Genomic DNA, 57,671 nt, shown 5'->3' with positions numbered 1-57,671 from the left:
TCAGCTTCTTCTCGCCGGTCGTCTTGATCCCGGTCACAGCACAGTCTCCTCAGACGTGTTGAAAGCTGCTCGCCCCCGTGTGCGTCCGTCCCGCACACGGTGAGCCAGCCGAATTGCGTGCACGTATCACGGTACGCCCTGCCGGGCCTACCTGTTTCCGGTCAGTTCACCTCAACGAGGCCTCAGTGGGGGTCGGAATCCTCCGAAGCCGCCGACTGCGCCGCCGTCGCCGCAGCACTTCCCGGACGCTTGCGGGCCACCCAGCCCTCGATATTGCGCTGCTGGCCACGCGCCACGGCCAGCGCACCGGCCGGCACGTCCTTCGTGATCACCGAGCCGGCCGCCGTGTACGCGCCGTCCCCGATCGTGACGGGCGCCACAAACATGTTGTCCGAACCCGTCTTGCAATGTGAGCCGATGGTGGTGTGGTGCTTGTGCTCACCGTCGTAGTTCACGAACACGCTCGCCGCACCGATGTTCGTGTACTCGCCGATCGTCGCGTCGCCCACGTACGACAGGTGCGGCACCTTCGTACCCTCGCCGATCGTCGCGTTCTTCATCTCCACGTACGTACCGGCCTTCGCCTTCACGCCCAGGTTCGTCCCCGGACGCAGGTACGCGTACGGGCCGACCGAAGCCGACTCGCCGATGACCGCAGTGTCCGCCACCGTGTTGTCCACGCGCGCCCGCGCGCCCACCCGCGTGTCCTTGAGCCGCGTGTTCGGACCGACCTCGGCGCCCTCGGCGACGTGCGTCGCGCCGAGCAGCTGCGTACCCGGGTGGACCAGCGCGTCCTGCCCGAAGGTCACCGTCACGTCGACGAACGTGCTCGCGGGATCCACGACCGTCACGCCCGCCAGCATCGCCTGCTCCAGGAGGCGGGCGTTCAACAGCGCGCGGGCCTCGGCGAGCTGGACGCGGTTGTTGATCCCGAGGATCTGGCGGTGGTCGCCGCCGACGGCCGCGCCGACGCGGTGGCCGGCCTCGCGCAGGATGCCGAGCACGTCGGTGAGGTACTCCTCGCCCTGACTGTTGTCGGTGCGCACCTTGCCGAGCGCGTCCGAGAGGAGGGCGCCGTCGAAGGCGAAGACCCCGGAGTTGATCTCCCGGATCGCGCGCTGGGAGTCGGTGGCGTCCTTGTGCTCGACGATGGCCGTGACGGCGCCGGCGCCGTCACGGACGATGCGGCCGTAGCCGGTGGAGTCGGGGACCTCGGCGGTGAGCACGGTGACGGCGTTGCCGTCGGCCACGTGCGTGGCCGCGAGCTGCCGCAGGGTCTCCCCGGTGAGCAGGGGCGTGTCGCCGCAGACGACGATCACGGTCCCGTCGACGGTGCCGCCGAGCTCTTCGAGGGCCATGCGGACGGCGTGTCCGGTGCCGTTCTGCTCGTGCTGGACGGCGGTGCGCACGCCCGCGTCGATCCCGGCGAGGTGCGCGGTGACCTGCTCGCGGGCGTGGCCGACGACGACCACGAGGTGTTCGGGGTCCAGCTCGCGCGAGGCGGCGACTACGTGGCCCACGAGCGAGCGCCCGCAGATCTCGTGCAGAACCTTGGGAGTGGCCGACTTCATGCGGGTGCCTTCACCCGCTGCGAGTACGACGACGGCTGCCGGGCGGTTGGCGCTCACGGGGATGCCCTTCGGCTTCGGGTGGTGGACCCGTGAAGGATACCGGGGGGCCGCACCCCGGAAACGAAGCCGGGTCCCGACCGACCGGTCAGGACCCGCGTGTACAAGAGCTCCCCCGCCAGGACTCGAACCCGGACATAAGGCACCAAAAGCCTCAGTGCTGCCAATTACACCACAGGGGACTATTTGCGACTAAACCGGACATTGCGTCCCGTTGGTTGAGTCGACGGCACCTACTATGCCGCACCACCAGCCCTCGATGCGACGGTAAAGATCGGCGCCTTGCAGTACGCGTACAGCCAAGCACCCGTAATAGGCCGCGCCGACATTCTTGCGGTTGGTGCGCGGGTTGTGGCGCTTGAGGGCGGTCTTGTGGAAGTGCGACGCGTCCAGGCCCACGACCTCGGCCCAGTAGTGCTCCGCCGCGGCCACGTCGGCGGTCTCGTGGATCTGGAGCCCGAACCGCAGGCGGTCGTCCGTCACGCCCATGAGGCGCAGCCATCCGAGGAACGTACGGATCATGTTTGCGTCGCTGTTGGTGAAGGTGATCTGGGGATGCGGCTGGTGCGGCTTCGTCCTCGGCCTTCCTCCGCTCGTGGGCCTTCTGGCGGCCCTGCTGGGCTCGCGCCATGTCCGCGCCGGTGGGGCGGGAGGTCCGCTCCGGCTTGGGGAGGTCGCGGACCCAGAGGGGGATCGAGCTCTTCGAGCAGCCCGGCTCGACCTGGATCTGGTCGTAGGTGAGGCCCTGGAGGCGGAGTTCGCGGGCGCGGTCGCGGAGGTCGTCCTTCGCGTTCGGGCGCTTCGTCCATTCGGGTGCGGGTTCGCCGTCCAGGAGGCGGTTCAGGACGTCGTTGTTGTGCACGTGCAGGCGGTCGCGGATCTGGCGGCGGCTGAGGCCCTCGCGGCGGAGGGCCACCGCCTGCTCGCGGAGGGATTCGAAGGTCGCGGCGCCCGTGCGGAGCCCGCCTGTGCCGTCGCCGGGGCGACGCCGGATTTCGGTCATGTCGCCAATGTCGTCCGGAATGCGGGATTCAGATCCCGCCCAGCGGGCGAATCAGCCGTACGTGCGATTACCCCGGGATCGCCGGAATTCCGTTCGCGTGTGTGCTGGGGGCCCTGCGTACGCTGGACGGCATGACCATTACGGGGGAAGAGCAGGGCGGGGCCGGGCGGGACGGGCCCTGGTGGTGGGAGCGGCGGCGGGGGGCCGTGCTCGACGTGGGTCTGGCGGCCGTGTCGGCCGTCGAGTGCGCCGTCGAGGGGGTGCCCTTCGCGCACGAGGCCGGGCTTCCGGTGCCGGTCGGGGTGCTGTTCGGGCTGCTCGTGGGGTCCGTGCTCGTGCTGCGGCGGCGCTGGCCGATCGCCGTGGTGCTGGTCGGGATCGCCGTGTCGCCGGCCGCGATGGGCTTCCTGCTCGGCGTGGTCGGGCTCTACACGCTCGCCGCCTGCGAGGTGCCCCGGCGGATCACCGCGACCCTGACCTCGATGTCGCTGGTCGCGACCTTCGTGGTGATGTACGTGCGGACCAGCGGGGACCAGGGGGCCTCGCAGTCGCTCGTCATCGTGCTGTCCGTGTTCGTGGCGGTGGCGCTGACCGTGCCGCCGGTGCTGCTGGGGCTGTACATAGGGGCGCGGCGGCGGCTGATGGAGAGCTTGCAGGAGCGGGCGGATTCGCTGGAGCGGGAGCTGTCGCTGCTCGCGGACCGGGCGGAGGAGCGGGCCGAGTGGGCCCGTACGGAGGAGCGCACGCGGATCGCGCGGGAGATGCACGACGTGGTGGCGCACCGGGTGTCGCTGATGGTGGTGCACGCGGCGGCGCTGGAGGCGGTGGCGGCCAAGGACCCGGAGCGGGCGGTGAAGAACGCCGCGCTCGTGGGGGACATGGGGCGGCAGGCGTTGACGGAGCTGCGGGAGATGCTGGGGGTGCTGCGGGCGGCGGAGTCGCCGAGGCGGGCCCCTGTCGCCGCTTCCGCTGCGGCGGCCCCGGTGCCGGTGGCGGCGCTGGTGGGGAGCTTCGAGGACGGTCCCGGGCCCTCGCTGGGTGAGCTGGAGGCGCTGGTCGGGCAGTCGCGGGCGGCCGGGATGGCCGTGGAGCTGGACGTCCGGGGCGCGGGGGCGGGGTATCCGGCGGAGGTGGAGCAGACGGCGTACCGGGTGGTGCAGGAGGCGCTGACGAACTGCCACAAGCATGCGCCGGGGGCGCGGGTGGTGGTGCGGCTGGCTCATCGGGAGGGTGAGGTGGCCATGCAGGTGGAGAACGGGCCGTGCGGGGCGGACGTGGTCCAGCCGGGCCTGCCGAGTGGGGGGAACGGGCTGGTCGGCATGCGCGAGCGGGTGCTCGGCCTGGGGGGTGTCTTCGTGTCCGGTCCGACGGAGGAGGGCGGCTTCAAGGTGTCGGCGGTCCTGCCGTGCGTTCCGCGGGGGGCGTAGGCCGGCCGGCGCGGTCCGTGTGAGCTGCGCCGGCCCGAGGGGGTTCGTCAGGGGGCCGTGGTGAGGCGGGTGGGCTGGAGGCCGGTGAGGAGGAGGGTGAGGGCTTCGTCCAGGTCGGTGCCCAGGTACCAGTCGCCGGTGTGGTCGATGCCGTAGACGCGGCCTTCGCGGTCGATGGCGAGGTGGGAGCCGGCGTCGGCGTCGACGCCGAGGGGGCAGAGCTCGGTGGACAGGGCGCGGCCGAGGTCGGCGAAGGTGCGGGCGAGGTGGAGGCCCGTGAGCGGGTCGAGGCGGACGGGGGTGGGTGCCGTCTGGCGGCCGGGGCCGGGCGCGGTGATGTGGAGGCCGCCGAATTCGGCCCAGGCTTCGACGGCTGCCGGGAAGACGGTGTGCCGGTGGCCGGCCGGGGTGGTGTGGTCGCGCAGGGCGTCGGCCCAGAACTCGGCCTGCTTGATGTCCCAGCGGCCGGGTTCCCAGCCGGCGGTGCGCAGGGCTGTGTCCACGGGGCCCGGGAAGCGGGTGGCCGAGGAGCGGTCGTAGGAGGCGGAGGAGGTGGTCATGGTGGCGGAGGTCAGGCCTTCTCTGACGCGGGGGTGAGGTCGACGGCGCGTACGCCGAAGTGGGCGAGGAGGGCTTCGCAGGAGCGGCAGGGGGGTGCGTAGGTGCCGTGGAGCGGGTCGCCGTCCTCGCGGATGCGGCGTGCGGTGATCTTGGAGTGTTTCAGGGCGCGGCGGGCTTCGCTCGCGGTGAGGGGCTTGCGGGAGGCGCGTTTGCTGCGGGCGCCTTCCACGGAGGCGAGGTGGCGCGAGAGCAGGATGGCCTCGGGGCAGCGGCCGGTGAAGCGTTCCCGCTGGCCGCTGGTGAGGGTGTCGAGGAAGTCCTGGACGAGGGGGTGCAGGGTGGGTGGCTGGTCGGCTTTGCCGGCGGTGCCGGTGAGGGTTTCGCCGCGTACGGAGAGGGCGGCGGCGATGGTGGGGAGGATGCCGTCGCGGCGGAAGCGCAGGACGGGTGCGGCGGGTCGGCCGTCGGTGCTGCTCCAGCGCAGGCGGGGGTCTCCGGCCGGGGCGGCTGCCCCGGTCTGCCTGCCTGTTGCCGGGTCGCCCTGGTCGCCCTGGCCGCCCTGGTCGCCCGGTCCCGAGGCGCCGTCGGCGGTGTCCGTGCGTGTCGCCGTGTTCTGCATGGTCGCGTCTTCCCTCCCGTGGCGGCGGTGGTGGCCGCTGTCGCGCACGCCCCCGTGCCGAGGGGACAGCCTGTCAAATGTCCCCTGTCGTGTGGAAGCGGGGTCGAATATTCGTATCAATTCGGATGTTCCTGGCCCTCGCGGGGGTGCGGGGGTCGTGGGCGGGTGGGGCTCTTGCCCGACCACATAGGCTGTGGTGAACCAGCCAGATCCAGCAGGGGGCTACCGCCATGACGACAGGTCGGCTCGGGCAGCAGGCCGCGCCACCCAACGCCGCGTACTCCGGGCAGGTCGTGCATTTCCCGGACCCGGTCCGGGCCGCTCGGCATCCCCACGGGGTACGGATGGACGCGGACGGACATCCCGACTTCTCCCCGTACGCGCGCGCGGCGGTGGAGATCGCCGAGCCGCCGGAGGGCTTCGGTGTGGACGAGCTGCGGCTGACGGACTGCGTGTCCGCGAACGCGGCGATGCACGCGGCGGGGCACGCGCTGTGGGACACCGTCGGTCCGGTGGCGACCCCGCACGGCTGGACCTGGCATCACGTGGCCGGTACGCGGCGGATGGAGCTGGTCCCGGTCGAGGTGAAGGCGTTGCTGCGGCATCACGCCGGGCTGGCGACGGCGCCGGTCGACCACGGCAAGCGCGGGACGCGGCCGTTGCAGGAGTTGCGCCCGGTGCACCTGGGGCTGCCGAAGACGGTGGTGTCGGTCGCGGAGGAGGCGGTTCAGGGCGTCGAGGAGGACCTCGGCTACCGGCTGCCGGAGGCGTACCGCGCGTTCTTGAAGGCGGCGGGCGGCTGTGCGCCGGTGGGTGCCGGGCTCGACGTGGACTTGGGTCTGCTGGTGGACCAGCCGTTCTTCACGGTGCGCGAGGAGGCGGCGGTCAATGACCTGGTGTACGTCAACAAGTGTCTGCGGGACCACCTGACGAAGGACTACCTGTGCGTGGCGTTCGTGCAGGGCGGTCTGCTCGCGCTGAAGGTGAAGGGCGAGGCGATCGGCTCGGTCTGGTTCTCCCCGTACGACGACGCCCGCGACCGGGACGGCTGGTCCGTGCAGGAGCGCGTGGAGCGTCTGTTGCTGCCGTGCGGTGCCGATTTCGATGCCTTTCTGGAGCGGTTGGCGGGCAACCCGCCGGAGTTGGAAACGGTGGCCGGTCTGATGGTGGACGGCGGATTCGCACGCTCGGTTCCCGTGTCCGGTGCGGCACCGGTGGAGGGGTGACGGGTCGATGGTGACGTTTGCGCAGGCGCAGGAGCGCGCCGAGGAGTGGATCAACGGGGACGTGCCCGCGTACCAGCACCGGGAGGTGCGCGTGCGGGAGTTCGGACTCGGGTTCGTGGTGTGGGCGGAGGACCGCGCGGCCGGTCCGGTGTCCGGTGGCGGCCGGCAGCGGCTGGTCATCGCGCGGGACAGCGGTGAGGTGACGTTGTGGCCCGGGCTGCCGGTGGGTGAGGTGATCCGCCGGTACGAGGAGGAGTACGGGGTCGCGGCGGCGCAGGTGGCGGAGCCGTCGGTGCCGACGCCGCGGATCGACTCGGAGCAGACCTCGTTCATGCTGAGTCCGCCGGAATGGCTGCAGGAGGCGGCGGACCGGGCGGGGATCCCGGCGGCGCCGACGCCGATTCCCGCCGTGGCGGAGCCTTTGGCCGCGCCCGCGCCCGCGCCCGCGCCCGCGCCCGTGGCCGCCGCGCCCGGGCCGGTACCGGAGCCGTTGGCCGCGTCCGCTTCGGCCCCCGGGCCGGTGGAGGCGGTTCCGCTGCGCCGTGAGGTGCCGTACGAGCCGACCGCGAACGACGGGGTACCGGCCGGGGCCACGCCGTGGGCCGGGACCGATGTGAACCCGGGTGCGGACGACGTGTCCGTACCGCTGCCCGCGACGGTGTTCGCGCCGCCGCTTTCGGGTTCGGACCTGGACGACATGGCGCCGCCTTCCGGTGTGGCCCCGGAGGCCAAGACCGCGCTGATTCCCGGGGGCAGCAGGCTCCCGAAGACGGCGATCGCCCCCGCGCTGGACCTCGGGGCCGCCGCGGGTGAGGGCCCGGATTCCGGGTCGATCGCCGACGCGCCGACGAGCAAGGCGCAGGCCTCCCGGCCGGGTGCGGCGCCCGCGACTCCGCCGGGTCCGCCCGGGGCTCCCGGTGCGCCCGGGGGCGGGCTGGACCACGCCGCGACGATGCTGGCCGGTCCGGCGGTGACGGGTCAGCCCGTGCCTCCGGGTCCGCCCGGTGCCCCGGGTGCTCCGGGTGCGGGTCAGCCGCCGGCGCCTCCCGGTCCGCCGGGGGCTCCCGGTTCGCTGGGGCGCGGGCTGGACCATGCCGCGACGATGCTGGCCGGTCCGGCCGTGACCGGTCAGCCGCCCGCGCCTCCCGGCCCGCCCGGCGCCCCCGGTGCGGGTCAGCCGCCGGCGCCTCCCGGTCCGCCGGGGGCTCCCGGTTCGCTGGGGCGCGGCCTGGACCATGCCGCGACGATGCTCGCGGGTCCCGGTGTACCGCAGCCTCCGGGTCCGCCGGGTCCGCCCGGCGCCCCGGGTGCGGGTCAGCCGCCGGCGCCTCCCGGTCCGCCCGGGGCTCCCGGTGGTTCGGCGCACCAGGCCGCCACGATGCTCGCGGGTCCCGGCGTACCGCAGCCTCCCGGTCCGCCGGGGGCTCCCGGTGCTCCCGGCGCGCCCGGGGGCGGGCTGGACCATGCCGCGACGATGCTGGCCGGTCCGGCCGTGACCGGTCAGCCGCCCGCGCCTCCCGGCCCGCCCGGTCAGCCGCAGGCCGGTCCCGGTCCCGCGGCGCAGCCCCCGGTGCCCACCGGCGCGCCCACGGTGGGCCCGGGCTACCAGGCCGTACTGCGCTACCGCGCGCCCGACGGCTCCGAGCAGCAGCTCATCCGGCGTTCGGCACCCGGTACCCCGCACCCCGAGTGGCAGATCCTGTACGAGCTGCGCGCGATGAACGTGCCGCCGCAGCAGGTGCTGGAGCTGCACACGGAGCTGGAGTCCTGTGAGCTGCCCGGCGGTTACTGCGCGCGGATGATCCGGGAGACCTGGCCGCAGGTCCGGATCACGAGCGTGGCCCCGTACGGCAAGGACCACGCGGGCCGTCAGCAGGGCATGAGGCATCTGCTGACCCATCAGGGTGAGCTGCACCAGGTGGCGGACGGTCCGGCGCGCCCCGCGCCGGTACGGGCGCCGCTCCAGCAGGTGCCGCTCCAGCCGGCGATTCCGCTGGACGCCATCGGCGCGGAGCTGGCCGGGGCGTTCGGCCCGCAGGGTGTGTTCCGTTTCGATCAGCGGGCGGTTTCGCGCCAGGGTGTGCCGGAGATCGTGGCGCAGACCCTGGTGTGGGCGGGTCTGCCGACGGACTTCGGGCCGTTCTTCTGGGCGCAGGCGGTGCCGGGCCAGCCGGTGCCGACGCTGGCGGAGCTCGCGGCGCAGCGGCAGGTCCAGCCGGCGTCCGACGCGGGTTCGTACCTGGTGGTGGGCAGCGACTTCGGCAAGGCGCTGTGCGTGCAGTACGGGACGGCGCACATAGTGGCGGTGCCGGTGGAGGCCGGTCCGGGCGGTGCTCCGGTGCCGCCGCAGTTCGTGAATTCGAGCCTGCCGCAGTTCGCGCGTTCGCTGGCGATGCTGGGCCACATGTGGCGGTTGCGCCAGCATCTGACGCCGGAGCAGGCGGGGCGTTGGACCGTCGATTTCCAGACGAATCTGGCGGGGCTCGACAGTGCGGCGCTGGCGTCGCCGGAGAGCTGGTGGTCGGTGCTGCTGGAGCAGATGTGGGACGGGTTGCTCTGATCGGATGATCGGGCGGATGGCCGGGCCGGGACCCTCGTACGGGGTACCGGCCCGGCCATTCCGGCTTCTGGCCGCAAATGGCGCATCCTTGACAGGAATCCCCCCGAGAGAGGCGCTTCAGGATGACTGCACCCATGTCACCTCACGGACCGGGTTTCGCGACCGTACGGGGTCGCGGCTACCGCGTGGAAGAGGTCGACCGGTATCTGGCCCGGCTCTCCGGCAGCCGGGACGAGGCGTGGGAGCGGGTGGCGCGGCTGACGGTCCTGGCGAAGCGGATGGAGGAGGAGGCGGGGCGGCTGCGCGAGGCCGTGGCGGCGCTGGCTCCGCAGACGTACGACGAGCTGAGCGAGCGGGCGCGGCGGATCCTCCTCCTGGTGGAGGAGGAGGCGGACACCGTGCGGCGTGACGCGCGGGCGGACGCGGTGGACGCGATGGGCGCGGCCGAGGCGTACGCGGACCGGGTGGCGGAGCTGGCGCGCGATGACGCGGAGGCGGTGCGCGAGCAGACGGAGGTCCGGGCGCGCCAGGGGCTGTTGCGGGCGGGGCGGGAGGCCGACGCGGTCCGGGCGGAGGCGAAGGACGACGCGGCGGAGTGGCGGGCGCAGGCGCAGGCGGCGCTGACGGAGATGCGGCGCCGGTCGGAGGCCCTGCTGGCGGACCGCGAGCAGGAGCAGGTGGAGCGCCGGGACGCGGCGGAGCGGGAGCTGGCGGTCCGGGAGGCCGATCTGGAGGCCCGGCACGCGGAGCTGGAGCGGCACGCGGAGGTCCGGCTGGCGGAGGCGCGGCGCGGGTACGCGGAGGCGGAGGAGTCGGCGCGGCACGGGCAGGAGGACGCGGAGGCGCGGGCGGCGGAGCTGTTGGCGGAGGCCAGGGTGCAGGAGGAGCGGACGGGCCGGGAGACGGAGCGGATCCTGCGCGAGCACGGGGAGGCGCAGGACGAGATGCGGGCGCACATGAACCACGTCCGCTCCAGCCTGGCGGCCCTGACGGGCCGCGCCCCGGCCGAGGGCTGACGGGTCGGCCGGGCGGAGGGCTGACGTTCGCCGGGGGCGGGGCCGGTGGGTCGCCGGGGCCGGGCGACCGCCCGGGTGCCGCGGGTCCTGCGGCCGTCAGGGCTTGTGGCGGGCGTAGTAGCGGGCCACGCGGGCGCGGTTGCCGCAGGTCGAGGCCACGCACCAGCGGCGCCTGGGGTGCGCCGGGAGGAACAGCAGGACGCAGTCGGCCCCTTCGCACTCCCGTACGTCCCGCACCCGTGGGTCCGTCAGGAGCTCGGCCGTGGCGTCCGCCAGTTGTGCGGCGAGCCGCCGGGCCGGGGTGCCCGTACGGTGCGCGGCCGCCGTCAGCCCGGTCTCGGGGGTCCAGGCGAGTTCCCGGTGGGCGGGGGCGGCGGCCGAGGCCTGGTTCAGCGTGCGCAGGGCGCCCACAGGGGGGCGCTCGCCGCGCCGCGCGGCCGTGAGCGCCGCGCCGGCCGCCTCCCGTACGGCGTGCACGGCCGCCACCTCCGCCGGGCCCGCCTTCGCGGCCGGCCCGAGCCGGTCCTCCTGCGCGGCCAGCCAGGCCGAGAGCCCCTCCGGACCTGCGATCAGATCGCCCGCGCCCGTGGGACGGGTGTTGAGCAGGTCGAGGGCGAGGGGTTCGCCCGTGAGCGGGAACGGCGGGGTCGACGTCATGTGGCTAATGGTACGTGAAGCACTTGACCCGTTAGAAGTCCGGGGTGAGACTAATGGGAACAAGGCCATTGGAGGCATGTGATGTCGCTCGTCCACCACCGCACCGCCGACGTGCACGGGGTCCGCGTCGCCTACCGCGAGAGCGGCCCGGCCGACGGACCGGTCCTGCTGCTCCTGCACGGGTTCCCCACCTCCTCCCACCAGTTCGCCCGGCTGATGGACGCCCTCGGCGACGCTCCGTACCGGCTGATCGCCCCCGACCTCCCCGGCTTCGGCCGGACCGAGGCCCCGGCAGACTTCACGTACACCTTCGACCGGCTCGCGGACGTCGTGGAGGGGTTCACCGACGCCCTCGGGCTGGACCGCTTCGCGCTCTACGTCTTCGACTACGGCGCCCCCGTCGGGCTGCGGATCGCCGTGCGCCGCCCCGAGCGGGTGACCGGCCTGGTCGTGCAGAACGGCAACGCGTACGAGGAGGGGCTCTCCGACGCGGCCCGCGCGTTCGCCGGACACCGGCGGGAGGTGCCGGGCGACGAGGAGAAGGTGCGCGGGCTGTTCACCCCCGAGGGCATCCGCTTCCAGTACGAGGCCGGCGTGGCCGACACGGGCCTGGTCTCCCCGGACGGCCGGACGCTCGACGTGCACTACGTCGGGCTGCCGGGCCGCGCCGACGCGCAGGCCGACCTCGCCTTCGACTACTCCTCGAACTTCGACCGGTACCCCGTCTGGCAGGCCTGGCTGCGGGCCTCCCGGGTCCCGGTCCTGGTCGTCTGGGGCGCCGGGGACCCGTTCTTCGTCCCGGCGGGGGCCAAGGCGTACCTGCGGGACGCGCCGGACGCCGAGGTGCACGTCATCGACGGGGCGGGGCACTTCGCACTCGAGACGCACCTCGCGGAGATCGCCCCGCTGATCGAGGGGTTCCTCGCCAAGCTCCCGTGACCGGGCCCCGGCCCTCCCTTTGCTAGCCGGCCGGCCGCGGGGTCGTGGCCGGGACCGGCGCCGGGGCCGCGGGCGCGTGCCGGTACGGGTCGCTGCGCAGGCCCCGGGAGGTGACCACCACCGTGAACGCGGCGGGTGCGCCGGCGGCCGGGAGCCGCGCGGTCAAAGTGCCCGTCGCCGGGTCGAATTCGGTGGGCAGGACGGTGGAGTCGAGCTCGACCCGGGCCTCCGGGCCGAAGCCGCCGCCCTCCACGACCAGCGCGCCGTCCGCCGGGACCACACGCGTGATCACCGGATTCGCCCGTGTGGCCATCTTGTTCACCAGGTAGGCCCCGGCCGGGGCGCCCGTCAGGGCCCAGATCTCGGCGGGGAGGCGGGGGAGGCCGCCGCCCACGTCGGCGAGGAAGAACAGCACCACGTAGAGCATGGTGACCGCGCTGAGGGCCACGTACTGGAGGTCGACGAGGTCGGTGCGCCCGCTGTCGTTGGCGATCAGCTCGCGCAGCGGGCGCTGCCCGGAGCCGGTGGGCTTCGGGGCGGGCTTGGCCATGGTGCCGTTCTCGACGCGGATGCCGACGACCGTCTTGGCCCCGATCATCGCCACGTACGGGCCTCCGAGCAGCGGCAGGTACACCGTGGTCAGGGAGGACAGCGGGCCGTGCTCCCCGGTGAACCAGCCTATGCCGCCGCCCGCGGTGAGCCCGTACGCGAGGATCGTGAGCAGCAGCCAGACCAGGATCACCGTCCAGGCCAGGGCCAGGGTGGTCGAGGTGGAGAGGCGTCCGTCGCGGCCGGTGACGAAGCCCGGACGGCGGCGCAGCCGCAAGGCCGTGGGCCCGGCCAGGGCGGCCAGTAAGGCGAGTGCGAAGAGTGCCGATGCCATGTCGTCCCCCGGAACGGATCCCGGACGCGGAACTCCGGGATGCAGGACTCCGAGGTCTACTCCGTTGACCGGGGTCATGACAAGCGGGACGGGCGGGACGGACTACGTGTCGGCCCGCTGCTTCTCCTGGTGCTCCTCCAGTATCGGGAACCGCCGCGGCGCCACGAGGAGGAGGACGAGCAGCGCGGCCACCGCCGCGGCGGTCGCGCCGAGGAAGATGTGGTCGACGGCGGCGGCCACCGATGAGCGCAGGTAGTCGGCGGCGGCCCGCGGGAGCAGCTCCGGCCGGTCGAGGGCCTTGGAGACGTCGTCGAGGTGGTCCGGCAGCCCGGACATCGGGGCGTGCGCCAGCCGGGCGGCGATCGTCGCGTTGGCGACGGCCCCGAACAGGGCGGCCCCGAGGCTCTGCCCGACCTGGCGGCAGAACAGGACGGAGGCTGTGGTCGTGCCGCGCTCGGACCAGCCCACGGTGGACTGGACCCCGACGATCAGCGGCAGCTGGAACAGGCCGAGGGCCGCGCCCAGCAGCAGCATGATCAGCGTGGGCTGCCAGGGCCGGGCGGGGTGGGGCAGCAGTGTGAACGAGAACAGGATGACGGCGGCCAGCGAGATCCCGACGGCCGCGGAGTTGCGGAAGCCGATGCGCCGGTAGACGTGCTGGCTGAAGGCGGCGGAGGCGGGCCAGGTCAGGGTCATCGCGGACATGACCAGTCCGGCGCTGATGGGCCCGAGGCCGAGGACGGACTGCGCGTACGTCGGGACGAAGACCATCGGGGCGATCATGAGCAGGCCGAGTGCGCCGAGGGCCAGGTTGACCGCGGCGATGGTGCGCCGGCGCCAGACCCATCCCGGAATGATCGGTTCTGCGGCCCGGCGTTCGATCCGGACGACCGCGGCGGCCAGTACCGCGCTCGCGCCCAGGAGTCCGAGGGAGGGTGCGGACAGCCAGGGCCAGGCGACCCCGCCCTGCACGAGCGCGAAGAGCAGCAGCCCGCCGCAGGCGAAGACCGCGAGGGCGCCGGCCCAGTCGACGGGGCCGCGGCGCCCCGGGGACCGTACGGGCTCGACGAGGTGGCGGGCGAGCATCCACAGGGCCAGGCCGCCGAGCGGCAGGTTGATCAGGAAGATCCAGCGCCAGTCGGCGTACGAGGCGATGAGTCCGCCGAGCGCCGGGCCGGCCACGGCGGAGGCGGCCCAGACGGAGGACATCCGGGCCTGGATCCTGGGGCGGTCCTTGAGCGGGTAGAGGTCGGCGGCCAGGGTCTGCACCGTGCCCTGGAGCGCGCCGCCGCCCAGCCCCTGGACGAGGCGGAAGGCGATGAGGGCGCCCATGTTCCAGGCGAGCGCGCACAGCAGTGAGCCGACGATGAACAGGGCTATGCCGAAGAGGAGCACGGGCTTGCGGCCGAAGGTGTCGGAGAGCTTGCCGTAGACGGGGAGGGTGACGGTGACGGCGAGCAGGTAGCCGGCGAAGAGCCAGGAGAAGACGGAGAAGCCGCCGAGGTCGCCGACGATCTGGGGGACGGCGGTGGAGACGACGGAGCTGTCGAGGGCGACGAGCGCCATCGCCAGCATGAGGGCGGTGACCAGGGCGGTACGGGGGGCCCGCCCGCCGGCCCCCGAAGCGGCTCCGGATCCGGAAGCCGCCGATTCCCCGGTGCGTTCGCCCGTGCTCTCCTCCGCGCTCACCAAGATCCTTTCACCGTGCACGTATCTGCGGGGAACACCTTCTCATCGCGGGGATACCGGCGGTATCCCCCCGGTATCCCCCAGAGGTGATCCGCCAAAAGATGCAGAACCCCTAGGGGTTGCTCCTCACAAGGGTCCAGGGGCCGTTCGTCCGGGCGGAGGAGGAGGACGGCCGGATGAGGTCCTTAACTGGTTCCTACGGGCGGGGTGGGGTTAACCCCCCTGCGGATACGGCGATGGGCACCAGGGCGCCGGCCGCCTCCGCCCAGCAGACTTCACGACGGCAAGCCGGTGGAATCCGGCCACATGCGTGGCAGTGCGGGCAACGAACCATCGGCGCGGGCAACGAACCAACGAGGGGAAACACCGTGACAGCGGCTATGACCGAAACCAGGCACGGGGGTACTGGAGGGCATGAAGCCGTCGCGGCCCGGGCGCGGGGGGTCGTCAAGGCCTACGGCGCCGGGGAGACGCGCGTGGTCGCCCTCGACGAGGTCGACGTGGACATCAAGCGCGGCCAGTTCACGGCGATCATGGGCCCCTCCGGCTCCGGCAAGTCCACGCTGATGCACTGCCTCGCCGGTCTCGACACGGTGACCAGCGGGCAGATCCACCTGGACGACGTCGAGATCACCGGGCTGAAGGACAAGAAGCTCACGCAGCTGCGCCGTGACCGGATCGGCTTCATCTTCCAGGCCTTCAACCTGCTGCCCACGCTCAACGCCCTGGAGAACATCACGCTCCCCATGGACATCGCGGGCCGCAAGCCGGACGCGGAGTGGCTGAACCGCGTCGTCGAGACCGTCGGTCTCGCCGGGCGCCTCAAGCACCGCCCGACCGAGCTCTCCGGCGGCCAGCAGCAGCGCGTGGCCGTCGCCCGCGCCCTCGCGGCCCGTCCGCAGATCATCTTCGGCGACGAGCCCACCGGAAACCTGGACTCGCGGGCCGGCGCCGAGGTCCTCGGCTTCCTGCGCCGCTCGGTGGACGAGCTCGGCCAGACCATCGTGATGGTCACGCACGACCCGGTGGCGGCCTCGTACGCGGACCGCGTGATCTTCCTGGCCGACGGGCGGATCGTGGACGAGATGTACGGGCCGACCGCCGACCAGGTGCTGGACCGCATGAAGGACTTCGACGCGCGCGGGCGGACCTCGTGAGCGCGGGCACCGTACTGAAGACCTCGCGGCGCAACTTCGTCGCGCACAAGGGACGGATGGCCCTCTCGGCCGTCGCCGTCCTGCTCTCCGTCGCCTTCGTCTGCGGCACCCTGGTGTTCACCGACACCATGAACACCACCTTCGACAAGCTGTTCGGCGTCACCAGCGCCGACGTCACCGTCACGGCGAAGGGGGCCAAGGGCGGCGACGACAACCCGAACCGCGGCAAGCCCGAGGTGCTGCCGGCCTCGGCCGTCGAGCAGGTGGCGAAGGCCGAGGGCGTCAAGAGCGCCGAGGGCGGCGTGGTCTCGATGTCCGTGACGGTGGTGAACGCCAAGAACGAGAACATGGGCTCGACCACCGGCGCCCCCACCATCGCGGGCAACTGGAGCGACAACGAGCTCAAGTCGATGAAGATCACCTCCGGCCAGGCCCCGCGCGGCCCGGCCGAGATGATGGTCGACGCCGACACCGCGAAGAAGCACCACCTGAAGCTCGGCGACGAGCTGCGCACCATCGCCATCACCGGGGACGTCCGCGCGAAGATCAGCGGCATCGCCACCTTCACCGTGACCAACCCGGGCGCGGCGATCGTCTACTTCGACACCGCCACCGCCCAGGAGAAGCTGCTCGGCGGCCCCGGCCTCTTCACGCACGTCAACGTCACCGCCAAGGACGGGGTCGGCGACGAGCAGCTGAAGCAGAACGTCGCGAAGGCCGTCGGCGCGGACACGTACAAGCTCCAGACCGCCAAGGAGTCCGCCGACGCCAACCGCAAGGACGTCGGCTCCTTCCTCAACGTCATGAAGTACGTGATGCTCGGCTTCGCCGGGATCGCCTTCCTCGTCGGCATCTTCCTCATCTTCAACACCTTCTCGATGCTGGTCGCCCAGCGCACCCGCGAGATCGGCCTGATGCGGGCCATCGGCGCCGACAGCGGCCAGGTGCTCAAGTCCGTGATCGTCGAGGCCTTCCTGCTCGGCCTGGTCGGCTCGGTCCTCGGGATCGGGGCCGGCGTGGGCCTGGCCGTCGGCCTGATGCAGCTCATGGGCCAGATGGGCATGCACCTGTCCACCGATGACCTGACCATCGCCTGGACCACCCCGGTCCTCGGCCTGGTCCTCGGCATCGTCGTCACCGTCGTCTCGGCCTTCATCCCGGCCCGCCGGGCCGGCAAGGTCTCCCCGATGGCCGCCCTGCGCGAATCCGGCACCCCCGGGGACAAGAAGGCCGGCCGCGTCCGGGCCGCCCTGGGCCTGGTCCTCACCGGCATCGGCGGCGCGGGCCTCTTCCTCGCCGCCACCGCCGACAAGGCGACGGCCGGCTCGCTCTGGCTCTCCCTGGGCGTGCTGTTCACCCTCATCGGCTTCATCGTGATCGGCCCGCTGCTCGCCGGCCTCGTGGTCCGCCTGCTCTCCGGCATCGTCCTGCGGCCCTTCGGGTCCGTCGGCCGGCTCGCCGAGCGCAACGCGCTGCGCAACCCGCGCCGCACCGGCGCCACCGCCGCCGCGCTGATGATCGGCCTGGCCCTGGTCGCCTGCCTGTCGGTCGTCGGCTCCTCGATGGTGGCCTCCGCCACCGACGAGCTCGACAAGACGGTCGGCGCGGACTACATCGTCCAGTCCCAGACGGGCCAGCCGATCATGCCGCAGGCCGAGCAGGCGCTGCGCGCCACCAAGGACCTGGACCACGTCACCGCGTACCGGGAGGTGGAGGCGAAGATCACCGCCCCCGACGGCTCCGTCAAGGACGACGGCATCAGCGTCACCGACCCGACCTACGCCCAGGACGTCCGGCGCAAGATGATCGCCGGCGAGCACGCGGCGGCGTACGGCAAGGGCGCGATCTCGGTCGGCTCGCTCTACGCGGACGAGCACCACGTCAAGGTCGGCGACGAGCTGACGGTCGCCTTCACCGGCGGCCGGACCACCGGGCTCAAGGTCGCCGCGATCACCTCCGACGAGGGCAACCTCGACAAGGGCGTGATGTACATCAGCACCGCCACCGCCGAGCAGTTCCTGCCGGCCGACCGGATGCCGCGCCCGTTCATGCTGCTGGCCAAGGCCGCCGACGGGAAGGCGGACGCCGCCTACGGCGCCGTCAAGGGCGCGCTCGCGGAGTACCCCCAGTACGCCGTGCAGAACCAGACCGACTACAAGCAGACCCTCAAGGACCAGGTCGGCCAGCTGCTGAACATGGTCTACGGGCTCCTCGGCCTCGCGATCATCGTGGCGGTCCTGGGCGTCGTGAACACCCTGGCCCTCTCGGTGGTCGAGCGGACCCGCGAGATCGGCCTGATGCGCGCCATCGGCCTCTCCCGCCGCCAGCTGCGCCGCATGATCCGCCTGGAGTCCGTGGTCATCGCCCTCTTCGGCGCCCTGCTGGGTCTGGGCCTGGGCATGGGCTGGGGAGCCACCGCGCAGCAGCTGCTCGCCCTGGAGGGCCTGAAGGTGCTGGAGATCCCCTGGCCGACGATCATCGGCGTCTTCGCCGGGTCGGCCTTCGTGGGCCTGTTCGCCGCACTGGTCCCGGCCTTCCGGGCAGGGCGGATGAACGTACTGAACGCGATCGCGAGCGAGTAGGGGGCTCGGCGTTCGTTCGGGGGACCGCCGGCCCCGGCCGGCCCTTCGGGGCCGTCCGGGGCCGACGGCCGCTCCCGGCCGACTCCGCGCCCCGCGGTGGCCGCAATCCCTCGCGCGGGGGACCCGGGGGCGTCGTAGGGTGGGAAGCCCCGGCCCGTGAGACGTGTCGGGTCCTTCGCGTTGCCCCTTCACCGGACGGAAGCCTCCTTTCATGAGCCTGCACGGACTGCTCGACGCCGTCACCCGGGACCCGGCCCTCGCCGAGGCGGTCACCGCGGCCGGGGACGGCAACCGCATGCACGTGGACCTCGTCGGACCCCCGGCCGCCCGGCCCCTCGCCATCGCCGCGCTGGCCGCCAGGAGCGAGCGGACCGTGCTCGCGGTCACCGCCACGGGCCGGGAGGCCGAGGACCTGGCCGCCGCGCTGCGCTCCTTCCTGCCGCCCGACGAGGTGGCCGAGTACCCGTCCTGGGAGACCCTTCCGCACGAGCGGCTCTCGCCGCGCAGCGACACCGTGGGCCGGCGGCTCGCCGTACTGCGCCGGCTCGTGCACCCGAGCAAGGACGACCCGGCCGCGGGGCCCGTCTCCGTCGTCGTCGCGCCGATCCGCTCCGTGCTCCAGCCGCAGGTCAAGGGGCTCGGCGACCTGGTCCCGGTGAGCCTTCGGCACGGCGAGAGCGTCGATCTGGGCGAGGTGACCGAGGCACTGGCCGCGGCGGCGTACGCCCGCGTCGAGCTCGTCGAGAAGCGCGGCGAGTTCGCCGTGCGCGGCGGCATCCTCGACGTGTTCCCGCCCACCGAGGAGCACCCGCTGCGCGTGGAGTTCTGGGGCGACGAGGTCGAGGAGATCCGCTACTTCAAGGTCGCCGACCAGCGCTCCCTGGAGGTCGCCGAGCACGGCCTGTGGGCCCCGCCCTGCCGGGAGCTGCTGCTGACCGACGAGGTGCGGGAGCGGGCCGCCGCCCTCGCGGAGGCCCACCCCGAGCTCGGCGAACTGCTGAACAAGATCGCCGAGGGGATCGCGGTCGAGGGCATGGAGTCCCTCGCGCCGGTCCTCGTCGACGACATGGAACTGCTGATCGACGTCCTGCCGGCCGGGTCCATGGCCGTCGTGTGCGACCCCGAGCGGGTCCGCACCCGGGCCGCCGACCTCGTCGCGACCTCGCAGGAGTTCCTGATGGCCTCCTGGGCCGCGACGGCCGGCGGCGGCCAGGCCCCGATCGACGTCGGCGCCGCCTCGCTGCGCGGGATCGCGGACGTACGGGAGCACGCGCGCGAGCTCGGCATGATGTGGTGGTCGGTCTCCCCGTTCGCGGCGGACGACGCGGACCTGGCCGCCGACACCCTCAAGCTCGGCATGCACGCCCCCGAGGCCTACCGCGGAGACACCGCCCGCGCGCTCGCCGACACCAAGGGCTGGATCGCAGACGGCTGGCACACCGTCTACCTCACCGAGGGCCACGGCCCGGCCGCCCGCACCGTCGAGGTGCTCGGCGGCGAGGGCATCGCGGCCCGCCTGGAGGCGGACCTGCGCACCCTGGAGCCGTCGATCGTCCACGTCACCTGCGGTTCCCTCGACAACGGGTTCGTCGACCCGGCGCTGAAGCTGGCCGTCCTCACCGAGACCGACCTGACCGGCCAGCGCACCGCCACCAAGGACCTCGGCCGGATGCCGACCCGGCGCCGCAAGTCCATCGACCCCCTCACCCTGGAGGTCGGCGACTACATCGTCCACGAGCAGCACGGCGTCGGCCGCTACATCGAGATGGTGCAGCGCACCGTCCAGGGCGCCACCCGCGAGTACCTCCTCGTCGAGTACGCCCCCGCCAAGCGCGGCCAGCCCGGCGACCGCCTCTACATCCCCACCGACCAGCTGGAGCAGGTCACCAAGTACGTCGGCGGCGAGGCCCCGACCCTGCACCGGCTCGGCGGCGCCGACTGGACCAAGACCAAGGCGCGCGCCAAGAAGGCGGTCAAGGAGATCGCCGCCGACCTCATCAAGCTCTACAGCGCCCGCATGGCGGCCCCCGGCCACACCTTCGGCCCGGACACCCCCTGGCAGCGCGAGCTGGAGGACGCCTTCCCGTACGCGGAGACCCCCGACCAGCTCACCACCATCGCCGAGGTCAAGGAGGACATGGAGAAGTCCGTCCCCATGGACCGCCTGATCTGCGGTGACGTCGGCTACGGCAAGACCGAGATCGCCGTGCGAGCGGCCTTCAAGGCGGTCCAGGACGGCAAGCAGGTCGCCGTCCTCGTCCCCACCACCCTGCTCGTGCAGCAGCACTTCGGCACCTTCTCCGAGCGCTACAGCCAGTTCCCCGTCAACGTGAAGGCGCTGTCCCGCTTCCAGTCCGACACCGAGTCCAAGGCCACCCTGGAGGGACTGAAGGAGGGCTCGGTCGACATCGTCATCGGCACGCACCGGCTGTTCTCGCAGGAGACCAGGTTCAAGGACCTGGGCCTGGTCATCGTCGACGAGGAGCAGCGCTTCGGCGTCGAGCACAAGGAGCAGCTGAAGAAGCTGCGCGCCAACGTCGACGTCCTGACGATGTCCGCGACCCCGATCCCGCGCACCCTGGAGATGGCGGTGACCGGCATCCGCGAGATGTCGACCATCACCACCCCGCCGGAGGAGCGCCACCCGGTGCTCACCTTCGTCGGCCCGTACGAGGAGAAGCAGATCGGCGCGGCCATCCGGCGCGAACTGCTGCGCGAAGGCCAGTGCTTCTACATCCACAACCGGGTCGAGTCCATCGACCGGGCCGCCGCCAAGCTGCGCGAGATCGTGCCCGAGGCGCGGATCGCGACCGCCCACGGGCAGATGTCCGAACAGGCCCTGGAACAGGTCGTGGTGGACTTCTGGGAGAAGAAGTTCGACGTGCTCGTCTCGACGACGATCGTCGAGTCCGGCATCGACATCTCCAACGCCAACACCCTCATCGTCGAGCGCGGCGACAACTTCGGCCTCTCCCAGCTCCACCAGCTGCGCGGCCGCGTGGGCCGGGGCCGCGAGCGCGGGTACGCGTACTTCCTCTACCCGCCGGAGAAGCCGCTGACCGAGACCGCCCACGAGCGGCTCGCCACGATCGCCCAGCACACCGAGATGGGCGCCGGCATGTACGTGGCGATGAAGGACCTGGAGATCCGCGGCGCGGGCAACCTGCTCGGCGGCGAGCAGTCCGGCCACATCGCGGGCGTCGGCTTCGACCTCTACATCCGCATGGTCGGCGAGGCGGTGGCCGACTACCGGGCGGCGATCGACGGCGGGGCCGAGGAGGAGCCGCCGCTGGAGGTCAAGATCGAGCTGCCGGTCGACGCGCACGTCCCGCACGACTACGCGCCGGGCGAGCGGCTGCGCCTGCAGGCGTACCGCTCGATCGCGTCGGCGAACTCCGAGGCGGACATCAAGGCCGTACGGGAGGAGCTCCACGACCGCTACGGCAAGCTGCCGGAGCCGGTGGAGAACCTGCTGCTGGTGGCGGGGCTGCGGATGCTGGCGCGGGCCTGCGGGGTCGGCGACATCACCCTCCAGGGGCCCAACATCCGCTTCGGGCCGGTGGAGCTGCGCGAATCGCAGGAGCTGCGCCTCAAGCGGCTCTACCCGGGAACGGTGCTCAAGCCGGCCACCTCCCAGGTACTGATCCCGCGGCCGAAGACGGCCCGGGTGGGCGGGAAGCCGCTGGTCGGACGGGAACTGCTGGCCTGGACCGGGGAGTTCCTCACCACGATCCTCGGGTCCTGAGCCGTACGCGGCCGGGGACCGCTCCTTTCCGGAGCGCCCCGGCCGTGCGGGCTCAGACCGATTCGGCCGGGCCGCCGCCCCCCAGCTTGGACAGGTCCAGGACGTCCGCGCCCTCCGGCAGGGACGTGTCGACGGGCGTGCCGAAGGCGGAGAAGAGGACCTCCCCGGTCTCGTCCCCCGAGACGGTGGACTTCAGGACGTACGGAGTGCCCTGGGTGGCTATGTAGTCGGTCTCCGTGCCCTGCTTGGCCGCCGTGACGACCGCCAGCGCCTGCTTGCCGTCGATGGTGACCGTCTCGCCCTTGCGGGCCAGCGGGTTGGGCCGGTCGCCGCCGCCGGTCAGCTTGTCCAGATCGCAGATGTGGCCCATCGCGGCGGCCTTGGGGTCCGAGACCGGCATCTTCAGCCAGCGGTCGGCGAGCATCGTGACCATCGCGTCGGTCTGCTTCTTGGGCGTGTGCTTCTTCGCCGCCGCACCCCGCCAGTAGTCGGCGTCCCCCTTGAAGTGGATCAGCTCGGTGGACTTGACGAGGTCCACCTTGCCCATGCCCTCGTACCGGATCGCGCCGTTGCAGCTGCCCTTCTTGTCGAGGGAGAGGTCGAACTCGACGGGGGTGCCGTCATCGTGCATCTTCGCGACGACACGGGCCGATTCGACCTTGCGCATCGCCTCGTGCGACTGGCTCAGGATCTCGGCGCCCGACAGGTCCGCGAGCATGCCGGTGCCCTTGCCGGCCCCCTTGCCCTTCGCGGCCGGTGCGGGCGTGGCCCCGGCCGACGCCGACGCGGCGGCGCGGGCCGCCCGGCCGATGTCGGCGGCCTTGCTCCCGCCGACCGGCGCGCAGGCCGTCGTCAGTCCGAACAGGGCCGTCGTGGTCAGCACCGACACCCCGATGCTCCGGCTTCGCATGTGGATTCCCCCCTGGAACGACAACTCGACTGCCGAGGTTAGTCGCCGCCGGTCAGGGGGCGTCCGCGATTTCCGCGCGCCCCCGCCGGCCCGCGTCCGCCGGGAGGTGTGCGGCGACCCTGCAACGGTTGCGCACATCCCCTCACTGGCGGCCGGAAACGCTGTATACGCTCAGACCCGAAACTTCGTCGACACGGTCCGTCAGGAGCAGCGATGCACGGCCCCGGCCTCCCGCCGCAGCAAGGCCCCCAGCCCAGTACCGGGGGAGTCGTGGCACTGCGCGTGCTGTTCGCCCTGCTGCCCGTCCTGAGCTGCGGCTTCCTGGGCTGGGCCACGCTGTTGCGGCTCGCGGTCGTCACCCGCAAACCACGCGACTGGTGGCTGCTGGGCCTCAACTGCGCGCTCTCCGTCGCCTCGATCGCCCTGATCGGCGCCGACCCGACGCCCGAGACCAACGGCTGGCAGGGCAATACGGGCGCCTTCGGCATCATCATCACCGGGTTCCTGACCTGCGTGTACTTCCTCGTCGCCGACATCCAGCACCACGCGGGCCGGGCGGCCGCCCCGACCGCCGCCTGGTACCCGGCGCAGAGCGCGCCGTACGTACCCCAGCAGCAGCCGCAGCGCCCGGCGTACGGGTACCCGCCGGCGCAGCAGCAGACGCCCGTGCCCACACCCGCGCCGGCCCCCGCCCCCGCACCGGCCAACCCGCCGCGGATCGGGCAGGTCCGCGCCGAACTCGACGAGCTGAGCGAACTGCTGCGCAAGCAGACCCCGCACCCGCAGAACCCGAACTCCCCCGGCAACGACGGTGAGGGCCCGGCCCGGTGACGGACGACGGCCGGATCATCGGCGAGCGCTACCGCCTGGCCTCCGTCCTGGGGCAGGGCGGCATGGGCCAGGTCTGGACGGCGTACGACCAGCGGCTGGACCGCCGCGTCGCCGTCAAGCTGCTGCGCCCCGACAAGGTGGCGGGCCCCGGCTCCGTCGCCGACGAGCTGCGGCGCCGCTTCGTACGCGAATGCCGGGTCACGGCGCAGGTGGACCACCCGGGGCTGGTCACCGTCCACGACGCGGGCAGCGACGGCGACGAGCTGTTCCTCGTCATGGGCCACGTCGAGGGCACCGACCTCGCCGACCACCTCGCGCAGCACGATCCGTACCCCTGGCCGTGGGCGGTCGCCGTGGTCGCGCAGCTGTGCGGGGTGCTGTCGGCCGTGCACGCGGTGCCGATCGTGCACCGCGACCTGAAGCCGCGCAATGTGATGGTCCGCCCGGACGGCACGGTACTGGTCCTCGACCTCGGCGTCGCCTCGGTGATGGACACCGACACCACCCGCCTCACCAGCACCGGCACCCCGATCGGCAGCCCGGCGTACATGGCGCCCGAGCAGGCGATGGGCGGGGCCGTCGGCCCGTACACCGACCTGTACGCCCTCGGCGTGCTGCTGTACGAACTCCTCAGCGGCAACGTCCCGTTCGCCGGGTCCACCGCCCTCGGCGTCCTGCACCGCCACCTGTACGAGCCGCCCGTCCCGGTGCGCCGGCTGCGCCCGGAGGTGCCGCACCAGCTGGAGGCGGTCCTGCTGCACCTGCTGGCGAAGGATCCGCAGGACCGGCCGGCCTCCGCGCAGCACGTGTACGAGGCCCTGGCCCCGCTGCTGCCCAAGCAGGGCACCCCGACGGGCACGCTCGACCCGACCCGCCCCTTCCTGCGCCCGCACGCCCCCTGGCCGGACCGCGCCGCCACCATCCCGCCGCAGCCGACGACGCCGCCCACGCCGCAGACCCCGCCCAAGCCGGACATCCCGGCTGCGGTGGACGAGGCCCGCAGCCTCCTGGAACAGGGACGCCTCACCCAGGCCGTGGACATCCTCGGCGGGATCCTGCCGGCCGCGGCGGCCGAGCACGGCGAGCACTCCACGGTGGTCCGCTCTCTGCGCAAGCAGTACGCGGCCACGCTGATGGACGACGGCCAGTACCGCCGGGCCCTGCCCGAACTGCGCCGCCTCGCCGACGAGTTCCCGGCCGGCGACCCCCAGTCCCTGCGTTTCCGCTACGACGCGGCGCAGTGCCTGGAGCAGCTGGACGCGCCGGGAGCGGCCCTGGCCGAGTACCGCGCACTGCTCCCGCTGTTCGAGAACCACTACGCGAACCCGGACCCGGGGCTCCCGCTGGAGGTCCGGCGGCGGATAGCGCACCTGCTGCTCTCCATGGGCGAGCGGCCGGCGGCCCACGACACCCTGGCCCGCCTGCTGTTCGACGCGGACCGCATCCACGGCCCGAACCACCCCTTCTCCACGGAGGTCCGCCGCACCCTGCACTGGCTCAGCCAGGTCCGCTGAGCCCGCCGCGGCCCGGTCCCCGGCAGCCCGGACCCCGGGACCCGGCGGCTCAGACCCTGGCCGGGGCGAGCTCCACGGGTGCGCCGGCCTCCGGCCCGTGCGGGCCGGCGCCGTTGCCGGTCCGCCGCCCGCGGCGGCGCTCCGCCAGGAGCAGCCCGGCCAGGACCAGCAGGGCCGCTCCCGCGACCGCCGAGCCCGGCACCAGACCCGGAGGACGGAACGAGCAGCTGATCGTGGTGGTGCCGGGGGTCAGCGGGACGGAGACCAGGCCCAGGTAGGGCGTGGCCGGCCGGCCGTTGCAGCTCCAGCCCGCGATCGCCGGGGAGGAGAGGACGGCGGTGCCGGTGGTGCCCGCGGGCAGCGCGGCGCTGACGGTCGAGGAGCCGACCCGCAGCCCCGTGGGAGCCGATGCCCGCAGGGCGGCGACCGCCGGGTCCAGGCGGGCGCGGTCCAGGCAGGACAGGGCCCAGCGGGGCGGCTGCGGAGCGTCGAAGACCAGGGCAGAGGAAGCCCCCCGGGAGGCGCCCAGCGGCTGGAGGGCCGCCCGGTTGCGCGGCGCGTTGCCGTTCAGGCGGAAGGCGCGGCCGTCCGCGAGGCGGGCCGTCGCGTTGTACTCCGGGGCCCACAGGTAGGCCTCGGTGCCCGCGCGGCACACCCCGGGCGCGACGGGGTCCTCGTACACCTTGGCGCCCAGCAGCAGCTCCTGGTTGGCGAACGGGGGGCCGCCGAACGGGCCGTACGAGGGTGCGGGGCCCGCCGGGCGGATCGTGACGAGCGGCGCGACGGCCTCCGCGCGGCCGATCGTGCCGTCGGGCCGCAGCCGTGCGCCGACCGCGAAGAGCGCGTCCGTCACCGGGTTGTCGATGCTCTGCACGTTGCGCCCGCGCGAGGTCCAGCCCGCGCCGAGCGCCACCATCGTCCGCGTGAACACGTCCGGGGTGTGGCTGCTGTAGTAGGCGCCGCCCTCCCCGCCCAGCAGCAGCGGGTCGTTGCCCGTCAGCGCCGGCCGGCCCGGGTCCGTGCGGTACGCGGGCCAGCCCTCGGCGCCGGCCAGGGCCGCGGAGCGCGCGGCGTGCGCCGTGCCCCACGAGGGGTAGTCGTCCAGACCGCCCAGCTTGCCCTTGTGCCCGAACGCCGTGGTCGCGGCCGCCTGCCCGATCAGTACGAGCGCCAGCACCCCGGCCGCCGGGAGGAGCAGCCTGCGATGGCGCAGGGACCACCAGGCCGCCGCCGCCAGGGCCAGGCCGCCGCAGAAGAGCGCGAGGCCCCAGGCCGTCGCCAGGGTGCTGCCGCTCGCCGCGACGGCCGCCGCGGCCAGGACCGCCGCCCCCGCCGCCAGCTCCCGGAGCCCCGGCAGACCGGCCGCCAGCCCGGTCCACGCGGCGATCACGGCCACCCCGGCCAGCACGAACGTCTGCCGGTACGGGCTGCCGTTGGGGGTCGCGAAGACGTGCCAGGCCAGATGCGTCGGCGTCCATTGGAAGGAGAGGAGCACCGCGGCCGTCAGCCCCGCCCAGCACAGTCGGGTGCGCGGCGGCACCGCCGTGTGGAACGGCAGGGCCGCCACCAGCAGCAGCGTCCCCGTGCCGACGAAGAGCGCCGGTGAGGAGAAGGAGTACGTGGCGGGCAGCAGCCGCGCGAACAGGTCCGGCCAGGACACGGGGTCGAACTGCCGCGACCACCCCGGGTAGGCCTGCTTCGAGCTCAGGAAGAGGGGCACCAGCACCGGCGCGGACAGCGCGATGCCCAGCAGGGTCGTCACGGCGCCCCGGACGAGCACCGCCAGCCGCTCCCGTACGCCCTCGCGCGTCAGCACCACCCGTACCAGGAGCACCAGGGCCGCGCCCAGCGTCGCCATGTAGGCCGTGTAGAAGTTCGCCGTCCAGGACACCGCCACCACCAAGGCGGCGAGGGCGGTCCGGCGCCCGCGCAGCGCCCATTCACCCGTCAGACACAGGAGCGGGAGGGCGATCAGCCCGTCCAGCCACATCGGGTTGTACGAGGCCTCGATCACCGACCAGCCGCACAGCGCGTACGAGGCCCCCAGCAGGCCGGCCGCCCACCACGGCCCGCGGCGCTGCGTGCGCAGCAGCCAGGCCATCGCCGCCGCGGCCGCCGCCGTCTTGAGCACCGTGACGACGTACACCGCGAGGTCGATGTCCTCGCGCGGGAAGAGGGCGACGAGCACCGCGAAGGGACTGGAGAGGTAGGTGCCGAAGTCGGGCAGGAAGCTGGTCCCCAAGCCGGACTGCCAGTTGAGCAGCATCCCGCCCTCCGCGCGCCCGTGGAGGAGGTCCCACAGGTGGGCGTGGAAGGGGACGAACTGGTTGCCGAGGTCGTTGATGCTGCGGTGGCGGTGTCCGTACGGGAAGACGCGGGCGACCGCGTCCCCGGCGCAGACGGCCACCACCGTGATCAGGGAGGCGAGGGCCGAGCCGCGCAGGCTCAGGCGGCGCGGCGAGCGGTGCGGTGTCGACATGGTGGGCCGACCTTGGCACCGCCGGTGGACCGGAGGATGGCCGCGGGGTGACCGTGGCATCAACAGATGCGCACCCCGACGCCGCGCGAATCGTTGGTCGAACCAGTGGCTCGGATCACCTCCACTGCATACCATCGATCACCGCACGGCCCTTGTGCACCGACGCACAATCTCCCGGCCCTGGAGGCTCCTTTGCACCGTCGCACTGCGCTCTCCGTCTCCGCCGCCCTGCTCGTGGCGGCCCCCTTGCTGTCCGCCTGCTCGGGCCAGGCCCGGCCCGGCACCGCGGCCGTCGTCGGCGGCGAACGCATCACCACCTCCGCGCTCCAGGCCCAGGTGGGCGATGTCCGCGCCGCGCAGAACCGGACCGGGGCCACCGCGGCCCAGCTGATCCAGTCCTCGCCCGGCCTGGAGCGGGTCAAGCTCAACAAGATGATCCAGACGATCGTGCTGGAGCGGGCCGCGGAGGACGCGGGGGTCAGCGTCAGCGAGAAGGAGGTCCAGGACTTCCGCAAGGCCCAGCTCCAGCAGGCGGGCGGAGCCGAGAAGCTGACCGCGGCCGCCCTGGAGCAGGCCCAGCTCGCACCCGGACAGCTCGACGCCGACGCCCGCTTCAAGCTGCTGCGCGACAAGCTCTTCGACCACTACGGCAGCCAGGACAAGGCCGTCGGGAAGCTGGCGTCCGCCGCGAAGACCCTGCACATCGAGGTGAACCCGCGCTACGGCGTCTGGGACGCGCAGCAGATCGTGCTCGGCGACCAGGACACCCCCTGGATCGTCCAGCGGACCCGGCCCGAGCAGGCCCCCGCCGGAGCCTGAGCCGCCCGGGGGCACCCCGGCCGGAGGCTGGGGGAGGAGGTAGGTTCGGAGGGTGACCGACCACACCGCCGAACCCGCCCCCGCCGTGCCCGCCCCGGCCGGACCCGCCCCGTCGGGACCCGTCCCGGCCGGACCGGCCGGCGCCACGGCCGCCGGCCGGATCGTCCTGCTGACCGCGAGCCACCGGGTCGCCCCCGGCCTGCTGTCCTGGCCGGCCTGGCAGGCCCTGCACGCCGCGGACCGGGTGCTGTGCGCCGACCCGGGCCACCCGCAGCTGCCGTACCTGCGCGAGGCGGGCGTCGAGGTCGAGCACGAGGTCCCCGACGCGCACGCGCTGGTCGAGGACTGCGCCGGCGGCCGCACGGTCGTGGTGATCCCCTCCGGCGAGGGCGACCGGCGCCTCACCGACGGGCTGGCCCGGCTCGCCGGCTCCGGCCGCGTCGACATGCCCGACCTCGAACTGCTGCCGGGCTCGTACGACCTGCCCGGCGCCCGCCTGCTCGACCTGGTCCAGGTGATGGACCGGGTCCGCCGCGAATGCCCCTGGACCTCGCGCCAGACCCACGAGGGACTCGTCAAGTACGCCACGGAGGAGGCGTACGAACTCGTCGAGGCCATCGAGGACGGAGACCGGGAGGCGCTGCGCGAGGAGCTCGGCGACGTACTCCTGCAAGTGGTCTTCCACGCGCGGATCGCCGAGGAGCACGGCGACGAGCCGTTCTCCATCGACGACGTGGCCGGCGGCCTCGTCGAGAAGCTGGTCCACCGGCACCCGCACGTCTTCGGGGACGCGGACGCGCAGACCCCGGAGGACGTCAGCGCCCACTGGCAGCGCACCAAGGCGGTCGAGAAGCAGCGGGAGTCGGTCACCGACGGGATCCCGCTGGGCCAGCCCGGACTCGCGCTCGCGGCCAAGCTCGCCGGGCGGGTCCGTACGGGCGGGGTGGCGGTCGAACCGCCCCGCGGCGAGGGCATCGGGTACGAGCTGCTGGAACTGGCGGCGCGCGCCGAGGCGGCGGGCATCGACCCCGAGACGGCGCTGCGCGCGGCGGCCCGCGCCTACCGGGACGCGATCCGCGCCGCCGAGGGCGTCGGCAGCGGCGGGGAGTAGCGGGGAGTACCGGGGAGCGGCGCGCACGCCTACCGGGGCGCGCGGCCCGACGGGTCGTGCCAGTGCGGTTCGGGACGGGCGAGGAACCACTCGCCGAAGCCGAGGGGCCGGCCGCCGGGGCCGTGGCCGGTGCCCGCGGCGGGCACCGGGTCGTGGAAGATCCTGCCCGGCGGGGCGCCCAGCTCCGTCAGCACCTGCACCGTCTGTTCGACGAACCGCGGCGGCCCGCTGAGGTACACGTCCTGCTCGGGCCACATGGCCCGGTGGCCGAGCGCCGTCGCGAGCCGTCCGGTGGCCTGGTCGCGGTGGAGCCCGGGGGCGGGCGTGATGTAGGTGACGCCGAGCCGGCCGATGGCGGCGGCGTACTCGTCGATCAGCGGGCGGTCGTACAGGTGCGCCGCGTCCCGGGCGACCACGAAGAGCCGTACGTCCTGATCGGGAGGCCGCCCGGCGAGTTCCTCCACCATGGCCCGGACCGGCGCCCAGCCGGTACCCGCCGCGATGAGGGTGACCGGCCGGTCGGCGCGGCGGAAGGTCAGCTGCCCTCCGGCCGCGCCGAGCCGCAGCACCTCGCCGGGCCGCACCTCGCGGACCAGGGCGGTGCTGAGCCGGCCGCCCTCGACGCGGCTCACGTGCAGGTCGAGGGTGCCGTCCGGGCGCGGGGCGTTCCCGATGGAGTACGTGCGCCAGGTCCTCGGGACCCGCTCGCAGCTCACGCTCGCGTACTGGCCGGGGAGGTGGGGGAAGGGGGCGTGCGGGCGCAGGGTCAGCACCGCCACGTCCTGCCCGTACTGGAGGTGGCGCACGATCTCGGCGTCCCACCAGGGCGGGTCCTCGCTCGCGGCGGCCCCGGCCATCATGGCGTCGGCGATCACCTGGTACGCCTCGGACCAGGCCTTCTCCACGGTCGGGGTCCAGGCCTCGCCGCAGGTGCGGGCGAGGGCGGCGAGGAGGGAGGTGCCGAGGGCCGCGTAGTGCTCGGGGCCGGCGCGGAACTTGCGGTGGTCGCGGCCGAGGTCGTGGAGATAGGGGAGCAGGCTCTCCTCGCCGAGGCGGGCGACCACGTGGGTCAGCGCGGTGAAGAGCCGGTCGCGCTGGCGTTCCATGTCCGCGGGGGAGGCCGGGAAGAGCTCACGGATCCCGGGGTTGTGCCAGAAGAGGTGGGAGTAGAAGTACTTGACCGCGTGCTCGGCCCTTCTCTCCACCACCGCGAAGCTGCTCTTCAAGATCCTCACATCCACAAGACCGAAAGTAGGAACGCCGGGGAACGCGAGGTCAAGCGTCGGCGGATCTACGGACAGCCGCGGCGAACCACCCATATGGGATGGCGGCGGGCGGGCGGGATACGGTCAGCGGGTGCACGAGCCGACCCCCGCAGACCCCGCAGCCCCCGCCGTCCCCGCAGCCCCCGAAGACGGCGCTCCTCCCCAGGGCCCGACCCTGTTCGACTGGGAGTTCGCGACCGATCCGTACCCGGCGTACGCCTGGCTGCGCGAGCACTCCCCGGTGCACCGCACCAAGCTGCCCAGCGGGGTCGAGGCCTGGCTGGTCACCCGGTACGCCGACGCCCGCCAGGCCCTCGCCGACCAGCGGCTCAGCAAGAACCCGGCGCACCACGCGGAGCCGGCGCACGCCAAGGGCAAGACCGGGATCCCGGGGGAGCGCAAGGCGGAGCTGATGACGCACCTGCTGAACATCGACCCGCCGGACCACACGCGGCTGCGGCGGCTGGTGTCGAAGGCGTTCACCCCGCGCAGGGTGGCCGAGTTCACCCCGCGGGTGCAGGAGCTGACCGACCACCTCATCGCGCAGTTCGAGGGCCGGGGGGAAGCGGACCTCATCCACGAGTTCGCCTTCCCGCTCCCCATCTACGCCATCTGCGAGATGCTCGGCGTACCGCGCGAGGACCAGGACGACTTCCGCGACTGGGCCGGGATGATGATCCGGCACGGCGGCGGCCCGCGCGGCGGGGTCGCCCGCTCCGTGAAGCAGATGCGGACCTATCTCGGTGAACTCATCCACCGTAAAAGGGATGATCTGGGCAATGACCTGATTTCGGACCTGATCCGCGCGAGCGATCACGGCGACCACCTGACGGAGGCCGAGGCCACCGCGATGGCCTTCATCCTCCTGTTCGCCGGATTCGAGACGACCGTGAACCTCATCGGCAACGGCGTCCACTCCCTCTTCATGAACCCCGATCAGCGCACCCGCCTCCAGGACTCCCTCGCAGCCGGCGAGAGCGCCCTGCTGGAGACCGGCATCGAGGAACTGCTGCGCTACGACGGTCCCGTGGAGCTGGCCACCTGGCGGTTCGCCACCGAGCCGCTGGCCCTCGGCGGCCAGGAGGTCGCGGCGGGCGATCCGGTGCTCGTCGTCCTCGCCGCGGCCGACCGCGATCCCGAGCGGTTCGCCGATCCGGACACCCTCGACCTCTCCCGCGGCGACAACCAGCACCTCGGGTACGGGCACGGAATCCACTACTGCCTGGGTGCTCCGCTGGCACGACTTGAGGGACAGACGGCGCTTGCGACTTTGCTGACGCGTCTGCCGGATCTGGAACTCGCTGTTCCGCCCAACGAGCTTCGCTGGCGCGGGGGTCTGATCATGCGTGGCCTGCGCACTCTTCCCGTCAAGTTCACAGCCCGAAACCCCTGAACTCTCTTTGACCGGAAGTCAGCCCCCGTCAAGAGTTGTTACTCGCATGCTAAGACGGCTAGGTTCTGCCGTTACCCAGCCGTTATGCGAAAGGTGCAGCTCATGCGTTCCGGGAACGGCCGCCACAGACGCCCCCGCCAGGTACCCGCGATAGTCGTCACCGCCGGAGTCACCGGTTCCGCGTTGGCCCTGCCCCTGCTCGCCGCCACCGGCGCGAGCGCGGCCGAGGCCTCCACGTGGGACACGGTCGCCGAGTGCGAGAGCGGCGGCTCCTGGAGTGCCAACTCCGGTAGCGGGTCCTACGGCGGACTCTCGTTCACGCAGGAGCAGTGGAACGCCTCGGGCGGCCGGGAGTTCGCCGAGCGCCCCGACCTCGCGAGCCGCTCGCAGCAGATAGCCGTCGCCGAGCGCGTACTGGGCACCCAGGGCCCCGAGGCCTTCGGGCACTGCTCGGAGACGGCAGGACTGACCCGGCAGGGCCCCGCGGCCGCCGTGGACCCGGGCCTGCCCGGCACGCTCGGCCCGGTCACCACGAGCCCCTCGCGCCCCGACGACTCGGTCCCGGCCGGCGCTTCCGGCGTGAAGCCGCAGGACTTCGGCGCCCCGACCCCGTCCCCGGTCTTCACGCTTCCGCCGGCGCCGCTCGCGCCGAACAGCGGACTGCCCGTCATGCCCGACCCGGACGTGCCGTCCACCTCGCCGAGCGCTCCGGTGCTCCCGGGCACCCCCGGCGACCCGACGGCCCCGGGCACCCCGACGGCGCCCACCGACCCGACGGCCCCCTCGACGGGCACCCCGACCACGCCCGGCAGCCCGGACCCGACCGCTCCGGTCTCCCCGGCCGACCCGAGCGCGCCTGCCAACCCCTCGGCCCCGGGCACCCCGGGCGCCACGACCGACCCGGCGGGCATCCCGGACCCCTCCGGCACCGGCAAGCACCGTGGTACGCCCGCTCTTGAGGCGCCCGCCACCTCTGACGCGGCGTCGGATCCCTCGTACACGGTCCAGGCGGGCGACAGTCTGGCGACCATCGCTTCTGCCAAGGGGGTCAAGGGCGGCTGGAACGCGCTGTACCAGGCCAACGAGCAGGTCATCGGTAATGACGCCGATCTGATCAAGCCCGGTCAGAATCTGGATCTAAGTTAGAAATAGCGGCACTTCGGACACCCGGAAAAGGCTGAATGTCCGTTATCTGCAAGTGAGACATGTGTCTCTTCCGGTCAACTGGCGTGTCCCGCCTGGAGCCTTCCGCAAACCCCGCCCTCACCTGCGCAAACACCCGCAAGGAGGGCGCAAGTAGGGCCCGTTTCTCCCCGGTGTTCCTCGTTGAACATCGGGGAGAGACCTGTCTACCTTCTGAGTCGCCCGCCACCGCGGGCTCCTTCGACCGCATCGCCGAATCCTGCCGGCGGACGGGGGGAACAGTCGTCGCGTCAAGCGCCGAAGGCAGGAGCGGGGGAACCAAGGTAGGCGCCGGGACCGGCCGTTGAGAGACGGCCAGGAAACGGCTAGGGGTTAAGTCGTGCGCCACGTCGCACGGCCGGGCACTCATCAGCCCGAACCCGACAGCTCACCTCGTAGGCGTCGGTGAGGAGAACTCCATGCTGATTTCCGGCAAGGGCAAGCACCGTCGCGCCTCCAAGGCCGCTCGCATCGTCACGCTCGCCGGTGTCACCGGCGTCGCCGTAGCCGCCCCCCTGATGGCGGCCGGCTCGGCCTCCGCCGCCACCGCCTCCCAGTGGGACGCCGTGGCGCAGTGCGAGTCCGGCGGCAACTGGTCCATCAACACGGGCAACGGCTACTACGGCGGCCTGCAGTTCTCCCTCCAGACCTGGCGAGGGTACGGCGGCCAGGGCATGCCGAACCAGGCCTCCAAGTCGCAGCAGATAGCCATTGCCGAGAAGGTCCTCAAGGGCCAGGGCAAGGGCGCCTGGCCGGTCTGCGGCAAGGGCCTCTCCAACTCCGCCTACAACGGTGGTGGCGCGACCGACACCCCGAAGAAGACGGAGACGAAGACCGAGACCAAGAAGACCCAGCCGAAGAAGACCGAGCCGAAGAAGGAGACCAAGCGCGAGAGCTCCGCGCCGGTCACCCGCTCGGAGCGCGCCGAGGCCCCGGTCGTGAAGACCGGCAACGGCTCGTACGAGGTCAAGCCGGGCGACACCCTGGGCACCATCGCCGAGGCCAACGGCGTCAAGGGCGGCTGGGAGAAGCTCTTCGAGCTCAACAAGGACATCGTCTCGGACGCCGACCTCATCTTCCCGGGTCAGATGCTGAAGCTCAGCTGAATCCTGCAGTGACGACCGCGGCCGCCCGAGCGGCGCCGCGGCAGCCCGACCGCCCGGCGCGTCTTCCCCTCACGCGCCGGGCGGCGGCATGTGCGCCGCCGGTCAAGGGTCCTATGTACCGGAAGGCGGGTATTCGGGCCCTTTTTCGTCCCAGGGGGCGGGCGGTCGGCCGGCCCAGTGCCCGGAGCCGGTTAGGCTCTAGGCGGCGGGGCCATCCCACGGCCCGACATGCCACCGCACACCCAGCGTCACATCCCAGAAGGAGATGCTCGTGCCGTCCATCGACGTCGTCGTAGCCCGGGAAATCCTGGACTCCCGAGGCAACCCCACGGTCGAGGTCGAGGTGGGCCTCGACGATGGCAGCACCGGCCGTGCTGCTGTTCCGTCCGGCGCCTCCACCGGTGCCTTCGAGGCCGTCGAGCTCCGCGACGGTGACCCCAACCGTTACATGGGCAAGGGTGTCGAGAAGGCCGTCCTCGCCGTCATCGAGCAGCTCGGCCCGGAGCTCGTCGGCTACGACGCCACCGAGCAGCGCCTGATCGACCAGGCCATGATCGACCTGGACGCCACCGAGAACAAGGGCTCCCTCGGCGCCAACGCCATCCTGGGCGTCTCCCTGGCCGTCGCGCACGCCGCGTCCGAGGCCTCGGACCTCCCGCTCTTCCGCTACCTCGGCGGCCCGAACGCGCACCTGCTGCCCGTTCCGATGATGAACATCCTCAACGGCGGTTCGCACGCGGACTCCAACGTGGACATCCAGGAGTTCATGATCGCCCCGATCGGCGCGGAGTCCTTCTCCGAGGCCCTTCGCTGGGGTGCCGAGGTCTACCACACCCTCAAGAAGGTCCTGCACACCAAGGGCCTCTCCACCGGTCTCGGTGACGAGGGCGGCTTCGCGCCGAACCTGGAGTCCAACCGCGCCGCGCTCGACCTCATCGTCGAGGCCATCAAGCAGGCCGGCTACGTCCCGGGCAAGGACATCGCGCTCGCGCTCGACGTCGCCGCGTCCGAGTTCTACAAGGACGGCAAGTACGAGTTCGAGGGCCAGTCCCGCTCGGCCGCCGAGATGACCGAGTACTACGAGGAGCTCGTCTCCGCGTTCCCGCTCGTCTCCATCGAGGACCCGCTGTTCGAGGACGACTGGGCCGGCTGGAAGACCCTCACCGACCGCCTGGGCGCCAAGGTCCAGATCGTCGGCGACGACCTCTTCGTCACCAACCCGGAGCGCCTGGCCCGCGGCATCGAGGAGGGCTCCGCGAACGCCCTGCTCGTGAAGGTGAACCAGATCGGTTCGCTGACCGAGACCCTCGACGCCGTCGAGATGGCCCAGCGCAACGGCTTCAAGTGCATGATGTCGCACCGCTCCGGCGAGACCGAGGACGTCACCATCGCCGACCTCGCCGTCGCCGTGAACTGCGGCCAGATCAAGACCGGCGCCCCGGCCCGCTCGGACCGCGTCGCCAAGTACAACCAGCTGCTGCGCATCGAGGAGATCCTCGACGACGCCGCCGTGTACGCGGGCCGCTCCGCCTTCCCGCGCTTCAAGGGCTGATCACGGCCGCGCCCTCCGGGGCTGGCCTCCGTACGTCCCCGCACTCGGTCCCGTACCGTGTGCGGGGACGTATTGCGTGGCGCGTACCGCGCACCCAGGGACAGCAGGGACACAGGGGAGGCGGGATCAATGGCCGGGAACCGGGATCGGTTCTCCACCTTCTCCACCGCGACCAGGCTCAAACAGCTCGGTGAGCGGACCGCCGCCCACGTCTACCGTTCGCAGACGCGCCGTCAGGTCCGCCGCAGCCGGCTCACCGGCCGCGCCGCGCTCCTGGTGCTCGTCCTCTGTACGCTGGTCGTCGCCCTCGCGTATCCGATGCGTCAGTACGTCTCCCAGCGCTCGGAGATCGCGGAGCAGCGGCGGGCCGCCGAGGCCGCGGGCCGGCGCCTCGAACGGCTCCGCGACGAGAAGGCCCGCTGGCAGGACAACGCGTACGCGGAGCAGCAGGCGCGCAAGCACCTGCACTTCGTCCGCCCGGGCGAGATCAGCTACATCATGACCGACCCCGGGGCCGGGGCCGCCGAGCGGCACCGCACCGGAGCGGCCGGATCCGACCGGCCCTGGTACTCGAACGTCTGGGACGGCGTCGACAAGGCCGACCGCCCCGGCGAGTGACGAGCACCCGCACCCATCCACGAGAACGAAGAGACTTCCTCCAGGCATGCAGACGCCCCCGCCCCAGACCGACCGGACCGAGCCGACCGACGCGGACATCGACGCGTTCCAGCAGCAGCTCGGCCGCCCGCCGCGCGGGCTGCGCGCCATCGCCCACCGCTGCCCCTGCGGTCAGCCGGACGTGGTGGAGACCGCCCCGCGCCTCCCCGACGGCACGCCCTTCCCGACGCTGTACTACCTCACCTGCCCGCGCGCGGCCTCCGCGATCGGCACGCTGGAGGCCAACGGCGTGATGAAGGAGATGCAGGCCCGGCTCGCCGAGGACCCCGAGCTCGCCGCCGCTTACCAGGCCGCGCACGAGGACTACATCCGGCGCCGCGACGCCATCGAGGTGCTCCAGGGCTTCCCGAGCGCCGGCGGGATGCCGGACCGGGTGAAGTGCCTGCACGTGCTCGTCGGCCACTCGCTGGCCGCCGGGCCGGGCGTGAACCCGTTCGGCGACGAGGCGCTGGCGATGCTGCCGGAGTGGTGGGCGAAGGGCGCGTGCGTGACGCCGTGCGCGCAGAAGGCGGAGCAGAAGGAGTCGCAGGCGTGACCCGCGTCGCGGCCGTCGACTGCGGTACGAACTCCATCCGCCTGCTCGTCGCCGACTGTGACCCCGCCACCGGCGAGCTGGTCGAGCTGGACCGGCGGATGACGATCGTCCGCCTGGGCCAGGGCGTGGACAAGACGGGCCGGCTGGCCCCGGAGGCGCTGGAGCGCACCTTCGCGGCCTGCAGCGAGTACGCGGCTGTCATCAAGGAGCTGGGTGCGGAGCGCGTGCGCTTCGTGGCGACCTCGGCATCGCGCGACGCCGAGAACCGCGAGGAGTTCGTCCAGGGGGTCCTCTCCATCCTGGGCGTCGAGCCCGAGGTGATCTCCGGCGACCAGGAGGCGGAGTTCTCCTTCGTCGGCGCCACCAGGGAGCTGACGGGCACCACCCACATGGAGAAGCCCTTCCTGGTGGTGGACATCGGCGGCGGCTCGACCGAGTTCGTGGTCGGCGAGGAGCACGTACGGGCGGCCCGCTCGGTCGACGTGGGCTGCGTCCGGATGACCGAGCGCCACCTGGTGGTGGACGGGGCGGTCACCGACCCGCCGACCGCGGAGCAGATCGCGGCCATACGGGCCGACATCGAGGCGGCGCTGGACCTGGTCGAGCAGACGGTCCCGCTGACCGAGGCGCGCACCCTGGTGGGCCTGGCCGGCTCGGTGACCACGGTCGCCGGGATCGCCCTCGGGCTGCCGGAGTACATCTCCTCCGAGATCCACCACGCCCGGATCCCGTACGAGCAGGTCCGCGAGATCACCGACCGCATGCTGACCTCGGTGCACGCCGAGCGCGCGGCGATCCCGGTCCTCCACCCGGGCCGGGTGGACGTGATCGGCGCGGGCACCCTGGTCCTCCTCGCCATCATGGAGCGCACCGGAGCCCGGGAGGTCGTCGTCTCGGAACACGACATCCTCGACGGCATCGCCTGGTCCATCGCCTGACCGCCGGTTCTTGCCGTGGAGGGGGTGTTTCGAAGGTCGCGGAGGGGCCTTCGGAGGGGCTTGCGGGGGTCTTGGGTCCCCTCGTCCACAGAAAGTTCGTGAAGTTCTTCACAAGGAAAAGAGGCCTGATGGGCCGCAGGGAGGGTCCTTCGGGGCGCTCGGCGGGCCATCGGGCCTCTTTCGTCCGAGCGTTCGTGCGAAATGAGGGCGCCGCCCGACCCCGTGGGTAGGTATCCACCAACCCGGTGGTCTACTCCGCTCGCGGGCCTGGAGGCCAGTTCAGGACGGGTGAACAACGAATCCTGTGACAGCCTGGTTCCCGTTGCGCGCCATGACCTCCGTCACGTGGGCCGCGCAGTGTAGCAGAGGCCCTCCGTCACCTTGTGAAGGGGCTCACGAGCGTCACCCCTTGGGGTGCTGGATACTCGTTCCATGAGCACCACGGAGCGTCCCAGGATCCTCGTTGTAGGAGGTGGGTACGTAGGCCTGTACGCGGCCAAGCGGATCATGAAGAAGATGCGCTATGGCGAGGCGACCGTCACGGTCGTCGACCCGCGGTCGTACATGACCTACCAGCCCTTCCTCCCCGAAGTGGCCGCAGGCAGCATCTCGCCTCGGCACGTCGTCGTCCCGCTGCGACGCGTGCTGCCCAAGGCAGAGGTTCTCACCGGCCGGGTCACCAGCATCGACCAGGACCGCAAGGTCGCCGTCGTCACGCCGCTGGTCGGCGAGGCGTACGAGCTGCCTTTCGACTACCTGGTGATCGCGCTCGGCGCCGTCTCCCGCACCTTCCCGATCCCCGGCCTCGCCGAACAGGGCATCGGCATGAAGGGCGTCGAAGAGGGCATCGGCCTGCGCAACCACGTCCTTGAGCAGCTCGACAAGGCCGAGTCCACGACGGACGAGAACGTTCGCCGCAAGGCCCTCACCTTCGTCTTCGTCGGCGGCGGCTTTGCCGGTGCCGAGACGATCGGCGAGGTCGAGGACATGGCCCGCGACGCCGCGAAGTACTACACCACCATCAAGCGCGAGGACATGCGCTTCATCCTGGTGGACGCGGCCGACAAGATCCTCCCCGAGGTCGGGCCCAAGCTCGGCACCTGGGGCAAGGAGCACCTCGAGTCCCGCGGCATCGAGATCTACCTCAACACCTCGATGGACTCCTGCGTGGACGGCCACGTGGTGCTGAAGAACGGCCTTGAGGTCGACTCCGACACCCTCGTGTGGACCGCCGGCGTCAAGCCGAACCCGGTGCTGGCCCGCTACGGCCTGCCGCTGGGCCCCCGCGGCCACGTCGACACCGCCCCGACCCTCCAGGTCCAGGGCACCGACTACATCTGGGCCGCCGGCGACAACGCCCAGGTCCCGGACGTGGCGGCCCGCAAGGCCGGCGTCGAGAACGCCTGGTGCCCGCCGAACGCCCAGCACGCGCTGCGCCAGGCCAAGGTCCTCGGCGACAACGTCATCTCGGGCATGCGGGGCTTCCCGCAGGCCGAGTACTCGCACTCCAACAAGGGTGCGGTGGCGGGCCTCGGCCTCCACAAGGGCGTCGCGATGATCGTCATGGGCAAGACGAAGATCAAGCTCAAGGGCCGGCTCGCCTGGTACATGCACCGTGGCTACCACGGCATGGCCATGCCGACCTGGAACCGCAAGATCCGCGTCTTCGCCGACTGGACCCTCGCCATGTTCCTCAAGCGCGAGGTCGTCTCCCTCGGTGCGCTGGAGACCCCGCGCGAGGAGTTCTACGAGGCCGCCAAGCCGGCGCCGGCTCCGGCCGCCGCCGCAGCCCCGGCCGCGAAGGCCAAGGCCTCCTGACCCGGGCCTGACCGGCAACTCCTCCAGTACGTCCCCGAAGGGGCCGCCCGCCATCCGTGGTGCGGGCGGCCCCTTCGGCGTGCGCCCAGCGGGTGCCCCGGCCCGACCCGGGGCTGCCGTAGGCCTGTTCGGGGTGTCGTCCGATTGAGCGCTGCCCGAAATGGGTAGGCCGTTCGGTCGGATCATTACTGGAGGTGCCTACGATGACCGAAGCCGCGCCGCGGCTGGCCGCTCTCGCCGAAACCCTGCTGGGCGCCCCCCTGCCCGTCCGGATTCGCGCCTGGGACGGCAGCGAGGCCGGACCGCCCACCGGACCCACCCTGGTGCTGACCAACCGCCGCGCCCTGCGCCGCGTGCTGTGGCGGCCGGGTGAACTGGGCCTGGCCCGGGCCTGGGTCGCGGGGGACCTGACCGTGGAGGGCGACCTCTTCGACATGCTGGACCGGGTGGCCGGGCTGCTCTGGGAGCGCGGCTCCGCGCCCGCCCCCGAGACCCCGCAGGCCCTGCGCCGCTCCGGCCTCGGCAAGCTCGGCGTACTGAGTTCCCACCTGCCGCAGCTGCCGGACCGGACCGCGGGCGCGGCCCAGGCGGCCGCGCTGCTGCGCGACCCCGAGGCCCGGGCCGCCCTGCGCGAGCTGGTCGCCCTGGCCCGGCCGTGGCCGGCGCCCGCGCCGCCGCCCGAGGAGGCGCCGGGCCGCCGCAGCGGCCAGGCGCACAGCAAGACCCGCGACAAGCAGGCGATCAGCCACCACTACGACGTCGGCAACGAGTTCTACGAGCGCGTCCTCGGTCCCTCGATGGTGTACTCCTGCGCCTACTGGAACCCCGGCTCCACCCTGGAGGCGGCCCAGCACGACAAGCTCGACCTCGTCTGCCGCAAACTGGGCCTCCAGCCCGGCCTGCGGCTCCTCGACGTCGGCTGCGGATGGGGCTCCATGGCCCTGCACGCCGCCCGGGAGTACGGGGTCCACGTCACCGGCGTCACCCTCTCGCGCGAGCAGGCCGTGTACGCCCGCAAGCGGGCCGCGGAGGAGGGCCTGGCCGACCGGGTCGACATCCGGATCCAGGACTACCGGGACGTCAAGGACGGCCCGTACGACGCCATTTCGTCCATCGGCATGGCCGAACACGTCGGCGCCGCGCGCTACCGCGAGTACGCCGGCGACCTGTACGCCCTGCTGGCCCCCGGCGGCCGGCTGCTGAACCACCAGATCGCCCGTCCGCCGGAGCCGGACGAAGAGGCGTACCGCATCGACGAGTTCATCGACGCCTACGTCTTCCCCGACGGCGAACTCTCCCCGCTGGGCACGACGGTGGGCGAGCTGGAGCGGGCCGGGTTCGAGGTCCGCGACGTGGAGGCGCTGCGCGAGCACTACGCGCTGACCCTGCGCGCGTGGGTGGCGCGGCTGGAGGAGCACTGGGACGAGGCCGTACGGCTGACCTCGCCGGGCCGGGCCCGGGTCTGGCGGCTGTACATGGCGGCCTCGGCGCTGGGCTTCGAGCGCGGCCGGCTCGGCGTCAACCAGGTCCTCGCGGTGAAGCCCGCGGCGGCCGGCCGCTCGGGGCTGCCGCTGCGGCTGCGCACCTGGGGCGCGTAGCCCCGTACATACGGGAAGGGCCCCGGGGCGTGTGCCCCGGGGCCCTTCCGTGTCCCTGCCGTGAACGGCGTGCCCTACTCCGTCTTGATGGCGGTCAGCATGTTCAGCCGGGCCGCGCTGCGGGCGGGCCACATGGCCGCCAGGACGCCGACCACACCGGCCAGCAGGAGGAAGACACCGATCCGGCCGTACGGGATGACCAGCTCGTAGTTCGGGATGGACTTGCTGAAGGTGGTGCCGACGGCCCAGGCGAGGAAGACGCCGACGCCGATGCCGAGGATCGCGCCGAAGAGCGAGATGACCACGGCCTCCAGGCGGATCATGTTCTTGACGCGGCTGCGGTCGAGGCCGATCGCCCGCAGCATGCCGATCTCCTGCTTGCGCTCGAAGACCGACATCGCCAGGGTGTTGACCACGCCGAGCACCGAGATGATCAGCGCCATGCCGAGCAGGCCGTACATGATGTTCAGCGCGACGTTGACCATGCCGCCCATCTCGTTGCGCATGTCCTGCTGGGTGGCGACACCGATCGCCGGGTTGTTGCCGAGCGCTTCCCGGACGGCCTTCTCGCCGGCCTTCGAGTCCCCGTCGGCGGCGTTGACGTACACCTCGGGGATGTACTGCTCGTCCGCGTGCGCGCTGAGGATCTTGTCGTCGAGGACGTACGGGGAGAGCAGGCCCTCCAGCTCCTTGTAGACCGCGCCGACCTTCAGCGAGCCCTTCTGGCCGTCGTCGTACATGACCTCGAAGGTGGAGCCGACCGACAGCTTGGCCTTCGCGGCGGTCTTCTCCGCGACGGCGACCTCGCCCTTGCCCAGGCTGCTCAGCGAACCGCTGACCACGTCGATGTTGAGCATCTGGCCGATGGCGGCCGGGTTGACGCCCGAGGCGGCGTTGAAGTCCTCGCCGATCTTCAGCCCGCCGGCGGTCTGCGGGGAGACGGCCTTGATGCCGGGGGCCTTGGCGAGGGTCTCGGCGACGGACTTGTCCAGGCTGCCGATGCCGCCGTTCATGGTGACCTTGTAGTCGGCCTTGATCTTGTCGGTGCTCATCCGGTCCACGGCCTTGCCCATGGTGATGCCGACGACCGAGAGCGCGGTGACCAGGGTCAGGCCGATGGCCAGCGAGGCCGCCGTGACGGCCGTACGGCGCGGGTTGCGCAGGGCGTTCTGCGCGGCCAGCTTGCCGGGGACGCCGAAGACCTTCTGCAGCGGCGGCCGCAGGGCCGAGATGACCGGCCGCGACAGCAGGGGCAGCAGCACGATCAGGCCGAGCAGCAGGAAGAAGGCTCCGCCGCCGATGACCATCCGGCCGTCGCCGCCCATGGAGACGCCGAGCATGACCACGCCGATGCCGATCAGGCCGAGGACGCTGCCGATGACGTTGCGCAGGACGAGCGACTTCGCGGTGGCCGGGAGGTGGGCGCTGCCCATGGCCGCGACCGGGGCGATCCGGCCGGTGCGCCAGGCGGGCACCAGAGCGGCGAGGACGGTGACCAGGACGCCGATGACCAGGGCCGCGACGATCGTGGTCGGGGCGACCACCAGCTCGCCGGCCGGGATCTTGGCGCCCAGGGAGTCCATCACCGAGCGCATGCCGACCGCGAGGCCGATGCCGGTGACGAGGCCGATCGCGGCGGAGATGACGCCGACGACCAGGGCCTCGGAGAGCACCGAGCGCATGACCTGGCCGCGGTTGGCGCCGACGGCGCGCAGCAGGGCCAGCTCCTTGGTGCGCTGGGTGACCAGCATCGTGAAGGTGTTGTAGATCAGGAAGACTCCGACGAAGAGGGCGATGAAGGCGAACATCAGCAGCATGGTGTTCATGCCGCTCATGCCCTTCTCGATCTCCTTGGCCTGCTCCTTGGCGAGCGCGGCGCCGGTCTGGGCCTTGGTGTTCTTGCCGTCGAGCAGCGGCTTGACGTCGGCGAGCAGCTGGTCGGCGGAGGTGCCGGCCGCGGCGCTGACGGAGAGCTCCTCGTAGTAGCCGGGCTTCAGGTACAGCTGCTGGGCGACGGCGGTGTCGAAGAGGACCAGGCTGCCGCCCGCGTTGACGGAGCCGTCCTCGGTGGTGAACACGCCGACGAGGGAGTACTCCTTGACCGGGCCGTTGGTGGCGACGCGGACCTTGTCGCCGACCTTGTACCCGCCCTTGGACGCGGTCTCCTTGTCGAGGGCGATCTGGTCGTCCTTGGCCGGGCCGGCGCCGTCGGTGAAGGTGTAGCGCGGGTCCTTGCCGTCCTTGACGGGGACGTAGTTGGAGCCCTTGTTGGCCCAGCCCTGTCCGATCAGCTTGCCGTCCGCGTCGCCGACGCCGGCGAAGCCGGACACCCGGCCGCTGACGGCGTCGACGCCCTTGACGGCCTTGACCTTGTCGAGGGTCTGCTGGCTGATGCCGGGCTCGCCCTCCTTCTGGCCGTTCTGGTCGCGCGTCTGGCCGTAGGAGGTGACGGAGACCGCGACGCCCTCGTAGCTCTTCGCGGACTGGCCGCTGAGGGCTTTGCCGAGGGTGTCGGTGAAGACGAGGGTGCCGGAGACGAAGGCGACGCCGAGGACGACGGCGAGCACCGTCATCAGCAGCCTGGCCTTGTGCGCGAGCACGTTGCGCAGGGCGGTACGGAACATGGTGGAGGAGTCCAGGTGGTAAGGGGTCAGCGGGGACGGGGAGGGGACGTCCCTCAGCTGGTGCGGCCCTTGGCGTCGAAGGCCTTCATGCGGTCCAGGACCACGTCGGCGGTGGGGCTGAGGACCTCGTCCACGATGCGGCCGTCGGCGAGGAAGATGACGCGGTCCGCGTAGGAGGCGGCGACCGGGTCGTGGGTGACCATGACGACGGTCTGGCCGAGCTCGCGGACGGAGTTGCGCAGGAAGCCGAGGACCTCGGCGCCGGAGCGCGAGTCCAGGTTTCCGGTGGGCTCGTCACCGAAGATGATCTCGGGACGGGAGGCCAGGGCGCGGGCCACGGCCACGCGCTGCTGCTGGCCGCCGGAGAGCTGGGTGGGGCGGTGGGAGAGGCGGCCGGAGAGGCCGACCATCTCGATGACGGTGTCCAGCCACTGCTGGTCGGGCTTGCGGCCGGCGATGTCCATCGGGAGGGTGATGTTCTCCAGCGCCGTCAGCGTCGGAAGCAGGTTGAACGCCTGGAAGATGAAGCCGATCTTGTCCCGGCGCAGCTGGGTCAGCTGCTTGTCCTTGAGGGTGCCGAGCTCGGTGTCGCCGATGCGGACGGAGCCGGAGGAGAAGGTGTCCAGACCGGCGACGCAGTGCATCAGGGTGGACTTGCCGGAGCCCGAGGGGCCCATGATCGCGGTGAACTGGCCCTGGCCGAAGTCCACGGAGACGTTGTCCAGGGCGACCACCTGGGTCTCGCCCTGGCCGTACACCTTGGAGAGGCCGGTGGCCCGGGCGGCCACGGCCTGGGTGGTGTGCGGGGCGTAGTTCACGGTGGTCACGGGAGCGGCTCCTCGGGCTGCGGACCGGGGTGCGGTCTGCGGAATGGCGGGACGTTCCCATCGTCGCGGCGGGCACCCCCGCGGGGGATCAGCCGCGGTGCCCGTTCGCTGGCCCACTGGAGTCTGATCACGGGGCGTGCCGCCTCCTCCTCTGGTATGACGGCCGCCCCCGGGCGGTGTCCGGGAGGGGCCGGCGCGGGGCTGCCGGAAGGCTGCCGGCGCCCGGGGTGGCCCGGGGTGGCGGGGAGGGTGGCGCGCGGGGTGGCGGGAGGGTGGCGGGGGCCATCGAAATCCCGTCAATCCCGCATCAGGGGTGATCGTCGCCCGTAACGGGCCCACCGTGTGTTCTGCCGCCTGACGACCCCTCAAGCGCCAATAAAATCAGACAACATCGTATAGACGGCCCACTGCTGACCAGGGAGATCCGGATAGGCTCGGCGTAGCGTTCAGTGCTTTTCAGGGGAGCCGCTACGCCCTGCCCGGATGGTGGAATGCAGACACGGCGAGCTTAAACCTCGCTGGCTTAGGCCGTGCCGGTTCAAGTCCGGCTCCGGGCACGACACGCTCTGTCGAGACCCGCAGAAGGGACCGGCGGGGGCGCCCATGGGGTGCCCCCGCCGTCCTGCGTTCCGGCCCCTCCCCGCGCCTTCCCGGCGACGTGCCCACGTCTTCCCCGCGTGCCTTCCGGGCCTCCCCGCACCCGCCGCCCGACGGGCGCCCCGCCTGTGCCGCCATGTGCCCACATCATGGGAAATCTCTTGTGCGGTCTGCGTAAATGCACGGTAAGGCGCTGGGCAAAGATCCTCCCTGAGCAGTAGGGTCAGATTTTTGCTAACGCATTACTCTTGTTGCAAGGCCGCGCACGGTGGCCATGGAGGAGTGAGATGAGGAGCAGTAACCCGGTCTTCTCGCGACGGGGGTTCAGCCGCGACAACGGTGGCTACGCGGGCTTCGGCGCGCAGCACCAGCAGGCCGGGACCAACCCGTACGCGACGAATCCTTACGCCGCGGACACCGCCACCGGCATGCCGCAGGCGCCCGCCCGCACCGACGTGATGACCATCGACGACGTCGTGAGCCGTACGGCCATGACGCTCGGCACCGTCATCCTCACGGCGACGATCGCGTGGATCGCCCTGCCCGTCGACCCGGCGAACGTCAACAAGTCGTACGGCATCGCCGTCGGCGCAGCGCTCGTCGCGATGGTCCTCGGGCTCGTCCAGTCCTTCAAGCGCAAGGCCTCCCCGCCGATCATCCTGGCCTACGCGGCCTTCGAGGGCTTCTTCCTCGGCGTCCTCAGCTCGGCCACCAGCACCTACTTCGGTGCCGGTGTGGTCATCCAGGCCGTGCTGGGCACGATGTGCGTGTTCGCCTCCGTGCTGTTCGCGTACAAGATGCGCTGGATCCGCGTCACCCGCCGCTTCTACGGCTTCGTGATGGCGGCCGCCATGGGCTTCATGCTGCTCATGGTCGCGAACCTGCTGTTCTCGGTCTTCGCGGGCGGTGACGGCCTCGGCTTCCGCAGCGGCGGCCTCGGCATCCTGTTCGGCATCATCGGCGTCGTCCTCGGCGCCTGCTTCCTCGCCCTCGACTTCAAGCAGGTCGAGGACGGCATCACGTACGGCGCCCCGCGCGACGAGGCCTGGCTGGCGGCCTTCGGCCTCACGCTGACCCTGGTCTGGATCTACCTGGAGCTGCTGCGCCTGTTCCAGATCCTCTCCGGCGACGACTAGTCGTACCGTCCGCCGGTCGGACCCGCACGGACGACAGGGGAAGGCCCCGCGAGCTCACCGCTCGCGGGGCCTTCCCGCGTCTCGGACGGACACGGATCGGGGACGGAGGGGGTGGTGGGTGTCGGGTCGGGGGCGGGCTCAGCCGAATTTGCGGGCCGCCCTGCGCAGGTCGTACTCGTGGATGATCGCCTTGGCCTGGCCGTACGAGAGTTCGTGCGCGCCGCGCAGCCAGCTGACCTTCTCCTCGAACCGGACGAGGGAGGGGCCGTCGTCCACGGCGCGGAGCCAGTCGGAGACTTCACGACCGGTCGTCAGGGGGATTCTGTCGATCATGTTGCGGTGGGTCTGCTCGGAGAACTCTACGGACATGGGCGCCTCCGGAGGTATCGCCGTGCTGTGCTGTTCTCTTCACGCCACCGTGCCGGAGAGTTCGCCCGTTGGCAATGGCGCCGCGACGGCGCGTAAGGTCGGCCGGGTGCTTGATACTTCGCCCCTGACCGCCGCCGTGGAGCGTTTCGCCGACCGGCTGCGGGCCATGCCGCAGAGCCGCCTCCAGCAGGGGGCCGCGGCCCGGGCGCTGGAGCTGGCCCGAGAGCTCTCCGTACGGTCCCAGGCGCTGGAGGCGCACCGGGAGGGCGCGGGGGCGGCTCCGGCGCGGGAGATGCCCGACGCGGGGGTGTTCGTGGTCGGGGACCAGGTGGCGGTGGCCGGCCTGGACCTCGCGGAGGCGCTGCGCGCCGCCGCCGAGGGGGCCCCGGAAACGGCCGAGGCCCCGTCCGTGATGCTGGACGAGGCCGTACGGCTGGTGGAGCGGGCGGAAGCCGGAGCGTCGCGCTGATCGGAGCGCCGTGCTGATCGGAGCGCCGCACGGAGCGGCGCGGTGATCAGAGCGACGCGATGACGCGGTCCGCGAGGATGTAGACGTTGTCGTCCGGGTCCTGGGCGTCGCCGCAGGAGAAGGTCAGCGCGTAGGCGCCCGAGATCCCGGAGCCGCCCAGCAGGACCGGCGCGGTGCCCGAGCGCAGCGCCTCGGCGAGGCGCTCCGCCGTCTCCCGGTGGCCCGGGGTCATGCACAGGGTGGTGCCGTCGGTGAAGACGTACACGTCGAGCGTGCCCAGCGGGCCCGGGCGGACGTCCGCGAGGGCCGTACGGGCCTCCGCGAGCTCCTCCAGGCGGGAGACGGTGCGCTCGTGGTCGGCGCCGGGTGCCGGAGCCTGGACCGGTACGAAGTCGGGGTGCGAGGGGTGGCGCCGGCGGGCGGCGGCCAGCTCGGCCGAATCCTCGGGGTAGTCGTCGACGGCCTCGTCGCCGAGCAGCGGCTCCAGGCCGACCAGGTCGGCCTGGCGGGGCAGGAAGACGCCCGGGCCGTCCTCACCGAGGCCGGGCAGGCCGCCGAGGAGCGAAGGAGCGTCGGCGGCGTCACGGGCCTCCTGCGCGGCCCAGAAGGCCCGCGCCTCGGCGAGCTCGCGCTCGCGCTCCTCGGCCAGGGCCTCGGCCACGGCGGCTCGTATCTCGGCGGCGGGGGACTGCACGGCACTGCGGGCGTGCGGGACGGTCGTACCGCGGGTGTGGGCGGGCGTCGCCAGCTCACCGCGGAGGGCCGTCACCTGCTTGCGCAGGCCGTGTACGGCGTGCAGCGCAGCAGCGCCCACGGCCGCGGCGGCAGCCGTGGTCAGCAGCAGGGCAAGAGACATGGCGCTCACTGACTAACTCCTGGTTGATTCGATCCCCCGACTTCCTACATCAGAGTGTCCCGACCTGGGAATGGCGTGCAGTGCATTACGTCACGAATTGGACAGGGCTTTGGTCACACCCGGCTCCTGCGAATCTGCCCTGACCTGCGGAAATGCCAAACCCCCAGGGTGTAGGTCACATCCTGGGGGAGATTCGGTCACAGGTCGGCCGCGACGGGATTGGAATCGGTGTCAGTACGCCGCAAGGGATCAAGCGGATCCCTTGCGGCGCCCGGACTCCCCGGGGCGACCCCCACCCTCCGCTCCGGCTCGGCTCAGCCGCTCGCTGCTCGTGGTCGCGCTGAGCTTCGCCACCGCTGCGGGCAGGTGCCGCCGCTCGCCACGCGGCGGAGCCGCATGCCGAGGCGGTCGTGGCGACCCCTACCCTCCGCTCCGGCTCAGCTCAGCCGCTCGATCACCATCGCCATGCCCTGGCCGCCGCCCACGCACATCGTTTCCAGGCCGAACTGCTTGTCGTGGAACTGGAGGCTGTTGATCAGCGTGCCGGTGATGCGGGCGCCGGTCATCCCGAACGGGTGACCGACGGCGATGGCGCCGCCGTTGACGTTCAGCTTCTCCAGCGGGATCTCCAGGTCGCGGTACGACGGGATGACCTGGGCCGCGAAGGCCTCGTTGATCTCGAACAGGTCGATGTCGCCCACGGTCAGGCCGGCGCGCTTCAGGGCCTGCTTCGACGCCTCGACCGGGCCCAGGCCCATGATCTCGGGGGAGAGGCCGGTGACACCGGTGGAGACGATCCGCGCCAGCGGGGTCAGGCCCAGCTCCCGCGCCTTGGTGTCGCTCATGATGACCAGCGCGGCGGCGCCGTCGTTGAGCGGGCAGCAGTTGGCGGCCGTGACCAGGCCGTCGGGGCGGAAGACGGGCTTGAGGCCCTGGACGCCCTCCAGGGTCACGCCGGCGCGCGGGCCGTCGTCCCCGGAGACGACGGTGCCGTCCGGAGTGGTGACCGGGGTGATCTCCCGCTCCCAGAAGCCGTTCTTGATGGCGGCCTCGGCGAGGTTCTGCGAGCGGACGCCGAACTCGTCCATGTCCTGGCGGGTCACGCCCTTGATCCGGGCCAGGTTCTCGGCGGTCTGGCCCATCGCGATGTACGCGTCGGGGACGAGGCCGTCCTCGCGCGGGTCGTGCCACGAGGAGCCCTCGCTCTGCGCGACCTCGGCCGTACGGGCCTCGGCGTCGGCGAAGAGCGGGTTGTGGGTGTCGGGCCACGAGTCCGAGTTGCCCTTGGCGAAGCTGGAGACCATCTCGACGCCGGCCGAGATGAAGACGTCGCCCTCGCCCGCCTTGATGGCGTGCAGCGCCATGCGGGAGGTCTGCAGGGAGGAGGAGCAGTAGCGGGTGATCGTCGTGCCGGGCAGGAAGTCCATGCCCATCTGCACGGCCACGATGCGGGCCAGGTTGTTGCCCTGCTCGCCGCCGGGGAGGCCGCAGCCGAGCATCAGGTCGTCGATCTGGCGCGGGTCCAGCTCGGGGATCTTGGCGAGGGCGGCCTGGATGATCGTGGCGGTCAGGTCGTCCGGGCGCACGTCCTTGAGGGACCCCTTGAAGGCGCGCCCGATGGGGGAGCGGGCGGTGGAAACGATGACTGCTTCGGGCATCGGGGCTCCAAGGGGGGTGAGTTGCGGCTCGTTGCTGGACCGCAAGCGAAGTTACCGGCCCGTACGGTCGAGGTCACCGACTTGGGCATGTGATGCCGGTCGCTCCGTCGGTGGAACGCGCCGGGCCGGCCCGCTGTTCCGGCCCGGCCCGCCAGCCCGCCGGCTCCCGGCCCGGCCCTCCGGCCCCGGCCCTCAGCCCGGCGACGGGGTGTCGGCCCGGGGCGGGGGCGTGGACGCCCCGCGCGAGGCCGGAGCGGCCGCCAGGTCCTCGCCCGGGACCCGCCTGCGGCGGCGGTGCTTCAGCAGGGCCCACGGGCCGCGGGCCTGGGTGACCTCCGTGCCCGCCTGCCCGGCGGCGGCCGACGCCGCCTTGGCCACCGGCAGCATGTCCTCGTCCCGCGCGACCTCCAGCCGGTCGGACTCCGGCCACAGCGACAGCGCCGCGCAGAGCGTGGGCAGGACGGCCATGGCGGCCGTCGCGTAGCCCTCCGCCGAGGGGTGGTACGAATCCGGGCCGAACATCTCGCGCGGGTTCGCCGCGAACTCCGGGCCCAGCAGGTCCCCCATGGAGACCGTACGGGCGCCCAGGGCGACGGCCCCTATCGTCTGCGCGGCGGCCAGCTGGCGCGAGACCCGCCGGGCCAGCCAGCGCAGCGGCTGGTACACGGGCTCGATGGTGCCCAGGTCGGGGCAGGTGCCGACCACCACTTCGGAGCCCGCGAGCCGCAGTCTCCGGACGGCCGAGGTCAGGTGGCGCACCGACTGCGTCGGCGGCATCCGCCGCGTCACGTCGTTCGCGCCGATCATGATCACGCACACGTCCGGCGGCGGCAGCTCCCCGTCCAGGAGCAGTCCCGCCTGCCGGTCGAGGTCGTCGGACATGGCCCCCGAGAGGGCCACGTTCCGCAGCTCCACCGGCCGCTCGGCCACCGCCGCCAGCCCCGAGGCCAGCAGCGCGGCCGGGGTCTGTCTGGCTCTGCGCACGCCCAGCCCGGCGGCCGTGGAGTCGCCCAGCATGCCGAGCCGCAGCGGCCCCGCGTCCGGGTCCGGGCCGGCCGCCACCAGCGCCGCGAACTCGCTCCCGTACAGCCCGTCCGCGCGCGGCGGATCACCGAGCCCGGTGCCCACCGTCCGCTTCGCGAACTGGACCTCCGCCAGCACCAGCCCCACGGCGGCGACTCCGACCAGCCCGAGCCCGCCTCCGCCGTACGCCGCGCCCGCCGCGATCCGGCGGGCCGTCCTCGCCCTGGACACCCCTTGAGCCACCTTCCCTTCCTGCCGGGTCCCGATGACCTACCTGCCCCGTACTGCCGGTCGGCCAATCCCTTTCCGCTTAGTCTGGCGTGACCTCCCGGAGAACCCGTGGAGTCCCCTCCCTGGAGAACATGGTGCAATTCCACGACTCGATGATCAGCCTCGTCGGCAACACCCCGCTGGTGAAGCTCAACCGTGTGACCGAAGGCCTGCAGGCCACCGTCCTTGCCAAGGTCGAGTACTTCAATCCCGGTGGATCCGTTAAGGACCGGATCGCCGTCCGGATGATCGAGGCCGCCGAGCAGAGCGGTGCCCTCAAGCCCGGCGGCACCATCGTGGAGCCCACCAGCGGCAACACCGGTGTAGGACTCGCCATCGTGGCCCAGCAGAAGGGCTACAAGTGCATCTTCGTCTGCCCTGACAAGGTGTCCATGGACAAGATCAACGTGATGCGCGCGTACGGAGCCGAGGTCGTGGTCTGCCCGACCGCCGTCGACCCGGAGCACCCGGACTCGTACTACAACGTCTCCGACCGCCTCGCGCGCGAGCCCGGCGCCTGGAAGCCCGACCAGTACAGCAATCCGAACAACCCCCGTTCGCACTACGAGACCACCGGTCCCGAGCTGTGGGAGCAGACGGAGGGGAAGATCACCCACTTCGTCGCGGGCGTCGGCACCGGCGGCACGATTTCGGGTACGGGCAACTACCTCAAGGAGGTGTCCGGCGGCAAGGTCAAGGTCATCGGCGCCGACCCCGAGGGCTCGGTCTACTCCGGCGGCTCGGGTCGCCCGTACCTGGTCGAGGGCGTCGGCGAGGACTTCTGGCCGACCGCTTACGACCCGAACGTGACGGACGAGATCATCGCGGTGTCCGACAAGGACTCCTTCCAGATGACCCGCCGCCTCGCCAAGGAGGAGGGCCTGCTCGTCGGCGGCTCCTGCGGCATGGCGGTCGTCGCGGCGCTGAAGGCGGCCGAGGGGCTCGGCCCGGACGACGTGGTCGTCGTCCTGCTGCCGGACAGCGGCCGCGGCTACCTCAGCAAGATCTTCAGCGACGAGTGGATGGCGGGACACGGCTTCCTGGAGGAGGCCGGCCCCGCCGCGCGCATCGGCGACGTGCTCAGCGACAAGGAGGGCGGCATTCCCTCCCTCGTCCACATGCACCCCGAGGAGACCGTCGGCGAGGCCATCGAGGTGCTGCGCGAGTACGGCGTCTCGCAGATGCCGATCGTCAAGCCCGGTGCCGGCCACCCGGACGTGATGGCCGCCGAGGTCATCGGCTCGGTCGTGGAGAAGGAGCTGCTGGCGGCGCTGTTCGCGAAGCAGGCCTCGCTGTCCGACCCGCTGGAGAAGCACATGAGCCGGCCGCTGCCGCAGGTCGGTTCGGGCGAGCCGGTGTCGGAGCTGATGTCCGTACTGGGCGAGGCGGACGCGGCGATCGTGCTGGTCGAGGGCAAGCCGACCGGTGTGGTGAGCCGTCAGGACCTGCTGGCGTTCCTCGCCAAGGGCGCGAAGTAGCCGCGAGCCGTCGTGAAGTGGCGCGGGCGCGTGGCGCGATGACGCCGTGTCGGGCCGTCGCACAAAAGGTACGGGCCCGTCATGTGGCGGCAGCACCGGCTTAACACGGCTCCGGCAGAGTGGTGGTTGTCGGCAGGGAGGGCAGACCTCCGGGCCGGCACCACCGAACGGCGTTGGCGTACTTCCGGAGCGGCTCCCGGACCGCGTGAACGCCACGGACGCGGACGGCCCTGACCCGGCCCGTGTCCTTCGCGGGGACCGCCGTCGTCCCGCCCCTCGCTCGCGAGGGTGCGGCGGTCCCCGCGCACTCTTCTCCGGTCCGGTGTCACTCGGCCTTGTCGCGGGGGCGCAGGCGCTTCGTGGCGTGGACGAAGTTCACGCCGAGTACGCCCGCCCAGGCGACCAGCAGGCCGCTGAGCCCCGCCTGGGTGGCGCCGATCGCCGACAGCGGGATCGCCAGGACCAGCGTGACGATGGCGAAGCCGAAGCGTTCGCCGAAGCCGCCCTCCAGCGGGGACGGCCTGCCCGCGGGGCCGCCCCGGGCGGCGGCCAGGCGCTCCTCGGCCAGCCTGCGCCGGACCTGCGTGTCGACCTTTTCCACGAAGGAGTCCACGAGCGCGGCCTCGTAGTCCGGCCCCAGCTCGCGCCGGGCGTCCAACGTCGCGTCGAGTTCCTTCTTCAGCTCCTGGGACTCCATGCGCCCAGCGTAGGAACGGCCGGCGGCCGGGGCACTGGGGTTAGCCCCCGTATTCCCCGCCGCCGGGGCCTGGCGCGTCTCGCGGAGCGGTCCGCGGCTTGCCGTGCTGCATAACCGCATGCAGAGTGCTCGGTGACTGAATATTCACGGGGACGGAGGGGTCGGGATGAGCGACAGCCCGGCAGCGCGGCTGCAGAAGCTGTTCGAGGGGCACCGGCTGACGCCCACCCAGCGACGGATCGCCCACTGCATGGTGCGCGGGGCGGCCGACGTGCCGTTCCTGTCGAGCGTGGAGCTCGCCGATCTGGCCGGGGTGAGCCAGCCGTCGGTGACCCGGTTCGCGGTGGCGCTCGGCTTCGACGGCTATCCGGCGCTGCGCCGGCACCTGCGCGAGGTGGCTCCCGCCGAGCGCGCCGCGGCCGCCGCGCACGAGGACGCGTACAACGAGTACCAGCAGGCCGTCCAGGGGGAGATCGAGAACCTGCGGCAGCTGTCGGCCATGCTCGCCGACCCTTCGCCGGTCGAGGAGGCGGGGCGGGTGCTGGCCGGGTCCCGTCCGCTGCCCGTGCTCGGGCTGCGCGCGGCGTCCTCGCAGGCCCGCGGGTTCGCCTACTTCGCCGCGAAGGTGCATCCGGACGTACGCCTGCTCGACGAGGGCGGCTCGATGCTCGCCGACCGGATCGACGCGGCGGCCGGGGCGGGTGCTTCGGCGCTGCTGTGTTTCGCGCTGCCGCGGCATCCGCGGGAGGTGGCGGAGGCGCTGGACCACGCGCGGGGGGCGGGGCTGAAGGTGGTGACGGTCGCCGACTCGGCCTTCGCGCCGGTGGCCCGCTCCTCGGACCTGCTGATTCCGGCGCCGGTCGGCACGGGCCTGGCCTTCGACACGGCCTGCGCGCCGATGCTGCTGGGCCGGGTCCTGCTGGAGGCGATGGCCGACGCCCTCCCCGACGCCCAGGCCCGCCTGGAGGCCTTCGACGCCCGCGCGGCGGCTCGGGGCCTGTTCGTGGAGTAGCCGGGGTGCGCCGCCGGCGTCACAGGAGCGCGTCGCGGTACTCGCCGCCCGCCTCCGTCACCAGGGATGCCGGGGACTGCCCGGGGCGGGCCAGGCTGAAGCGGGTCTCGCCGGAGGGCGCGGTCGTGAAGCCGTGGACCGCGGGGCGGGGGAGGCTGTTGTAGCCGTAGTGGGCCGTGAAGAAGTACGCGCCCGTGTCCGGGACCGCGACCAGGTCGCCCGGGGCGAGTTCCGGCAGGTCCCGGGCCGTGGCGAGCAGATCGCCCGCGAAGCAGGCCGGGCCCGCGATGTCGTGGGCGACGGGCGGGCCCGTCTTCGGGGCGCCCTTCGCGTCGTACGGCAGGATCCGCAGCGGCCACGCCGCCGGGGCGTACACCGTACGGGTCGCCAGCTGCACCCCCGCGTGCGTGAGCGCGATCCGGCGGCCCCCGGTGGTCTTCGTGTACTCGACCCGGGAGACCACCAGCCCGTGCTTGGCCAGCAGTGACCTGCCGAACTCCGTCACCAGGCCGTAGCGGCCGCGGAACAGGTCCGGGACGGCCGCGCGGAGGGCCGCCACGTACTGCGCGTACGTCGGGCGCTCCTCGTCCGAGGCGAAGTTCACCGGCAGGCCGCCGCCGATGTCGAGGGTGTCGACCTGGCGGCGCCCGGCCGCCGCGTTGATCTCCTCGGCCAGGGCGTGGAGGTCGCGCACCCCCTCCGCGATCAGGGACAGGGGGACCCCCTGGGAGCCCGAGTGGATGTGCAGCCGGGTCAGCCACGGGCGGTCGATGTACGCGCGCACCAGCCACTCGCGGGCGCCCGGATCCCGGAGCGCGACGCCGAACTTCGAGGTCGTGGTGGCGGTGGAGAGGGCGCCGATCGTGCCCGCGCCCGTCTGCGGGTTGATCCGGATCCCGACCGGGGACCGGGTGGGGGCGCCCGCGATCAGCGCGTCCAGGCGGTCCAGCTCCTGGCGGTTGTCCGCGTTCACCGCGATCCCGAGGGCCAGTGCCCCGTGCAGCTCGGCCACCGTCTTGGCGGGGGAGTCCAGGACCGTCCGCTGCGGCTCCACCCCCGCCGCCCGGGCCAGCTCCAGCTCGCCCGGACCGGCCACCTCGCAGCCCAGGCCGTGCTCCGCCAGCAGCCGCAGCACCGGCACCAGCGGGCAGGCCTTCACCGCGAAGGCGTGCAGGACGGGGGTGCCGGGAGCCAGGGCGGCGGCGAAAGCGCCGGTCAGGGCGGCGGCGGAGGCGCGGATCCCGGCCACGTCCAGCAGGCAGACCAGGGGCTGCGTGCCCTCCGCCCCGCCCACCAGGCCCTGCTCGACAGCGGCCCGTACGGCCATGTCCCGGCGCTTCGCCGCGTCCGGAGCGTCCATCGCGTGCATCTCGGCAGCCATGCCCGCCAGCCAATCACCCGGCGGGTCGGCCCGCAGCTGTTGACTGAATCTATTCAGGGAGCCAGGATGTGAATAGATCGCCCAACATCGGAGGAGGCACCCGCCATGTCAGGACCCCGCCCCGTACGTGCCGCACGAGGCACCGAGCTCAGCGCCCTGGGATGGCAGCAGGAAGCCGCCCTCCGGATGCTCCAGAACAACCTCGACCCCGAGGTCGCCGAGCACCCGGACAAGCTCGTCGTCTACGGCGGCACCGGCAAGGCCGCCCGCGACTGGCGCTCGTACGACGCGATGGTCCGCACCCTGCGCACCCTCAAGCAGGACGAGACGATGCTCGTGCAGTCCGGCCGTCCGGTCGGCGTGATGCAGACCCACGAGTGGGCACCGCGCGTGCTCCTCGCCAACTCCAACCTGGTCGGCGACTGGGCCAACTGGGAGGAGTTCCGCCGCCTGGAGCACCTCGGCCTGACCATGTACGGCCAGATGACCGCCGGTTCCTGGATCTACATCGGCACCCAGGGCATCCTCCAGGGCACCTACGAGACCTTCGCGGCCGTCGCCGCCAAGAAGTTCAACGGGACCCTCGCCGGCACCATCACCCTCACCGCCGGCCTCGGCGGCATGGGCGGCGCCCAGCCGCTGGCCGTGACGATGAACGACGGCGTCGCGATCTGCATCGACGTCGACCCGCGCGCCATCGAGCGCCGCATCGAGCACCGCTACCTGGACGTCAAGGCCGACAACCTGCGCCACGCCCTCCAGCTGGCCGTCGAAGCCCGCGACGCCCGCAAGCCGCTCTCCATCGGCCTCCTCGGCAACGCCGCCGAGCTGCTCCCGCAGATGCTCGCCGAGGGCGCCCCGATCGACATCGTGACGGACCAGACCTCCGCCCACGACCCGCTCGCGTACCTCCCCGTCGGCGTCGACTTCGACGACATGGCGGCGTACGCGGCCAAGGACCCGGCCGGCTTCACCACCCGCGCCCGCGAGTCCATGGCCAAGCACGTCGAGGCCATGGTCGGCTTCATGGACGCCGGCTCCGAGGTCTTCGACTACGGCAACTCCATCCGCGGCGAGGCCCAGCTGGCCGGCTACGACCGCGCGTTCGCCTTCCCCGGCTTCGTCCCCGCCTACATCCGCCCCCTCTTCTGCGAGGGCAAGGGCCCCTTCCGCTGGGCGGCCCTGTCCGGCGAGGCCTCGGACATCCACAAGACCGACAAGGCGATGCTGGAGCTCTTCCCCGAGAACGAGTCCCTGCACCGCTGGATCAAGATGGCCGGCGAGCGCGTCCACTTCCAGGGCCTGCCGGCGCGCATCTGCTGGCTCGGCTACGGCGAGCGCGACAAGGCCGGCGAGCGCTTCAACGAGATGGTCGCCGACGGCACCCTCGCCGCCCCGCTGGCCATCGGCCGCGACCACCTCGACTGCGGCTCGGTGGCCTCCCCGTACCGCGAGACCGAGGCCATGCTCGACGGCTCCGACGCGATCGCGGACTGGCCGCTGCTCAACGCCATGGTCAACGTGGCCTCCGGTGCCTCCTGGGTCTCGATCCACCACGGCGGCGGCGTCGGCATGGGCCGCTCGATCCACGCCGGCCAGGTCACCGTCGCCGACGGCACCAAGCTCGCGGGCGAGAAGATCCGCCGCGTGCTCACCAACGACCCCGGCATGGGCGTCATCCGCCACGTCGACGCGGGCTACGACATCGCCGAGACGGTGGCGGACGAGCGCGGCGTCCGCGTCCCCATGCGCGAGGGCGACGACGCGTGAGCGACAACCCCGCCGGGGCGGCCTCGTTCCACACCATGTGGAACGAGCTCGCCCCCATCGGCCGCCACGCCGAGTCCGGCGGC

The 57,671-nt window shown here is 72.4% G+C and carries 45 protein-coding genes, 2 tRNA genes, 1 pseudogene and 1 riboswitch (2 of these 49 cut by a window edge); of the genes and pseudogenes, 28 read left to right on the top strand and 20 right to left on the bottom strand.

Going from position 1 to position 57,671, the window contains the following annotated elements:
- The 4 genes and pseudogenes from ACFYXV_RS25035 to ACFYXV_RS25020 all read right to left on the bottom strand — a co-directional run.
- Positions 1-37 carry the start of a ribose-phosphate diphosphokinase gene (locus tag ACFYXV_RS25035; protein WP_048479135.1) on the bottom strand. 941 nt of this gene lie to the left of the window's left edge, so 37 of the gene's 978 nt are visible here — the first part of the coding sequence; it begins with the start codon at positions 35-37; its stop codon lies beyond the left edge, outside the window.
- A gap of 145 nt (positions 38-182) precedes the next feature.
- On the bottom strand, positions 183-1,628 hold the full coding sequence (gene glmU, locus ACFYXV_RS25030; RefSeq protein WP_389384083.1) for a bifunctional UDP-N-acetylglucosamine diphosphorylase/glucosamine-1-phosphate N-acetyltransferase GlmU: 1,446 nt from the start codon (positions 1,626-1,628) through the stop codon (positions 183-185).
- Between the two features lie 110 nt (positions 1,629-1,738).
- A tRNA-Gln gene (locus tag ACFYXV_RS25025) sits at positions 1,739-1,810 on the bottom strand.
- 10 nt (positions 1,811-1,820) lie between these two features.
- Positions 1,821-2,631, bottom strand: a pseudogene (locus tag ACFYXV_RS25020) (hypothetical protein).
- 131 nt (positions 2,632-2,762) lie between these two features.
- Here ACFYXV_RS25020 and ACFYXV_RS25015 point away from each other — a divergent pair.
- Entirely contained in the window at positions 2,763-4,058 is a 1,296-nt protein-coding gene (locus tag ACFYXV_RS25015; RefSeq protein ID WP_389384082.1) for a sensor histidine kinase, read from the top strand.
- Positions 4,059-4,105: 47 nt separating this feature from the next.
- On the opposite strand, the gene ACFYXV_RS25010 is transcribed toward ACFYXV_RS25015, so the two are convergent.
- A complete protein-coding gene (locus ACFYXV_RS25010; protein ID WP_383338089.1) occupies positions 4,106-4,618 on the bottom strand; it encodes an SUKH-3 domain-containing protein in 513 nt (170 codons plus the stop codon).
- 11 nt (positions 4,619-4,629) lie between these two features.
- On the bottom strand, positions 4,630-5,238 hold the full coding sequence (locus tag ACFYXV_RS25005) for a YwqJ-related putative deaminase (protein ID WP_385475902.1): 609 nt from the start codon (positions 5,236-5,238) through the stop codon (positions 4,630-4,632).
- 230 nt (positions 5,239-5,468) lie between these two features.
- On the opposite strand from ACFYXV_RS25005, the gene ACFYXV_RS25000 reads away from it, so the two are divergent.
- From ACFYXV_RS25000 to ACFYXV_RS24990, 3 genes are all read left to right on the top strand, one after another.
- A complete protein-coding gene (locus ACFYXV_RS25000) occupies positions 5,469-6,464 on the top strand; it encodes an SMI1/KNR4 family protein (RefSeq protein ID WP_385475904.1) in 996 nt (331 codons plus the stop codon).
- A 7-nt stretch (positions 6,465-6,471) separates the two neighbouring features.
- Entirely contained in the window at positions 6,472-9,024 is a 2,553-nt protein-coding gene (locus ACFYXV_RS24995; RefSeq protein ID WP_389384081.1) for an SUKH-4 family immunity protein, read from the top strand.
- A 134-nt stretch (positions 9,025-9,158) separates the two neighbouring features.
- On the top strand, positions 9,159-10,040 hold the full coding sequence (locus ACFYXV_RS24990; RefSeq protein WP_389384080.1) for a cellulose-binding protein: 882 nt from the start codon (positions 9,159-9,161) through the stop codon (positions 10,038-10,040).
- A gap of 96 nt (positions 10,041-10,136) precedes the next feature.
- Here ACFYXV_RS24990 and ACFYXV_RS24985 read toward each other — a convergent pair whose 3' ends face one another.
- Positions 10,137-10,697 (bottom strand): CGNR zinc finger domain-containing protein, encoded by a 561-nt coding sequence (locus ACFYXV_RS24985; RefSeq protein WP_389384079.1) that lies wholly within the window; start codon positions 10,695-10,697, stop codon positions 10,137-10,139.
- 81 nt (positions 10,698-10,778) lie between these two features.
- Here ACFYXV_RS24985 and ACFYXV_RS24980 point away from each other — a divergent pair, with 81 nt between their 5' ends.
- Entirely contained in the window at positions 10,779-11,636 is an 858-nt protein-coding gene (locus tag ACFYXV_RS24980; RefSeq protein WP_389384078.1) for an alpha/beta fold hydrolase, read from the top strand.
- Positions 11,637-11,658: 22 nt separating this feature from the next.
- Here ACFYXV_RS24980 and ACFYXV_RS24975 read toward each other — a convergent pair whose 3' ends face one another.
- Complete coding sequence (locus ACFYXV_RS24975; protein WP_389384077.1) at positions 11,659-12,519, bottom strand: hypothetical protein; 861 nt, start codon at positions 12,517-12,519, stop codon at positions 11,659-11,661.
- A 102-nt stretch (positions 12,520-12,621) separates the two neighbouring features.
- On the bottom strand, positions 12,622-14,208 hold the full coding sequence (locus ACFYXV_RS24970) for an MFS transporter (protein ID WP_389384076.1): 1,587 nt from the start codon (positions 14,206-14,208) through the stop codon (positions 12,622-12,624).
- A gap of 380 nt (positions 14,209-14,588) precedes the next feature.
- Between ACFYXV_RS24970 and ACFYXV_RS24965 the strand changes: the two genes are divergently transcribed.
- The 3 genes from ACFYXV_RS24965 to mfd all read left to right on the top strand — a co-directional run bounded on the left by ACFYXV_RS24965 (position 14,589) and on the right by mfd (position 21,692).
- On the top strand, positions 14,589-15,365 hold the full coding sequence (locus tag ACFYXV_RS24965; protein ID WP_385475916.1) for an ABC transporter ATP-binding protein: 777 nt from the start codon (positions 14,589-14,591) through the stop codon (positions 15,363-15,365).
- Positions 15,366-15,421: 56 nt separating this feature from the next.
- Positions 15,422-17,947: an ABC transporter permease gene (locus tag ACFYXV_RS24960; protein ID WP_389384148.1), complete on the top strand. Its 2,526-nt coding sequence runs from the start codon at positions 15,422-15,424 to the stop codon at positions 17,945-17,947.
- A gap of 211 nt (positions 17,948-18,158) precedes the next feature.
- Positions 18,159-21,692 (top strand): transcription-repair coupling factor, encoded by a 3,534-nt coding sequence (mfd, locus tag ACFYXV_RS24955; RefSeq protein ID WP_389384075.1) that lies wholly within the window; start codon positions 18,159-18,161, stop codon positions 21,690-21,692.
- Positions 21,693-21,744: 52 nt separating this feature from the next.
- On the opposite strand, the gene ACFYXV_RS24950 is transcribed toward mfd, so the two are convergent.
- Positions 21,745-22,602, bottom strand: a complete 858-nt coding sequence (locus ACFYXV_RS24950; protein ID WP_385473413.1) for a hypothetical protein — start codon at positions 22,600-22,602, stop codon at positions 21,745-21,747.
- A 270-nt stretch (positions 22,603-22,872) separates the two neighbouring features.
- On the opposite strand from ACFYXV_RS24950, the gene ACFYXV_RS24945 reads away from it, so the two are divergent.
- Both ACFYXV_RS24945 and ACFYXV_RS24940 read left to right on the top strand, forming a co-directional pair.
- Positions 22,873-23,433, top strand: a complete 561-nt coding sequence (locus ACFYXV_RS24945) for a hypothetical protein (RefSeq protein WP_385473410.1) — start codon at positions 22,873-22,875, stop codon at positions 23,431-23,433.
- The gene (locus ACFYXV_RS24940) at positions 23,430-24,947 is read left to right on the top strand and encodes a protein kinase (protein ID WP_385473407.1); all 1,518 of its coding nucleotides are present in this window, start codon (positions 23,430-23,432) and stop codon (positions 24,945-24,947) included. Before ACFYXV_RS24945 ends, ACFYXV_RS24940 begins: the two co-directional genes overlap by 4 nt.
- Positions 24,948-24,996: 49 nt before the next feature.
- On the opposite strand, the gene ACFYXV_RS24935 is transcribed toward ACFYXV_RS24940, so the two are convergent.
- On the bottom strand, positions 24,997-27,426 hold the full coding sequence (locus ACFYXV_RS24935; RefSeq protein ID WP_389384074.1) for a YfhO family protein: 2,430 nt from the start codon (positions 27,424-27,426) through the stop codon (positions 24,997-24,999).
- A gap of 192 nt (positions 27,427-27,618) precedes the next feature.
- Here ACFYXV_RS24935 and ACFYXV_RS24930 point away from each other — a divergent pair, with 192 nt between their 5' ends.
- Positions 27,619-28,245 (top strand): SurA N-terminal domain-containing protein, encoded by a 627-nt coding sequence (locus ACFYXV_RS24930; RefSeq protein WP_385473401.1) that lies wholly within the window; start codon positions 27,619-27,621, stop codon positions 28,243-28,245.
- Between the two features lie 52 nt (positions 28,246-28,297).
- Positions 28,298-29,356, top strand: a complete 1,059-nt coding sequence (locus ACFYXV_RS24925; RefSeq protein WP_385473398.1) for a nucleoside triphosphate pyrophosphohydrolase — start codon at positions 28,298-28,300, stop codon at positions 29,354-29,356.
- 29 nt (positions 29,357-29,385) lie between these two features.
- Here ACFYXV_RS24925 and ACFYXV_RS24920 read toward each other — a convergent pair whose 3' ends face one another.
- Positions 29,386-30,591, bottom strand: coding sequence for a globin domain-containing protein (locus tag ACFYXV_RS24920; RefSeq protein WP_389384073.1), 1,206 nt, complete (start codon positions 30,589-30,591; stop codon positions 29,386-29,388).
- 121 nt (positions 30,592-30,712) lie between these two features.
- Between ACFYXV_RS24920 and ACFYXV_RS24915 the strand changes: the two genes are divergently transcribed.
- The 9 genes from ACFYXV_RS24915 (at position 30,713) to ACFYXV_RS24875 (ending at position 41,421) form a co-directional block, all read left to right on the top strand.
- On the top strand, positions 30,713-32,014 hold the full coding sequence (locus ACFYXV_RS24915) for a cytochrome P450 (RefSeq protein ID WP_389384072.1): 1,302 nt from the start codon (positions 30,713-30,715) through the stop codon (positions 32,012-32,014).
- A 102-nt stretch (positions 32,015-32,116) separates the two neighbouring features.
- Complete coding sequence (locus ACFYXV_RS24910; protein ID WP_389384071.1) at positions 32,117-33,160, top strand: transglycosylase family protein; 1,044 nt, start codon at positions 32,117-32,119, stop codon at positions 33,158-33,160.
- A 282-nt stretch (positions 33,161-33,442) separates the two neighbouring features.
- Positions 33,443-33,613: riboswitch (cyclic di-AMP (ydaO/yuaA leader) on the top strand.
- A 2-nt stretch (positions 33,614-33,615) separates the two neighbouring features.
- Positions 33,616-34,302: a transglycosylase family protein gene (locus ACFYXV_RS24905; protein ID WP_385473387.1), complete on the top strand. Its 687-nt coding sequence runs from the start codon at positions 33,616-33,618 to the stop codon at positions 34,300-34,302.
- Positions 34,303-34,567: 265 nt separating this feature from the next.
- A complete protein-coding gene (gene eno, locus ACFYXV_RS24900; RefSeq protein ID WP_383338130.1) occupies positions 34,568-35,854 on the top strand; it encodes a phosphopyruvate hydratase in 1,287 nt (428 codons plus the stop codon).
- Positions 35,855-35,983: 129 nt separating this feature from the next.
- Complete coding sequence (locus ACFYXV_RS24895; RefSeq protein WP_385473384.1) at positions 35,984-36,472, top strand: septum formation initiator family protein; 489 nt, start codon at positions 35,984-35,986, stop codon at positions 36,470-36,472.
- 46 nt (positions 36,473-36,518) lie between these two features.
- Positions 36,519-37,067, top strand: a complete 549-nt coding sequence (locus ACFYXV_RS24890; RefSeq protein ID WP_048479115.1) for a DUF501 domain-containing protein — start codon at positions 36,519-36,521, stop codon at positions 37,065-37,067.
- Positions 37,064-38,005 carry an exopolyphosphatase gene (locus ACFYXV_RS24885; RefSeq protein ID WP_385473381.1) on the top strand — a complete coding sequence of 314 codons (942 nt, stop codon included), beginning with the start codon at positions 37,064-37,066 and terminating at the stop codon, positions 38,003-38,005. Before ACFYXV_RS24890 ends, ACFYXV_RS24885 begins: the two co-directional genes overlap by 4 nt.
- Before the next feature lie 432 nt (positions 38,006-38,437).
- Entirely contained in the window at positions 38,438-39,823 is a 1,386-nt protein-coding gene (locus ACFYXV_RS24880) for an NAD(P)/FAD-dependent oxidoreductase (RefSeq protein WP_030865901.1), read from the top strand.
- 203 nt (positions 39,824-40,026) lie between these two features.
- Complete coding sequence (locus ACFYXV_RS24875; protein ID WP_389384070.1) at positions 40,027-41,421, top strand: class I SAM-dependent methyltransferase; 1,395 nt, start codon at positions 40,027-40,029, stop codon at positions 41,419-41,421.
- A 74-nt stretch (positions 41,422-41,495) separates the two neighbouring features.
- Here the strand turns inward: ACFYXV_RS24875 and ACFYXV_RS24870 are convergent, their stop codons facing one another.
- A complete protein-coding gene (locus ACFYXV_RS24870) occupies positions 41,496-44,045 on the bottom strand; it encodes an ABC transporter permease (RefSeq protein ID WP_389384069.1) in 2,550 nt (849 codons plus the stop codon).
- A gap of 53 nt (positions 44,046-44,098) precedes the next feature.
- A complete protein-coding gene (locus ACFYXV_RS24865) occupies positions 44,099-44,872 on the bottom strand; it encodes an ABC transporter ATP-binding protein (protein WP_389384068.1) in 774 nt (257 codons plus the stop codon).
- 477 nt (positions 44,873-45,349) lie between these two features.
- Between ACFYXV_RS24865 and ACFYXV_RS24860 the strand changes: the two genes are divergently transcribed.
- Positions 45,350-45,429, top strand: a tRNA-Leu gene (locus ACFYXV_RS24860).
- A 327-nt stretch (positions 45,430-45,756) separates the two neighbouring features.
- Positions 45,757-46,605, top strand: coding sequence for a Bax inhibitor-1/YccA family protein (locus tag ACFYXV_RS24855; RefSeq protein WP_385473372.1), 849 nt, complete (start codon positions 45,757-45,759; stop codon positions 46,603-46,605).
- Positions 46,606-46,743: 138 nt separating this feature from the next.
- Here the strand turns inward: ACFYXV_RS24855 and ACFYXV_RS24850 are convergent, their stop codons facing one another.
- Positions 46,744-46,974 carry a DUF4287 domain-containing protein gene (locus ACFYXV_RS24850; RefSeq protein ID WP_030865915.1) on the bottom strand — a complete coding sequence of 77 codons (231 nt, stop codon included), beginning with the start codon at positions 46,972-46,974 and terminating at the stop codon, positions 46,744-46,746.
- 106 nt (positions 46,975-47,080) lie between these two features.
- Between ACFYXV_RS24850 and ACFYXV_RS24845 the strand changes: the two genes are divergently transcribed.
- On the top strand, positions 47,081-47,443 hold the full coding sequence (locus ACFYXV_RS24845; protein ID WP_389384067.1) for a hypothetical protein: 363 nt from the start codon (positions 47,081-47,083) through the stop codon (positions 47,441-47,443).
- 46 nt (positions 47,444-47,489) lie between these two features.
- Here ACFYXV_RS24845 and ACFYXV_RS24840 read toward each other — a convergent pair whose 3' ends face one another.
- The 3 genes from ACFYXV_RS24840 to ACFYXV_RS24830 form a co-directional block, all read right to left on the bottom strand.
- A complete protein-coding gene (locus ACFYXV_RS24840; protein WP_383338267.1) occupies positions 47,490-48,299 on the bottom strand; it encodes a hypothetical protein in 810 nt (269 codons plus the stop codon).
- A 437-nt stretch (positions 48,300-48,736) separates the two neighbouring features.
- On the bottom strand, positions 48,737-49,957 hold the full coding sequence (locus ACFYXV_RS24835) for an acetyl-CoA C-acetyltransferase (protein WP_383496528.1): 1,221 nt from the start codon (positions 49,955-49,957) through the stop codon (positions 48,737-48,739).
- 192 nt (positions 49,958-50,149) lie between these two features.
- Positions 50,150-51,223, bottom strand: a complete 1,074-nt coding sequence (locus ACFYXV_RS24830) for an SGNH/GDSL hydrolase family protein (protein ID WP_385473366.1) — start codon at positions 51,221-51,223, stop codon at positions 50,150-50,152.
- A gap of 122 nt (positions 51,224-51,345) precedes the next feature.
- On the opposite strand from ACFYXV_RS24830, the gene ACFYXV_RS24825 reads away from it, so the two are divergent.
- Positions 51,346-52,728 (top strand): cystathionine beta-synthase, encoded by a 1,383-nt coding sequence (locus ACFYXV_RS24825; protein WP_383338269.1) that lies wholly within the window; start codon positions 51,346-51,348, stop codon positions 52,726-52,728.
- 325 nt (positions 52,729-53,053) lie between these two features.
- Here the strand turns inward: ACFYXV_RS24825 and ACFYXV_RS24820 are convergent, their stop codons facing one another.
- Entirely contained in the window at positions 53,054-53,425 is a 372-nt protein-coding gene (locus tag ACFYXV_RS24820; protein WP_383338153.1) for a hypothetical protein, read from the bottom strand.
- Between the two features lie 166 nt (positions 53,426-53,591).
- On the opposite strand from ACFYXV_RS24820, the gene ACFYXV_RS24815 reads away from it, so the two are divergent.
- Positions 53,592-54,437, top strand: a complete 846-nt coding sequence (locus ACFYXV_RS24815) for a MurR/RpiR family transcriptional regulator (protein WP_383338155.1) — start codon at positions 53,592-53,594, stop codon at positions 54,435-54,437.
- Between the two features lie 19 nt (positions 54,438-54,456).
- Here the strand turns inward: ACFYXV_RS24815 and ACFYXV_RS24810 are convergent, their stop codons facing one another.
- Positions 54,457-55,818, bottom strand: a complete 1,362-nt coding sequence (locus tag ACFYXV_RS24810) for a diaminopimelate decarboxylase (RefSeq protein WP_389384066.1) — start codon at positions 55,816-55,818, stop codon at positions 54,457-54,459.
- Positions 55,819-55,923: 105 nt separating this feature from the next.
- Between ACFYXV_RS24810 and hutU the strand changes: the two genes are divergently transcribed.
- Both hutU and ACFYXV_RS24800 read left to right on the top strand, forming a co-directional pair.
- Positions 55,924-57,588, top strand: a complete 1,665-nt coding sequence (hutU, locus tag ACFYXV_RS24805) for a urocanate hydratase (protein WP_389384065.1) — start codon at positions 55,924-55,926, stop codon at positions 57,586-57,588.
- 35 nt (positions 57,589-57,623) lie between these two features.
- A protein-coding gene (locus ACFYXV_RS24800) for an allantoate amidohydrolase (protein WP_385473425.1) crosses the window boundary here: on the top strand, positions 57,624-57,671 show its start. 1,143 nt of this gene lie beyond the right edge of the window; only the first 48 of its 1,191 coding nucleotides appear in the window; the start codon lies at positions 57,624-57,626; its stop codon lies beyond the right edge, outside the window.

This window comes from Streptomyces sp. NPDC002181, assembly GCF_042890485.1.
Taxonomy (GTDB): domain Bacteria; phylum Actinomycetota; class Actinomycetes; order Streptomycetales; family Streptomycetaceae; genus Streptomyces.
The sequence above is the reverse complement of the archived record's forward strand: the minus strand, read 5'-3'. Positions and strand labels throughout refer to the sequence as shown.

Bases quoted from the DNA above. Each gene is read 5' to 3' on its own strand.
- ACFYXV_RS24910 (WP_389384071.1), top strand. From the start codon at position 32,117: ATGCGTTCCGGGAACGGCCGCCACAGACGCCCCCGCCAGGTACCCGCG.
- ACFYXV_RS24890 (WP_048479115.1), top strand. From the start codon at position 36,519: ATGCAGACGCCCCCGCCCCAGACCGACCGGACCGAGCCGACCGACGCG.
- ACFYXV_RS24905 (WP_385473387.1), top strand. From the start codon at position 33,616: ATGCTGATTTCCGGCAAGGGCAAGCACCGTCGCGCCTCCAAGGCCGCT.
- mfd (WP_389384075.1), top strand. From the start codon at position 18,159: ATGAGCCTGCACGGACTGCTCGACGCCGTCACCCGGGACCCGGCCCTC.
- ACFYXV_RS24995 (WP_389384081.1), top strand. From the start codon at position 6,472: ATGGTGACGTTTGCGCAGGCGCAGGAGCGCGCCGAGGAGTGGATCAAC.
- ACFYXV_RS24820 (WP_383338153.1), bottom strand. From the start codon at position 53,425: ATGGAGTCCCAGGAGCTGAAGAAGGAACTCGACGCGACGTTGGACGCC.
- ACFYXV_RS24980 (WP_389384078.1), top strand. From the start codon at position 10,779: ATGTCGCTCGTCCACCACCGCACCGCCGACGTGCACGGGGTCCGCGTC.
- ACFYXV_RS24850 (WP_030865915.1), bottom strand. From the start codon at position 46,974: ATGTCCGTAGAGTTCTCCGAGCAGACCCACCGCAACATGATCGACAGA.
- ACFYXV_RS25000 (WP_385475904.1), top strand. From the start codon at position 5,469: ATGACGACAGGTCGGCTCGGGCAGCAGGCCGCGCCACCCAACGCCGCG.
- ACFYXV_RS25010 (WP_383338089.1), bottom strand. From the start codon at position 4,618: ATGACCACCTCCTCCGCCTCCTACGACCGCTCCTCGGCCACCCGCTTC.
- ACFYXV_RS24950 (WP_385473413.1), bottom strand. From the start codon at position 22,602: ATGCGAAGCCGGAGCATCGGGGTGTCGGTGCTGACCACGACGGCCCTG.
- ACFYXV_RS24990 (WP_389384080.1), top strand. From the start codon at position 9,159: ATGTCACCTCACGGACCGGGTTTCGCGACCGTACGGGGTCGCGGCTAC.
- ACFYXV_RS24880 (WP_030865901.1), top strand. From the start codon at position 38,438: ATGAGCACCACGGAGCGTCCCAGGATCCTCGTTGTAGGAGGTGGGTAC.
- ACFYXV_RS24815 (WP_383338155.1), top strand. From the start codon at position 53,592: ATGAGCGACAGCCCGGCAGCGCGGCTGCAGAAGCTGTTCGAGGGGCAC.
- ACFYXV_RS24810 (WP_389384066.1), bottom strand. From the start codon at position 55,818: ATGGCTGCCGAGATGCACGCGATGGACGCTCCGGACGCGGCGAAGCGC.
- ACFYXV_RS25015 (WP_389384082.1), top strand. From the start codon at position 2,763: ATGACCATTACGGGGGAAGAGCAGGGCGGGGCCGGGCGGGACGGGCCC.
- ACFYXV_RS24975 (WP_389384077.1), bottom strand. From the start codon at position 12,519: ATGGCATCGGCACTCTTCGCACTCGCCTTACTGGCCGCCCTGGCCGGG.
- ACFYXV_RS24935 (WP_389384074.1), bottom strand. From the start codon at position 27,426: ATGTCGACACCGCACCGCTCGCCGCGCCGCCTGAGCCTGCGCGGCTCG.
- hutU (WP_389384065.1), top strand. From the start codon at position 55,924: ATGTCAGGACCCCGCCCCGTACGTGCCGCACGAGGCACCGAGCTCAGC.
- ACFYXV_RS24855 (WP_385473372.1), top strand. From the start codon at position 45,757: ATGAGGAGCAGTAACCCGGTCTTCTCGCGACGGGGGTTCAGCCGCGAC.
- ACFYXV_RS24960 (WP_389384148.1), top strand. From the start codon at position 15,422: ATGGCCCTCTCGGCCGTCGCCGTCCTGCTCTCCGTCGCCTTCGTCTGC.
- ACFYXV_RS24870 (WP_389384069.1), bottom strand. From the start codon at position 44,045: ATGTTCCGTACCGCCCTGCGCAACGTGCTCGCGCACAAGGCCAGGCTG.
- ACFYXV_RS24985 (WP_389384079.1), bottom strand. From the start codon at position 10,697: ATGACGTCGACCCCGCCGTTCCCGCTCACGGGCGAACCCCTCGCCCTC.
- ACFYXV_RS24835 (WP_383496528.1), bottom strand. From the start codon at position 49,957: ATGCCCGAAGCAGTCATCGTTTCCACCGCCCGCTCCCCCATCGGGCGC.
- ACFYXV_RS24840 (WP_383338267.1), bottom strand. From the start codon at position 48,299: ATGTCTCTTGCCCTGCTGCTGACCACGGCTGCCGCCGCGGCCGTGGGC.
- ACFYXV_RS24965 (WP_385475916.1), top strand. From the start codon at position 14,589: ATGACCGAAACCAGGCACGGGGGTACTGGAGGGCATGAAGCCGTCGCG.
- ACFYXV_RS24895 (WP_385473384.1), top strand. From the start codon at position 35,984: ATGGCCGGGAACCGGGATCGGTTCTCCACCTTCTCCACCGCGACCAGG.
- eno (WP_383338130.1), top strand. From the start codon at position 34,568: ATGCTCGTGCCGTCCATCGACGTCGTCGTAGCCCGGGAAATCCTGGAC.
- ACFYXV_RS25005 (WP_385475902.1), bottom strand. From the start codon at position 5,238: ATGCAGAACACGGCGACACGCACGGACACCGCCGACGGCGCCTCGGGA.
- ACFYXV_RS24875 (WP_389384070.1), top strand. From the start codon at position 40,027: ATGACCGAAGCCGCGCCGCGGCTGGCCGCTCTCGCCGAAACCCTGCTG.